Annotated in this window: 63 protein-coding genes, 1 tRNA gene and 1 pseudogene (1 of these 65 running past the window's edge); 34 read left to right on the top strand and 31 right to left on the bottom strand. The window is 64.8% G+C overall.

All coding sequences use genetic code 11. The features are described 5' to 3' along the window. The first annotated feature begins 81 nt into the window (after nucleotides 1-81). The 7 genes from ACFO5X_RS00650 (at nucleotide 82) to ACFO5X_RS00620 (ending at nucleotide 8,311) form a co-directional block, all read left to right on the top strand. Nucleotides 82-558 (top strand): NUDIX hydrolase, encoded by a 477-nt coding sequence (locus tag ACFO5X_RS00650; RefSeq protein ID WP_380714925.1) that lies wholly within the window; start codon nucleotides 82-84, stop codon nucleotides 556-558. A gap of 52 nt (nucleotides 559-610) precedes the next feature. Next, nucleotides 611-1,033, top strand: a complete 423-nt coding sequence (locus tag ACFO5X_RS00645) for a DUF1178 family protein (protein WP_380714923.1) — start codon at nucleotides 611-613, stop codon at nucleotides 1,031-1,033. A 109-nt stretch (nucleotides 1,034-1,142) separates the two neighbouring features. After that, the gene (locus ACFO5X_RS00640) at nucleotides 1,143-2,381 is read left to right on the top strand and encodes an aspartate kinase (RefSeq protein ID WP_380714921.1); all 1,239 of its coding nucleotides are present in this window, start codon (nucleotides 1,143-1,145) and stop codon (nucleotides 2,379-2,381) included. Between the two features lie 201 nt (nucleotides 2,382-2,582). Beyond that, nucleotides 2,583-4,826, top strand: coding sequence for a phosphoenolpyruvate--protein phosphotransferase (ptsP, locus tag ACFO5X_RS00635; protein ID WP_380714920.1), 2,244 nt, complete (start codon nucleotides 2,583-2,585; stop codon nucleotides 4,824-4,826). Nucleotides 4,827-5,211: 385 nt separating this feature from the next. Continuing rightward, nucleotides 5,212-5,865 carry a flavin reductase family protein gene (locus tag ACFO5X_RS00630; protein ID WP_380714918.1) on the top strand — a complete coding sequence of 218 codons (654 nt, stop codon included), beginning with the start codon at nucleotides 5,212-5,214 and terminating at the stop codon, nucleotides 5,863-5,865. Continuing rightward, nucleotides 5,862-6,869: an ornithine cyclodeaminase family protein gene (locus ACFO5X_RS00625; protein ID WP_380714916.1), complete on the top strand. Its 1,008-nt coding sequence runs from the start codon at nucleotides 5,862-5,864 to the stop codon at nucleotides 6,867-6,869. The genes ACFO5X_RS00630 and ACFO5X_RS00625 overlap by 4 nt, the downstream gene beginning before the upstream one ends. Further along, nucleotides 6,869-8,311, top strand: a complete 1,443-nt coding sequence (locus ACFO5X_RS00620; RefSeq protein ID WP_380714915.1) for an aromatic amino acid lyase — start codon at nucleotides 6,869-6,871, stop codon at nucleotides 8,309-8,311. Before ACFO5X_RS00625 ends, ACFO5X_RS00620 begins: the two co-directional genes overlap by 1 nt. 4 nt (nucleotides 8,312-8,315) lie before the next feature. On the opposite strand, the gene ACFO5X_RS00615 is transcribed toward ACFO5X_RS00620, so the two are convergent. The 3 genes from ACFO5X_RS00615 to ACFO5X_RS00605 are packed head-to-tail and all read right to left on the bottom strand — an operon-like array spanning nucleotide 8,316 to nucleotide 10,327. Next, nucleotides 8,316-9,107 carry a metal ABC transporter permease gene (locus ACFO5X_RS00615; RefSeq protein ID WP_380714913.1) on the bottom strand — a complete coding sequence of 264 codons (792 nt, stop codon included), beginning with the start codon at nucleotides 9,105-9,107 and terminating at the stop codon, nucleotides 8,316-8,318. Then, nucleotides 9,108-9,851 carry an ATP-binding cassette domain-containing protein gene (locus ACFO5X_RS00610; protein ID WP_380714911.1) on the bottom strand — a complete coding sequence of 248 codons (744 nt, stop codon included), beginning with the start codon at nucleotides 9,849-9,851 and terminating at the stop codon, nucleotides 9,108-9,110. It lies immediately after the preceding gene. Then, nucleotides 9,848-10,327, bottom strand: a complete 480-nt coding sequence (locus ACFO5X_RS00605; protein WP_380714909.1) for a Fur family transcriptional regulator — start codon at nucleotides 10,325-10,327, stop codon at nucleotides 9,848-9,850. Before ACFO5X_RS00605 ends, ACFO5X_RS00610 begins: the two co-directional genes overlap by 4 nt. A 92-nt stretch (nucleotides 10,328-10,419) precedes the next feature. Between ACFO5X_RS00605 and ACFO5X_RS00600 the strand changes: the two genes are divergently transcribed. Continuing rightward, nucleotides 10,420-11,418: a zinc ABC transporter substrate-binding protein gene (locus tag ACFO5X_RS00600; RefSeq protein ID WP_380714908.1), complete on the top strand. Its 999-nt coding sequence runs from the start codon at nucleotides 10,420-10,422 to the stop codon at nucleotides 11,416-11,418. A 214-nt stretch (nucleotides 11,419-11,632) separates the two neighbouring features. Here ACFO5X_RS00600 and ACFO5X_RS00595 read toward each other — a convergent pair whose 3' ends face one another. The 5 genes from ACFO5X_RS00595 to ACFO5X_RS00575 all read right to left on the bottom strand — a co-directional run bounded on the left by ACFO5X_RS00595 (nucleotide 11,633) and on the right by ACFO5X_RS00575 (nucleotide 15,087). Continuing rightward, nucleotides 11,633-12,718, bottom strand: coding sequence for a calcium-binding protein (locus tag ACFO5X_RS00595; protein WP_380714906.1), 1,086 nt, complete (start codon nucleotides 12,716-12,718; stop codon nucleotides 11,633-11,635). An 86-nt stretch (nucleotides 12,719-12,804) separates the two neighbouring features. After that, nucleotides 12,805-13,863 carry a YeeE/YedE family protein gene (locus tag ACFO5X_RS00590; RefSeq protein WP_380714903.1) on the bottom strand — a complete coding sequence of 353 codons (1,059 nt, stop codon included), beginning with the start codon at nucleotides 13,861-13,863 and terminating at the stop codon, nucleotides 12,805-12,807. Between the two features lie 24 nt (nucleotides 13,864-13,887). Then, a complete protein-coding gene (locus ACFO5X_RS00585) occupies nucleotides 13,888-14,223 on the bottom strand; it encodes an ArsR/SmtB family transcription factor (protein ID WP_380714900.1) in 336 nt (111 codons plus the stop codon). 10 nt (nucleotides 14,224-14,233) lie between these two features. Next, nucleotides 14,234-14,722 (bottom strand): GlcG/HbpS family heme-binding protein, encoded by a 489-nt coding sequence (locus ACFO5X_RS00580; protein ID WP_380714898.1) that lies wholly within the window; start codon nucleotides 14,720-14,722, stop codon nucleotides 14,234-14,236. Beyond that, nucleotides 14,719-15,087, bottom strand: a complete 369-nt coding sequence (locus tag ACFO5X_RS00575; protein WP_380716353.1) for a hypothetical protein — start codon at nucleotides 15,085-15,087, stop codon at nucleotides 14,719-14,721. Before ACFO5X_RS00575 ends, ACFO5X_RS00580 begins: the two co-directional genes overlap by 4 nt. A gap of 97 nt (nucleotides 15,088-15,184) precedes the next feature. Between ACFO5X_RS00575 and ACFO5X_RS00570 the strand changes: the two genes are divergently transcribed. The 14 genes from ACFO5X_RS00570 (at nucleotide 15,185) to ACFO5X_RS00505 (ending at nucleotide 25,394) form a co-directional block, all read left to right on the top strand. Beyond that, entirely contained in the window at nucleotides 15,185-15,922 is a 738-nt protein-coding gene (locus ACFO5X_RS00570) for a cytochrome c biogenesis CcdA family protein (protein ID WP_380714896.1), read from the top strand. 23 nt (nucleotides 15,923-15,945) lie between these two features. After that, nucleotides 15,946-16,530 carry a thioredoxin family protein gene (locus tag ACFO5X_RS00565; protein WP_380714895.1) on the top strand — a complete coding sequence of 195 codons (585 nt, stop codon included), beginning with the start codon at nucleotides 15,946-15,948 and terminating at the stop codon, nucleotides 16,528-16,530. 128 nt (nucleotides 16,531-16,658) lie between these two features. Beyond that, nucleotides 16,659-17,135, top strand: coding sequence for a sulfur oxidation c-type cytochrome SoxX (soxX, locus tag ACFO5X_RS00560; RefSeq protein WP_380714894.1), 477 nt, complete (start codon nucleotides 16,659-16,661; stop codon nucleotides 17,133-17,135). 44 nt (nucleotides 17,136-17,179) lie between these two features. After that, nucleotides 17,180-17,602 (top strand): thiosulfate oxidation carrier protein SoxY, encoded by a 423-nt coding sequence (soxY, locus tag ACFO5X_RS00555; protein WP_380714893.1) that lies wholly within the window; start codon nucleotides 17,180-17,182, stop codon nucleotides 17,600-17,602. A gap of 23 nt (nucleotides 17,603-17,625) precedes the next feature. Then, the gene (soxZ, locus tag ACFO5X_RS00550; protein ID WP_380714892.1) at nucleotides 17,626-17,955 is read left to right on the top strand and encodes a thiosulfate oxidation carrier complex protein SoxZ; all 330 of its coding nucleotides are present in this window, start codon (nucleotides 17,626-17,628) and stop codon (nucleotides 17,953-17,955) included. A 27-nt stretch (nucleotides 17,956-17,982) separates the two neighbouring features. Further along, nucleotides 17,983-18,846 carry a sulfur oxidation c-type cytochrome SoxA gene (gene soxA / locus ACFO5X_RS00545; protein ID WP_380714890.1) on the top strand — a complete coding sequence of 288 codons (864 nt, stop codon included), beginning with the start codon at nucleotides 17,983-17,985 and terminating at the stop codon, nucleotides 18,844-18,846. Nucleotides 18,847-18,974: 128 nt separating this feature from the next. Next, nucleotides 18,975-20,240, top strand: a complete 1,266-nt coding sequence (gene soxC, locus ACFO5X_RS00540) for a sulfite dehydrogenase (RefSeq protein ID WP_380714888.1) — start codon at nucleotides 18,975-18,977, stop codon at nucleotides 20,238-20,240. After that, the gene (locus ACFO5X_RS00535) at nucleotides 20,224-21,306 is read left to right on the top strand and encodes a c-type cytochrome (protein WP_380714887.1); all 1,083 of its coding nucleotides are present in this window, start codon (nucleotides 20,224-20,226) and stop codon (nucleotides 21,304-21,306) included. Before soxC ends, ACFO5X_RS00535 begins: the two co-directional genes overlap by 17 nt. A gap of 277 nt (nucleotides 21,307-21,583) precedes the next feature. Then, the gene (locus ACFO5X_RS00530) at nucleotides 21,584-22,210 is read left to right on the top strand and encodes an ATP-dependent Clp protease proteolytic subunit (RefSeq protein WP_380714885.1); all 627 of its coding nucleotides are present in this window, start codon (nucleotides 21,584-21,586) and stop codon (nucleotides 22,208-22,210) included. 140 nt (nucleotides 22,211-22,350) lie between these two features. Beyond that, entirely contained in the window at nucleotides 22,351-23,616 is a 1,266-nt protein-coding gene (gene clpX, locus ACFO5X_RS00525) for an ATP-dependent Clp protease ATP-binding subunit ClpX (protein ID WP_380714883.1), read from the top strand. Nucleotides 23,617-23,691: 75 nt separating this feature from the next. Further along, the gene (locus ACFO5X_RS00520) at nucleotides 23,692-24,054 is read left to right on the top strand and encodes a RidA family protein (protein WP_380714882.1); all 363 of its coding nucleotides are present in this window, start codon (nucleotides 23,692-23,694) and stop codon (nucleotides 24,052-24,054) included. Between the two features lie 94 nt (nucleotides 24,055-24,148). Then, on the top strand, nucleotides 24,149-24,532 hold the full coding sequence (locus ACFO5X_RS00515) for an NADH:ubiquinone oxidoreductase subunit NDUFA12 (protein ID WP_380714880.1): 384 nt from the start codon (nucleotides 24,149-24,151) through the stop codon (nucleotides 24,530-24,532). Nucleotides 24,533-24,552: 20 nt separating this feature from the next. After that, complete coding sequence (gene mlaD, locus ACFO5X_RS00510) at nucleotides 24,553-25,032, top strand: outer membrane lipid asymmetry maintenance protein MlaD (RefSeq protein WP_380714878.1); 480 nt, start codon at nucleotides 24,553-24,555, stop codon at nucleotides 25,030-25,032. Then, nucleotides 25,029-25,394, top strand: coding sequence for a DUF2155 domain-containing protein (locus ACFO5X_RS00505; protein ID WP_380714876.1), 366 nt, complete (start codon nucleotides 25,029-25,031; stop codon nucleotides 25,392-25,394). The genes mlaD and ACFO5X_RS00505 overlap by 4 nt, the downstream gene beginning before the upstream one ends. On the opposite strand, the gene aat is transcribed toward ACFO5X_RS00505, so the two are convergent. The 10 genes and pseudogenes from aat to ACFO5X_RS00460 all read right to left on the bottom strand — a co-directional run bounded on the left by aat (nucleotide 25,358) and on the right by ACFO5X_RS00460 (nucleotide 33,702). Beyond that, nucleotides 25,358-25,990, bottom strand: coding sequence for a leucyl/phenylalanyl-tRNA--protein transferase (aat, locus tag ACFO5X_RS00500; RefSeq protein ID WP_380714874.1), 633 nt, complete (start codon nucleotides 25,988-25,990; stop codon nucleotides 25,358-25,360). The two genes, ACFO5X_RS00505 and aat, sit on opposite strands and share 37 nt — an antisense overlap. A 24-nt stretch (nucleotides 25,991-26,014) precedes the next feature. Then, entirely contained in the window at nucleotides 26,015-27,367 is a 1,353-nt protein-coding gene (gene accC / locus ACFO5X_RS00495) for an acetyl-CoA carboxylase biotin carboxylase subunit (protein ID WP_380714872.1), read from the bottom strand. 12 nt (nucleotides 27,368-27,379) lie between these two features. After that, nucleotides 27,380-27,871 carry an acetyl-CoA carboxylase biotin carboxyl carrier protein gene (gene accB / locus ACFO5X_RS00490; RefSeq protein WP_380714870.1) on the bottom strand — a complete coding sequence of 164 codons (492 nt, stop codon included), beginning with the start codon at nucleotides 27,869-27,871 and terminating at the stop codon, nucleotides 27,380-27,382. 144 nt (nucleotides 27,872-28,015) lie between these two features. Continuing rightward, a complete protein-coding gene (locus ACFO5X_RS00485) occupies nucleotides 28,016-28,309 on the bottom strand; it encodes a hypothetical protein (protein ID WP_380714868.1) in 294 nt (97 codons plus the stop codon). A 133-nt stretch (nucleotides 28,310-28,442) separates the two neighbouring features. Next, a complete protein-coding gene (locus ACFO5X_RS00480; RefSeq protein ID WP_380714867.1) occupies nucleotides 28,443-29,198 on the bottom strand; it encodes an ABC transporter ATP-binding protein in 756 nt (251 codons plus the stop codon). A gap of 12 nt (nucleotides 29,199-29,210) precedes the next feature. Further along, nucleotides 29,211-29,342: an ABC transporter ATP-binding protein C-terminal domain-containing protein gene (locus tag ACFO5X_RS26225; protein WP_417765072.1), complete on the bottom strand. Its 132-nt coding sequence runs from the start codon at nucleotides 29,340-29,342 to the stop codon at nucleotides 29,211-29,213. 153 nt (nucleotides 29,343-29,495) lie between these two features. After that, a pseudogene (locus ACFO5X_RS26220) lies at nucleotides 29,496-29,864 on the bottom strand (ATP-binding cassette domain-containing protein); the annotation flags it as partial. Between the two features lie 114 nt (nucleotides 29,865-29,978). Further along, nucleotides 29,979-31,181: a branched-chain amino acid ABC transporter permease gene (locus ACFO5X_RS00470; RefSeq protein WP_380714863.1), complete on the bottom strand. Its 1,203-nt coding sequence runs from the start codon at nucleotides 31,179-31,181 to the stop codon at nucleotides 29,979-29,981. Nucleotides 31,182-31,184: 3 nt separating this feature from the next. Further along, nucleotides 31,185-32,234, bottom strand: a complete 1,050-nt coding sequence (locus tag ACFO5X_RS00465) for a branched-chain amino acid ABC transporter permease (protein WP_380714861.1) — start codon at nucleotides 32,232-32,234, stop codon at nucleotides 31,185-31,187. Between the two features lie 127 nt (nucleotides 32,235-32,361). Next, a complete protein-coding gene (locus ACFO5X_RS00460; protein WP_380714860.1) occupies nucleotides 32,362-33,702 on the bottom strand; it encodes a substrate-binding protein in 1,341 nt (446 codons plus the stop codon). 234 nt (nucleotides 33,703-33,936) lie between these two features. On the opposite strand from ACFO5X_RS00460, the gene ACFO5X_RS00455 reads away from it, so the two are divergent. The 5 genes from ACFO5X_RS00455 (at nucleotide 33,937) to ACFO5X_RS00435 (ending at nucleotide 39,907) form a co-directional block, all read left to right on the top strand. After that, on the top strand, nucleotides 33,937-35,244 hold the full coding sequence (locus ACFO5X_RS00455; protein ID WP_380714859.1) for a helix-turn-helix domain-containing protein: 1,308 nt from the start codon (nucleotides 33,937-33,939) through the stop codon (nucleotides 35,242-35,244). 94 nt (nucleotides 35,245-35,338) lie between these two features. Then, the gene (locus ACFO5X_RS00450) at nucleotides 35,339-35,722 is read left to right on the top strand and encodes a response regulator transcription factor (RefSeq protein ID WP_380714858.1); all 384 of its coding nucleotides are present in this window, start codon (nucleotides 35,339-35,341) and stop codon (nucleotides 35,720-35,722) included. Further along, a complete protein-coding gene (locus ACFO5X_RS00445; protein WP_380714857.1) occupies nucleotides 35,719-36,018 on the top strand; it encodes a hypothetical protein in 300 nt (99 codons plus the stop codon). Before ACFO5X_RS00450 ends, ACFO5X_RS00445 begins: the two co-directional genes overlap by 4 nt. A 1-nt stretch (nucleotide 36,019) precedes the next feature. After that, nucleotides 36,020-38,698, top strand: coding sequence for an ATP-binding protein (locus ACFO5X_RS00440; RefSeq protein WP_380714856.1), 2,679 nt, complete (start codon nucleotides 36,020-36,022; stop codon nucleotides 38,696-38,698). Between the two features lie 72 nt (nucleotides 38,699-38,770). Continuing rightward, a complete protein-coding gene (locus tag ACFO5X_RS00435) occupies nucleotides 38,771-39,907 on the top strand; it encodes a FliM/FliN family flagellar motor C-terminal domain-containing protein (RefSeq protein WP_380714854.1) in 1,137 nt (378 codons plus the stop codon). A 6-nt stretch (nucleotides 39,908-39,913) separates the two neighbouring features. On the opposite strand, the gene ACFO5X_RS00430 is transcribed toward ACFO5X_RS00435, so the two are convergent. The 4 genes from ACFO5X_RS00430 to ACFO5X_RS00415 are packed head-to-tail and all read right to left on the bottom strand — an operon-like array spanning nucleotide 39,914 to nucleotide 42,085. Continuing rightward, nucleotides 39,914-40,339, bottom strand: coding sequence for a protein tyrosine phosphatase family protein (locus ACFO5X_RS00430; RefSeq protein WP_380714852.1), 426 nt, complete (start codon nucleotides 40,337-40,339; stop codon nucleotides 39,914-39,916). 11 nt (nucleotides 40,340-40,350) lie between these two features. Further along, the gene (locus ACFO5X_RS00425; protein WP_380714850.1) at nucleotides 40,351-40,782 is read right to left on the bottom strand and encodes a DUF6691 family protein; all 432 of its coding nucleotides are present in this window, start codon (nucleotides 40,780-40,782) and stop codon (nucleotides 40,351-40,353) included. A gap of 1 nt (nucleotide 40,783) precedes the next feature. Beyond that, nucleotides 40,784-41,173, bottom strand: a complete 390-nt coding sequence (locus ACFO5X_RS00420) for a YeeE/YedE family protein (RefSeq protein WP_380716352.1) — start codon at nucleotides 41,171-41,173, stop codon at nucleotides 40,784-40,786. Between the two features lie 48 nt (nucleotides 41,174-41,221). Then, nucleotides 41,222-42,085 (bottom strand): MBL fold metallo-hydrolase, encoded by an 864-nt coding sequence (locus ACFO5X_RS00415; protein WP_380714848.1) that lies wholly within the window; start codon nucleotides 42,083-42,085, stop codon nucleotides 41,222-41,224. Nucleotides 42,086-42,346: 261 nt separating this feature from the next. On the opposite strand from ACFO5X_RS00415, the gene ACFO5X_RS00410 reads away from it, so the two are divergent. Next, complete coding sequence (locus tag ACFO5X_RS00410; RefSeq protein WP_380714847.1) at nucleotides 42,347-42,562, top strand: hypothetical protein; 216 nt, start codon at nucleotides 42,347-42,349, stop codon at nucleotides 42,560-42,562. Nucleotides 42,563-42,588: 26 nt separating this feature from the next. On the opposite strand, the gene ACFO5X_RS00405 is transcribed toward ACFO5X_RS00410, so the two are convergent. After that, entirely contained in the window at nucleotides 42,589-42,807 is a 219-nt protein-coding gene (locus ACFO5X_RS00405; protein WP_380714844.1) for a hypothetical protein, read from the bottom strand. A 141-nt stretch (nucleotides 42,808-42,948) separates the two neighbouring features. Between ACFO5X_RS00405 and ACFO5X_RS00400 the strand changes: the two genes are divergently transcribed. Continuing rightward, nucleotides 42,949-43,221 carry a DUF2312 domain-containing protein gene (locus ACFO5X_RS00400; protein WP_380714841.1) on the top strand — a complete coding sequence of 91 codons (273 nt, stop codon included), beginning with the start codon at nucleotides 42,949-42,951 and terminating at the stop codon, nucleotides 43,219-43,221. A gap of 15 nt (nucleotides 43,222-43,236) precedes the next feature. On the opposite strand, the gene ACFO5X_RS00395 is transcribed toward ACFO5X_RS00400, so the two are convergent. Beyond that, nucleotides 43,237-44,112: a hypothetical protein gene (locus tag ACFO5X_RS00395; protein ID WP_380714840.1), complete on the bottom strand. Its 876-nt coding sequence runs from the start codon at nucleotides 44,110-44,112 to the stop codon at nucleotides 43,237-43,239. Between the two features lie 136 nt (nucleotides 44,113-44,248). Here ACFO5X_RS00395 and ACFO5X_RS00390 point away from each other — a divergent pair. The 5 genes from ACFO5X_RS00390 (at nucleotide 44,249) to ACFO5X_RS00370 (ending at nucleotide 47,891) form a co-directional block, all read left to right on the top strand. Beyond that, a tRNA-Thr gene (locus tag ACFO5X_RS00390) sits at nucleotides 44,249-44,324 on the top strand. Between the two features lie 165 nt (nucleotides 44,325-44,489). Further along, nucleotides 44,490-45,344, top strand: a complete 855-nt coding sequence (locus ACFO5X_RS00385; protein WP_380714839.1) for a fumarylacetoacetate hydrolase family protein — start codon at nucleotides 44,490-44,492, stop codon at nucleotides 45,342-45,344. 23 nt (nucleotides 45,345-45,367) lie between these two features. Next, nucleotides 45,368-45,979: a glutathione S-transferase family protein gene (locus tag ACFO5X_RS00380; protein ID WP_380714837.1), complete on the top strand. Its 612-nt coding sequence runs from the start codon at nucleotides 45,368-45,370 to the stop codon at nucleotides 45,977-45,979. A gap of 51 nt (nucleotides 45,980-46,030) precedes the next feature. Then, nucleotides 46,031-46,879 carry a fumarylacetoacetate hydrolase family protein gene (locus ACFO5X_RS00375; protein WP_380714836.1) on the top strand — a complete coding sequence of 283 codons (849 nt, stop codon included), beginning with the start codon at nucleotides 46,031-46,033 and terminating at the stop codon, nucleotides 46,877-46,879. 28 nt (nucleotides 46,880-46,907) lie between these two features. Continuing rightward, nucleotides 46,908-47,891 (top strand): VOC family protein, encoded by a 984-nt coding sequence (locus ACFO5X_RS00370; protein ID WP_380714834.1) that lies wholly within the window; start codon nucleotides 46,908-46,910, stop codon nucleotides 47,889-47,891. Between the two features lie 3 nt (nucleotides 47,892-47,894). On the opposite strand, the gene rpe is transcribed toward ACFO5X_RS00370, so the two are convergent. The 7 genes from rpe to ACFO5X_RS00335 all read right to left on the bottom strand — a co-directional run. Next, entirely contained in the window at nucleotides 47,895-48,584 is a 690-nt protein-coding gene (gene rpe, locus ACFO5X_RS00365; protein WP_380714832.1) for a ribulose-phosphate 3-epimerase, read from the bottom strand. A 61-nt stretch (nucleotides 48,585-48,645) separates the two neighbouring features. Beyond that, complete coding sequence (locus tag ACFO5X_RS00360; protein ID WP_380714831.1) at nucleotides 48,646-49,323, bottom strand: DUF1045 domain-containing protein; 678 nt, start codon at nucleotides 49,321-49,323, stop codon at nucleotides 48,646-48,648. Then, nucleotides 49,323-49,799 (bottom strand): class I SAM-dependent methyltransferase, encoded by a 477-nt coding sequence (locus ACFO5X_RS00355; RefSeq protein ID WP_380714829.1) that lies wholly within the window; start codon nucleotides 49,797-49,799, stop codon nucleotides 49,323-49,325. Before ACFO5X_RS00355 ends, ACFO5X_RS00360 begins: the two co-directional genes overlap by 1 nt. Further along, nucleotides 49,796-50,530: a polysaccharide deacetylase family protein gene (locus ACFO5X_RS00350; RefSeq protein WP_380714827.1), complete on the bottom strand. Its 735-nt coding sequence runs from the start codon at nucleotides 50,528-50,530 to the stop codon at nucleotides 49,796-49,798. Before ACFO5X_RS00350 ends, ACFO5X_RS00355 begins: the two co-directional genes overlap by 4 nt. Beyond that, nucleotides 50,527-51,633, bottom strand: coding sequence for a glycosyltransferase family protein (locus ACFO5X_RS00345; protein ID WP_380714825.1), 1,107 nt, complete (start codon nucleotides 51,631-51,633; stop codon nucleotides 50,527-50,529). The genes ACFO5X_RS00350 and ACFO5X_RS00345 overlap by 4 nt, the downstream gene beginning before the upstream one ends. Then, complete coding sequence (locus ACFO5X_RS00340; protein ID WP_380714823.1) at nucleotides 51,630-52,208, bottom strand: histidine phosphatase family protein; 579 nt, start codon at nucleotides 52,206-52,208, stop codon at nucleotides 51,630-51,632. The genes ACFO5X_RS00345 and ACFO5X_RS00340 overlap by 4 nt, the downstream gene beginning before the upstream one ends. Continuing rightward, on the bottom strand, nucleotides 52,205-52,513 hold the 3' end of the coding sequence (locus ACFO5X_RS00335) for a glycosyltransferase family 4 protein (protein ID WP_380714821.1). Its footprint extends 747 nt past the window's final position; the window shows 309 of its 1,056 coding nt (coding positions 748-1,056); its start codon lies beyond the right edge, outside the window; the stop codon is at nucleotides 52,205-52,207. Before ACFO5X_RS00335 ends, ACFO5X_RS00340 begins: the two co-directional genes overlap by 4 nt.

The following is a 52,513-nucleotide window of genomic DNA, read 5'->3' as shown; positions in this document are numbered from 1 at the left end:
AGGGGTTGTAATTGTTACAAATGAAAAAAGGGACCTGGCCAATTGGGCCGGCCCGATCCGGCAGTAAGATCCAGGGTGACCATGGCAGTGCAAGCGCCGTCTGCGGATTCGTCCGCGACGGAAGAAGAGATTGGCAGACAGTTTGCGGCGCTGTGTTTCACGACGGTGCGCGGCAAGACGCGTGTATTGCTGATCACCTCGCGCGGCACCGGGCGCTGGATCGTTCCCAAGGGCTGGAAGGTCGAGGGCGCCACTGCCGCCGGTTCCGCCGCCCGCGAGGCCTGGGAAGAGGCCGGTGTGGTGGGACGCATCTATGACCACTGCCTGGGCACCTACAGTTACATCAAGCTGGACGACAAGGGCCCCGACCTGCCCTGCAAGGCACAGATCTTTCCGGTGAAGGTGCTGTCGCTCAAGGGCGATTTCCCCGAACGCAACCAGCGGCGGCGCAAGTGGTTTTCGCTCAAGAAGGCGGCCGAGCTGGTCGATGAGCCGGAGCTTGCGGAAATCCTGCGCAGCTTCGACCCGGGAACGCTGCCTGCGGCCGTCAAGTCTTGAATCCCGGACGCTTACCGATCATTTAGACGGTTAGTCGCAGAATGAACGAGACATGATCCAATACGCGCTCAGATGTGCAGACGGACATACTTTTGACAGCTGGTTCCAGTCCGCCGCTGCCTATGAACGGCTGGAAAAGGCCGGGATGGTCGCCTGCGCCGTTTGCGGCGGGGGTGGTGTCGAAAAGGCGATGATGACGCCGCGCGTGGCCGCACCGCGCGACAAGGCACAGCCCAGGCTGAGCGATCCGGCAACGCCGGCCGAACAGGCCCTGGCCGAATTGCGTCGCCAGATCGAGCAGAACTCCGAATATGTCGGCGGTCGCTTTGCCAGCGAGGCGCGCGCGATGCATTCGGGCGACATCCCGCAGCGCTCGATCTATGGCGAGGCGCGTCTCGACGAGGCGCGCCGCCTGGCCGAAGAGGGCGTGCCCGTAACTCCGCTTCCGTTCCTGCCAAACCGCAAGGCGAACTGACCGCGCCCCGGCCCTGTCGGACCGCCGCACGGGGCGCGCGCAATTCCAGTTGCCCTCGCCCGGAGGCGCGCGTAAACACCGCGCGACTTTTGGCACGTAAGGAACCGCAATGCCGATCCTGGTGATGAAATTTGGCGGCACTTCGGTGGCGAATCCCGACCGCATCAAGCGCGCGGCCAAGCGCGTCGGACTCGAGGTGGCCAAGGGCTATGACGTGATCGTCATTGTCTCGGCCATGGCGGGCAAGACCAACGAGCTGGTTGCCTGGGTCAACGAAACCTCGCCGCTGTTCGACGCACGCGAATACGACGCGGTGGTTTCCTCGGGCGAGAACGTGACCGCGGGCCTGATGGCGCTGACGCTTCAGGAAATGGATATTCCGGCACGCAGCTGGCAGGGCTGGCAGGTCCCGGTCAAGACGACCTCGGCGCATTCCGCGGCCCGGATCGAAGAGATCCCGACCGACAACATCATGAAGAAGTTTGCCGAGGGCATGAAGGTCGCGGTCGTCGCGGGCTTTCAGGGGGTCAGCCCGCAGGGCCGGATCACCACGCTCGGCCGGGGCGGTTCGGACACCACAGCGGTGGCCTTTGCCGCCGCCTTCAACGCCGAACGCTGCGACATCTACACCGATGTCGATGGCGTCTATACGACCGACCCGCGCATCTGCGAGAAGGCGCGCAAACTGGACCGCATCGCCTTCGAGGAAATGCTGGAGCTGGCAAGCCTGGGCGCCAAGGTGCTGCAAACCCGCTCGGTCGAGCTCGCGATGCGCTACAAGGTGCGCCTGCGGGTGCTGTCAAGTTTCGAGGAACCGTCGGACACGGCCGGCACGCTGGTCTGCGACGAGGAGGAAATCATGGAATCGAACGTAGTTGCCGGTGTCGCCTATTCCCGCGACGAGGCCAAGCTGACCCTGCTCTCGGTGGCCGACCGCCCCGGTATCGCGGCCACGATCTTCACCTCGCTGAGCGAGGCCAACGTCAACGTCGACATGATCGTGCAGAACATCGCCGAGAACGAGCGCACCGACATGACGTTTTCCTGCCCGACCGACCAGGTCAAACGTGCCGAGGCGGCCCTGGCCGAGATGAAGGCCGAGGGCAAGCTGAACTTCGGCGAGTTGGTGGCCGACACCAATGTCGCCAAGGTCTCGGTCGTGGGTATCGGGATGCGCAGCCACACCGGCGTGGCGGCGAAGATGTTCAAGGTGCTGTCCGACGAGAACATCAACATCAAGGTCATCACCACCTCCGAGATCAAGATCTCGGTTCTGATCGACCGCAAATACATGGAACTTGCCGTGCAGGCCCTGCACGACGCCTTCGAGCTGGAAAAGGCCTCCTAAGCAGACCGCTGCCGCCCAATTGAGATTTTCTTAGGGATTTCCGAGGCATGTCACTGCGTCTTTGATGGGCGCTTTCCGCTTTCCGTGGCGGCGCCTGCGGGTTCCGGGTTCGAAACCCGTTTCGCTTTGCGGTCGGGTGTGGTCTATAGGCACCGAAGGACGCAGTCTCGCCGAGATTGCAGGAGGAAGCCGGACGCCGTGATGGACGAACGCACGGACACCGAAAGCCGCAAGCTGTTGCAGCGGCTCAGGGACACGCTGGTCAGCGGGGACGCTGGGCAGGCGCGGCTGGACAAGATCACCCATCTGATCGCCGACAGCATGGGAACCGAGGTCTGCTCGATCTACCTGTTCCGGGACGAGGATACCCTGGAACTCTGCGCCACCGAGGGTCTGATGCCCGAGGCGGTGCACCAGACGCGCATGCGCATGGGCGAGGGGCTGGTGGGCCGGGTCGCGCGCACCGGCGAGGTCATCAACACTCCCAACGCCCCCGCCGAACGCGGCTTCCGCTACATGCCGGAGACGGGAGAAGAGCGGTATACCTCCTTCCTGGGGATCCCGATCCAGCGGCTGGGCGAAAAGCTGGGCGTGCTGGTCGTGCAGTCGCGCGATCCGCGCCAGTTCTCGGAGGACGAGCTTTACGCGCTGGAAGTGGTGGCGATGGTTCTGGCCGAAATGGCCGAGCTGGGCGCTTTTGTGGGCGAGGGCGCGGCACTTTCCGCGCGCCACCAGCATCCGGTCGTGTTTCGCGGCACCTGCGGGCAGGAAGGCGCCGCTGAAGGCCGGGTCTGGCTGCACGAACCGCGCGTGGTGGTCGCCAATCCCATCGCCGACGACCCCCAGCGTGAGCTGGAGCGCCTGCATGAGGCGGTCGATCAGCTGCGCGTCAGCGTCGACCAGATGCTCGAGATGAGCCGGAGCGGCGACAAGGACCAGCTTGAAGTTCTCGAAGCCTATCGCATGTTCGCCAATTCCCGCGGCTGGATGCGCCGCATGGAAGAGGACATCGGACGCGGCCTTTCGGCCGAGGCGGCGGTCGAGAAGGAACAGAGCCTGGCGCGGGCGCGCATGGACCAGGTGCAGGACAGCTATCTGCGGGAACGGCTTGCGGACCTCGACGACCTGTCCAACCGCCTGCTGCGCATCCTGACCGGGCAGGGGGCCGATACGGGCGCCGAAATGCCGGCAGACCCGATTCTGATCGCCCGCAATATCGGCCCGGGCGACCTGCTGGAATACGGGCGCAGCCTGAAGGGCATCGTGCTCGAGGAGGGCTCGGTCGGCAGCCATGCGGCGATTGTCGCGCGCGCGCTGGCGATTCCGCTCGTCGTTCATGCCGGCCATATCACCACCGAGGCGCTGAACGGCGACCATATCCTGGTCGATGGCGACCAGGGCATGGTCCACCTGCGCCCCGAAGACACCATCATCGGTGCGTTCCGCGACAAGGTCGCGATGCAGGCGCAGGCGCAGGAGCAGTTCGCCTCGATCCGCGATCTTCCGGCGCAGGCGCTGTGCGGAACCTCGGTCAGCCTGCACATGAATGCCGGGCTGATGGCGGATCTTCCGTCGCTGGCGGGGTCCGGGGCCGAGGGCGTCGGACTGTTCCGGACCGAGCTGCAATTCCTGATCCGCAACCAGATGCCCAAGCGCAGCGAGCTGAGCGCGCTTTATTCCCGTGTGCTCGATTCCGCCAAGGGCAAACGGGTCGCGTTCCGGACGCTCGACATCGGGTCGGACAAGGTTCTGCCCTACATGAAGCCTACCGACGAACCCAATCCGGCGCTCGGCTGGCGGGCGATCCGGGTGGGTCTCGACAAGCCGGGTGTGCTGCGTATGCAGCTTCAGGCGCTGCTGCGCGGGGCGAAGGGGCGGCCGCTGACGGTGATGTTCCCCTTCGTCGCGCAATACGAGGAATTTGCCGCCGCCCGCGCCGAACTGGACAAGACCATCGCACGCGAAAGGATCCTTGGGCATCAGCTGCCGGCCAGTATCGAGGTGGGCGCAATGGTCGAAACGCCATCGATGGCGTTTGCGCCCAAGCGCTTTTTCGACGAGGTGCAGTTCGTTTCGATTGGCGGCAACGATCTCAAGCAGTTCTTCTTCGCCGCCGACCGCGAGAACGAACGGGTGCGCCGTCGCTATGACACGCTCAATGTCAGTTTCCTGAACCTGATCGAGCGCATCGTGGGCCTCTGCGCCGAGTCGAAAACCCCGTTGTCCTTCTGCGGCGAGGACGCGGGCCGCCCGATCGAGGCTCTGTGCTTTGCCGCCATCGGCTTGCGCACCCTGTCGATGCGCCCGGCGTCCATCGGTCCGGTCAAAAGCCTGTTCCGACGCGTCAATCTGGAAGAGGTCGCCGCGGTCATCCGCACCGCTTGCGCCAGAGGCGATTCCACGGTGCGTCCGGCGTTGATGGATTACATCCGCTCGCTTCCCTAGGTTTCTAAATTAATTTCAACCACTTGTTGTCCGTTCTTGGTGAAGAGCGCAAACTTTCCTTGCGCTTATCCCGGATCCGCTCAAACCCCAGACCCCCTTCGGATTGGCCGGCTTTTCCACCGATTTCTCGGGCCATGACGCTGTTCAACGGCGGATGAAGTCGCGGAGGCTCCATTTTATCCCCAGGAGGGGTCAGGATTCTTGTCCTATTCTGATATTACTAAAGATCATCCACATTATTCCTGTCTCTTTGTGGATAACTTGCGCGCCCGTCGCTCCGCCCGCGAAAAGCCGGCCTGACAGGGCCAGTTACCCCTCATTTTCCCGGCATTGACCTTTCCTTCACGTCAAAGTCACATCGGTGCCAAACCGGAAAGGAATCTCAATGATTTACGCGCCGCAGTCCGAACCTTGCCCATTGCCATTCTCGCCGTTCAAATCCTGCACGGTGCCCCGGCCAATCGGTTGGCTCTCGACGATCAGCCGGGACGGCGTCGCCAACCTCGCGCCCTACAGCCAGTGGCAGAATCTGACCTTCGATCCTCCGATGGTGATGTTCGCGGCCAATCAGACCAGCGATGGCCGCCGCAAGGATACCGTGGTCAACGCCGAGGAAACCGGCTGGTTCGTCTGGAACATGGCGACCTACGACCTGCGCGAGGCGGTCAATATCTCCGCGATGGAGCTGCCCAGCGACGAAGACGAATTCCTGCGCGCGGGCGTGACCAAGGCCGCCTGCGTCGATGCGCCGGGCCCCCGCGTCGCCGAAAGCCCCGCCCATTTCGAATGCCGCTATCTCAGCACCCATCGCCTGCGCGGCAATTCGAACCACGGCTGGGTCGATGTCGTCTATGGCGAAGTCATGCGCATCCACGTTGCCGACGAGGTGATCACCTCCGAGGGCAAGCTCGACATTCCCCGGATCAAGCCCATCGCCCGGATGGGCTATTACGATTACACTACCGTCATCGAAACCTTCGAGATGCGCATTCCCGAAGCCCATGCCGCAATGGCGGCCGGCCTGGAGGGAAAGGCATGATCGAACCGGCCGTCTATCTGGACTATCTGAACCGCTTCGACATCGAAGCCGCCGGGATCACCGATGGAGAAATCCTCGACGCGATCACCGAAAGCCTGGCCATGCAGGGGCGGGGCGAGACGTCGATCGAACCGAGGATGCACATCCGGCCGCGGGCCGGCGTTGAGGGGCATTTCAACGTGCTGCGCGGCTGGATCGGCGGCGAGATCGACAGCGCCGGCACGAAGGTGGTGGGCGATTTCGTCGATAACTACAAGGAAGGACGCCCGTCGGAATATGGGTTGCTGACACTGTTCGATCCGCGCAACGGCGCTCCAAAGGCACTTATCGACGCGACCGGCATCACCGAAATGCGCACCGGTGCAATCACGGCGCTGGGGGCAAAGCATCTCGCGCCCTCCAATCCGCGCATCCTGGCCCACATCGGTGCGCGGGGCACGGCCTATTGGAACATCCGCCTGCTGTGCCATCTCTATGACTTCGACGAGGTGCGGGTGCATTCCCGCCGCAAGGAAAGTCGCGACGCCTTCGCTGCCCGCCTGTCGGCGGATTTGAAGCGCGACATCGTCGTCACCGAAGACTGGGAAAGCTGCGTGCGCGGCGCGGATATCGTGGTCGAGGCCTCGCGCCTGCCCCAACCGACGCCCCTGCTGAAAACCGAATGGATCAAGAAAGGCGCGCTGGTCATCCCCTATGGCACCATGTCGGCGGTCGAACTTTCGCTGACCGACATCGCCGACAAGGTGGTGATGGACGACTGGGGGCAGGCGCATGGCATCTTCGGGTCCCTGCGCGCGCATGTCGACAGCGGCCGGCTGACGGCCGAGTCGCTTCATGCCGAACTTGGCCAGATCGTGGCGGGGGTGAAGCCGGGCCGCGAAAGCGATGACGAAACCATCTTGTTCTGGCACCGGGGCCTGTCGCTGTCGGACATTGCGCTGGGCCACGCGATGCTGACCAAGGCCAAACGGCTGAACCTGGGCCAGCGCCTGCGGTTCTACTGATGCGCCTTGGATCGCGTGCCACGCTGGCCGAATTCTCGGCGCTTGATGCGCTGGATGTGCCGAAGGCGGTGCGGGACCGTCTGCTCGCCGACCGCGCGATCGTCGATGCCGCGGCCGAGGGGGACGCACCGGTCTACGGGTTGAACACCGGGCTCGGCGCCAACCTGGGCCACCGCATCGCGCCGGGCGATATCGCCCGCTTTCAGCGCCAGCTGTTGGAAGGGCGCGCCGTCGCGGTCGGTCCGCCGCTGCCAGAACCCACCGGGCGCGCTGTGCTGCTGGCCCGTCTGGTTTCGATCCGCGGTTCGGGTATTTCGCTGGAGATGTTCGATCACCTTCTCGCGGTCTATGCCTCGGGCCTTTCGCCGGTCGTTCCGGCCTTTGGCTCGATCGGGGCGGGCGATCTGACGCAGAACGCTGTCTGGGCGTTGGCGCTGCTGGGCACCGGCCGGATGTGGTGCGCGGGCGAAATGGTCGGGGCCGGCGAAGCCTTGGCCAGTGTGGGGCTGGTGGTGCCGGACCTGCGCCCGAAGGACGCGATGGCGCTGATCAATCATGGAGGTCTGTCCTCGGCGCTCTCTTCGCAGGCCTTGCAGGCAAGCGCCGAGGCACTGGCCATGGGGCGGGCCGCCGCGCTGCTCTCTTACGCGGGCTATGACGCCAACCGCGACATCTTTGCCCCCGAGGTCAACGCCCTGCGCCCCGCGCCGGGGCAGGGCGAGACGGCTGCCTGGTTCGCCGAACGCCTGACGGGCGCGCAGACTCCGCGCCGCGTGCAGGAGGCCCTGAGCTTTCGCACCGTTGCGCCGGTTCTGGGTGCCGCGCTCGACGCGCAGACGCGGGCCACCGCAATCTGGTCGGACGAGGTCAACGGCCTGTCCGACAGTCCCGCGGTTCTGGGGCGGGACGCCATGCGATCGACGCCGAATTTCCACGGCCCCGCACTGGCGCTGGCACTGGAATCGGTCGCGCTGGCCAATGCGATGACCGCCAATGGCGCGCTGCATCGCTGCCAGCGAATGATGAACCCCGACCTCTCGGGCCTGCCGCGCTATCTTTCGCCGGAAGGTGGTGCCTCGGCCGGGATGGTTCCTGCGCAAAAGACCGCCGCTGCGCTGCTCTCGGAGATTCGCCGTCATGCCATGCCGGTCACGCTCGATCCGGCGCCGGTCTCGGACGCGGTCGAGGACATGGCGCCGATGACCCCGCAGGCAGCGCGCAAGCTGTCGGAACAGGCGGAGCCGCTGCGCCTTCTCGCGGGATACGAGGCGCTGGTGGCCTGTCAGGCCATCGATCTGCGCGGGCAGGAACCCCCTCCGGCTGTCGCCGCACTGCACCGGGCGGTGCGCGCGCAGATTCCGCCGCTTGGCCCCGACCGTCCGCTGGGCGGCGCCATCGAGACGGCGGCGCAGGTGCTGACAGAGACGGCAGAGCCTCTTTAGCGCCTTACCGTCCCCGCAGTGCGCCCAGCGCAGTTGTCACCACAAAGATGATCGTCGCCGCGCAAACAATGCTCGGCCCCGCGGGCGCATCGAAGTGGTAGGCGCCCCACAGGCCGGCAAGGGCGGAAATCGCGCCGATCATCGCCGCTACCAGCGCCATCGCCTCGGGCGTGCGCACCAGGGGGCGCGCCGCCGCCGCCGGAATGACCAGCAGCGCCGCAATCAGCAGGACGCCAACCACCTTGATCGCGACGGCCACCACGGCGGCCAGCGCCAGGGTCAGACCGAATTCCTCGCGCCGCGGATCGATTCCGGCGGACCGGGCGAGATCCGGGTTCAGCGTCGACATTAACAGCGCCTGCCACCGCCAGACCGTCAGCGCCAGCACCGCCAGCGCTCCGGCCCAGGTCACCGCCAGATCGGCGCGGCTGACGGCGAGGATATCGCCAAAAAGGAAGGCCATCAGGTCGATCCGCGTGTCTGTCAACAACGCCACGGCGATCAGCCCCAGCGCCAGAGCGGAATGCGCGAGGACGCCCAGAACCGTGTCGGCGGCATAGCCCCGCCCGGTCAGACCCGAGACGGCGCTCGCCATCGCCAGAGCGGCCAGCAGGATCATCGGCAGCATCGGCAACTCCAGCGCCAGCGCCAGCGCGACGCCCAGCACGGCGGCGTGGGCCGTCGCTTCGCCGAAATAAGCCATCCGGCGCCAGACCACGAAACAGCCCAGCGGCGCGGCGGCCAGCGCGACCCCCACACCGGCCAGCGCCGCGCGCACCAGGAAATCGTCGAGCATTCAGCCGGCCTCGTGATGATGATGGGCGTGGTCGTGATCGTGGCTGTGTTCGTGCCGGTAAAGCGCCAGCGCACCCTTGGTGCCGCTCCCGAACAGCGCCCGGTATTCCGGCGCGCCGGCAACGATCTCGGGTGTGCCTTCGCAGCAGACATGGCCGTTGATGAACAACACCCGGTCCGAGGCCGCCATCACCACATGCAGGTCATGGCTGACCATCACCACCGCGCAGCCAAGCTCCGTCCGCACCTCCTCGATGCGGCGGTAAAAGGCGGCCGAGCCGGGCTGATCCAGCCCCTGCGTCGGCTCGTCCAGCAGCAGGACCTGCGGGTTGTCCATCAGTGCCCGCGCCAGCAGCACGCGCTGGAACTGTCCGCCGGACAGGTCCTTCATCTGACGCTGCGCCAGATCCGGCACCCCGGCCTTGTCGAGCGCTGCGGCGATGGCCGCGGCCGAGACCCGGCGGGGAAGGGACAGGAAGCGCCCCACGGTCATTGGCAGGCTGGCGTCGATTGCCAGTTTCTGCGGCACATAGCCGATGCGCAGCCCCTCGGCCCGTTCGATATGCCCGGCGCTCAGCCGCACCGCGCCGATCAGCGCCTTGAGCAGGGTCGACTTCCCGGAGCCGTTCGGACCGACAATGGTGACGATCTCGCCCGGGTGGATCTCGATGTTCACATCGGTCAGGATGTCGCGCCCGTCCAGCCGGATGCCGATACCGCGCGCCGCGATCAGGGGCGTGCTCACGCGGCTTCCTCGGCGCAGGCGGGGCACAGGCCCTCGGCCTCGACCACGATCCGTTCGATGGTGAAATGCGCCGCTTCGGCCGCGCGCCCCAGCCGGCCCTGTTCCAGACCGGTCTCGGCCTCGGCCACGGCCTTGCAGGCGCGGCAGATCAGGAAGGCCGGGACATGGTCGTGATCGAGATGGGCGCAGGCGGCATAGGCGTTCAGCCGTTCGATGCGGTGGGCGAAACCGTGTTTCACCAGGAAATCCAGGGCGCGATAGGCGACCGGCGGCTGGGCGCTTTGGCCTTCGGCGGCCAGGCGTTCGAGGATGTCATAGGCTCCCATCGCCCGATGATCCTGCAACAGCATCTCCAGCACGCGCCGCCGGATCGGGGTGAACTGCAATTTCTGCTCAGCGCACAGCGCTTCGGCGGTGCGCAGGGAATCGGCGATGCAGCCAGAGTGGTCGTGGCGGTCGAAACCGATGGCGGTCATGGGCTCGTCTCCCTTCTGAAGGTTCGGGTATTGATATGTTATAACATTTCATTTAACAACCCGAATCTCGGATATCGAAAGAAGGTGCCACGATGAGACATTTCCTGCCAGCCGTCCTGACCTGCCTGCTGGGCACAACCGCGATGGCGGAGGTGCCAAAGGTCGTCGCCGATATCGCGCCGGTTCATGCGCTGGTGGCGCGGGTGATGCAGGGCGTCGGCGTGCCGGAGCTGCTGCTGGCGCCGGGCCAGTCGCCTCACACCGCCTCGATGCGCCCTTCACAGGCACGTGCCATGCAAGAGGCGGGGCTGGTGGTCTGGATCGGACCGGAACTGACACCCTGGCTGCAAAAGCCGGTCGAAACTCTGGCCGGCAACGCCCGGCATCTGGACCTGCTGGAGGTGGATGGAATCCAGATCCGCACCTACCGCGATCCGGGCGCGGAGGAGGACCATGGCGAACATGACGGTGAGGAACACGCCGAACATGACGGGCACGACAGCCACGATCACGCGGATCACGACGATCACGACCATGAAGATCACGCCGAGGGAGAGGAGCATCATCATCACTCGGGCACCGATCCCCATGCCTGGCTCGATCCAGGCAACGCCGCGATCTGGCTGGGCGCCATCGCCGAAGAACTGGCCGCGGTGGATGCCGAACACGCCGAGGCCTTTCGCGCAAATGCCGCCGCAGGGGCTGCCGAGATCGCCGACCTGACTGCCGGGATCGAAGCGCAGCTGACTCCCGTCAAGGGCAGCCAGGTCACCACCTTCCACGATGGCTTTCAGTATTTCGAAGGCCGGTTCGGCATCGTTTCGGTCGGTACCCTAACGCTTGGCGATGCCTCTTCGCCCAGCCCGGCGCGCGTGGCGGCGCTGCGTGATGTGCTGGCGGATAAGGGCATCGCCTGCGTCTTCACCGAGCCGCAGTTCGACGACCGGCTGATCCGCGCGGCGGCCGAGGGCAGCCCGGCGAAGATCGCAGTCCTCGATCCCTTGGGCGCCCAGCTGGAGCCGGGGGCGGACCTTTATCCCCGGCTGCTGGCGGCAATGGCCGACAGCATCGCGTCCTGCCTTAAACCGTAAGAAAAATGGGGCCCCCTAGGGGGCCCCGAGTGCTAGGGACTTGGGCCATCGGGGCCGATGTGGCTCCGGACCGGGCCAGGGCGCCGGCAGGCACGGCGCGACTGGCTGGCAGCATCGTCACTTGGAATGGGTGCCGCGAGGATGCCGGACCGACTGTGCGAGGGGCGAGTCGGCTGCGGCCACCATGGCGTCCCCAGGTAACGGGGGCATGACGTCAGAAGATGAAGTCGCCGTCGACCAGATCGGCCTTGGACAGGCCGTTGAAGACGATTTCGAACCCGTAAACCGTGTTGTAGTCCAGCTTCAGGACAGCGCCATGGGCCGTATCCGTGACCATCGTCATCAACTCGGCGAAACTGGTGTTCTCGTTGCTCAGATGGACGGTGATGTCGACCTTGTCGATGCCCGGCTGGAAATCCTGGATTGTGCCGGTCTGATAATAGCCAAATTCGAACGTATCCGCCCCGGCGCCGCCAAAGACCTTCATTTTTTCCGGATAGAGATCACGATCGGTGTCAGACGACAGCCACCTGAGAGTGTCGTTGCCTGCGCCGCCCCGGATCACGTTGATCGCGTCAAAGCGGGTGCCGCCGTGGTTGAAATTGATGATATCGTCTCCCGCGCCACCGTTCACGATCAGACCGACGCCATAAGCCTGAATCCGGTCGCTGCCCGTGCCGCCAGCGATACGGCTGAAATCGCCATCGGTGCGCAGGGAATCCTCACCGGCGCCACCAATGATGCGGCTGTAATCGCCGCTGGCTTCCAGCTTGTCGCTCCCGCCGCGTCCGTTCACCGCGGCGTTGGCCGCGCTGGTGTAGAAGGTGTCGTCGAAACGGGAACCGAGAAAACTCTCCACGTTGAAGATCGCCTGCACCGTGCCATCGGCCAGCGTGAGTGTATTGGCCGCAATCGACGGATAGCTTTGAACCAGACTGGTCGCGTTGACCACAACACCGCCCTTCCAGTCCGAGGCGTCCAGCGTATCCAAGCCGGCGCCACCGTTGATCCGGTCTGTGCCGGCGCTCACCTTGATCGTGTCGCGCCCGCCGCCGCCGAAAACCTTGTCGCGGCCCGCGCCGCCATCCAGAGTGTCGTTGCCGGCTCCGCCTTCCAGCCGGTCGTTGCCCTTCAGTCCCCGCAGCACGTCGTTGCCGCCGAAACCCTGGATCAGATCGCTCTGCCCGGTTCCGTCGAGCGGGTTGTTCTTGTTGTCGCCGGGAACGGGATTAAGCGGGACAGGTCCGCGTGCAGCAAAGGCGAAAGCGTCGTCATTCAAAATATCTGTACCGGGAAGCACGGAAAATCTCCTGAAAATATGGTCAAAAAAATTAGGATGTCAGCACTATGCGCTGCCGCCGATCAAGGTTCAAGCCGCGCCGCGCATCACTCGGCCAGGCGGAACCCTTCGATCAGCTGCCGCAGCCCCAGCGCCGCGCCGGCGAAGATCGCGCAGATCGTCAGCGGCGCGCTCAGCGCCAGAACGCTCATCGCCGAAAGGCCCTGACCGACGGTGCAGCCAAGCGCGATCACCGCGCCGGCGCCCATGATCGCCGCACCGATGATCTGGCGGCGCAGCTCGCGCGGATCCTCGCAGGCCTCCCAGCGGAACCGCCCCTGCATCAGCGAACCGGCAAAGGCGCCCAGCCAGACGCCCGCCACCGAGCCGACGGCGAAGGACAGCGGCCGCGCGCTGCCGGTCATGGCGAACAGGATCGTCTCGCCGACCGGCGCGGAGAAGCTGTGCGAGACCACCGGCGTGGCAGCAAACCCGTGCGCCTGCACCCAGGCGGTGCCGGCCCAGCCCGAGACGATGGCCACGGCGACCACCAGCGACCAGGCCACCGCGCGGCCATCGCGGCGGAAGGCGCGGGACCACAGGGCCAGGACGCAGATGCCGATCCCGACCGCGATGCCGACCCCGGCTACCGGCAGATGCACCAGCCCGGCCAGTTGATGCGCGAGCCCGGGCAGGATTCCGTTGGTCTCCGGCTCCTGATGAAACAGCAGGTCGCGCAGCGGCGCGAAGGGTCCGGCCAGCACGGCATAGGCCGAGACGCCCATGACCAGGACCACGACGAACGACCTGAGGTCGCCGCCACCCAGCCGCGCGATGGCGCCATAGCCGCAGTTGCCCGCCAGGGCCATGCCATAGCCGAACATCAGCCCGCCAACCACCGCCGCCACCGGCATCCAGCGGATGGAAAGGTAATAGCTCGCGCCGCCCTCCAGCAGCCCTGCGCCGATCAGCGCAAAGGTCCCGATGACAGACGCGCCGACCGCCAGCGCCCACATCCGCAGCCGGATGTCCGAGCCACCGTACAGCGCGTCCTCGATCGCCCCCAGCGAACAGAAGCGCCCCAGTCGCGCGGCCAGACCCAGCAGGACGCCGCCGAACAGACCGACGGCCGCCACCAGCTGGGTCTCCGAAGCCCAGGCCATCATCGGCGTTCCCTCCCCGAAACCCCGTCAGTCCTCGCTGCAGAACAGCTCGTAGACCACTTCCAGAATACGCCGCGGCCGGTCATCAGCCAAACGGTAATAGATCGCCTTGCCGTCGCGGCGCGGAATCACCAGTCCCTCGAGCCGCAGGCGCGACAATTGCTGCGACACCGCCGCCTGCCGGGCGGCCAGCAGCTCTTCCAGCTCGGTCACCGACTTCTCGCCCGTCACCAGATGGCACAGGATCATCAGCCGACCTTCGTGGCTGATCGCCTTGAGAAAGTTCGACGCCGTGGTCGCATTGTCGACCATGCGGTCAAGCTCTTCCTCGGAGGTGTCTGGGGTGAACCGGGGCAGGGCCATACGCGCTCCTTCAGAAGGCGATGTCGTCCGCGATGGCCGCAATGCCGGCCTCCGCGCAGATTTCGTCAAGCTCGGGTCCGGGCGCGCCCGAGACGCCGATGCCGCCCACCATGCCGCCGCCGCCTTCGTTGATCATCAGCCCGCCGCCAAGCGGCAGAGCCTCGCTTAGCAGGCGGATGCCCGACGATATCTGCCCGGCTTCGGTGCTGGCCGCCAGATCGCTGGTCGCGGTGCGGAAACTGACCGCGGTCCAGGCCTTGCGGCGCGAGGTTTCGTAGACATGCAGGCCAGCAAAACGGTCCCGCACGAAGGCCTGCGGGAGGCCGGAACGATCGACCACCGTCACGCCGACCTGATAGCCTTGGTCGCGGCAGGTTTCCATCGCCGCAACTGCGGCGCGCAGGGCCAGTTCCGGCGTCAGCACCTGGAAATCGACCAGCGCGTCCTGCGCCGCGGCAGTTCCGGCGGTCATCGCCAGAGCCAGCGTGAATGCCTTCATGAACCCTCTCCCTTATAATCCGAATGGCTGCGCAACAGTTCGTCCAGCAACGGCCAGAAGAATTGATCGCCCGGGTAGCCTTCAAGACGGGCCAGTTCCCTGTTGTCTTCAACCAGCAGGAAGGTCGGCGTGAACAGCACCCTGCGCGCGGTTTCGAGTTCTGGGGGGATCGCGCGCAAGTCGACCCGGCGCAGCGGCGCGAAGCGGCCCTCGGCGGTATTCGGATAGGCCGGCGCGATTTCGGCGTCCCATCGGGCGCAGTAGATGCAGCCGGCCTGTTCGACCATGACAAGCTCGACGGCACGGGCCGAAAGAGCGCTCAGCACCAGGGCGAACGCGGCGAGCACGATTTTCATTCGGTTCATCAGGCGACCCGTTGACCTTTCCGTCTTCCACAACATAATTTGAATATGTGAATAGATCAAGCTGCCCGGCAGGGCAGCCCGCGGGGGAGGCGGCCTGATGCTCGATATCACCCTGATGGGTGCGCTGCTGGCCGGAGTGCTCAGCTTCTTCACCCCCTGCATCCTTCCGATGGTGCCCTTCTACCTGTCCTACATGGGCGGGCTCAGCATGGCCGAACTGCGCAGTGACGGCGCCATCGCGCCGGGCGCGCAGCGCCGGCTGATCGCCTCGGCCGTGGCCTTTGCGTTGGGCGTGACGACGATCTTCATGGGGCTGGGCATGGGCGCTACTGCGCTGGGCAGCCTGTTCGGCCAATATCTCGAACCTCTGTCCTGGGTCGCCGCCGCGATCCTCGTGGTATTCGGGCTGCATTTTCTGGGCGTGATCCAGGTGCCGCTGCTCTACCGTCAGGCGCGCATGGAATCGACGGCGCCCGCGACCACCTTCTTCGGCGCCTATCTCATGGGCCTGGCGTTCGGTTTCGGCTGGACGCCCTGCGTTGGCCCGGCGCTGGCCTCGATCCTGATGATCGCGTCGGGCCTTGGCGATATCTGGCGCGGCGCATTGCTGCTTTTCGTCTACGGCGTCGGCATGACCGCGCCCTTCATCGTTGCGGCCTTCTTTGCTAAGCCATTCCTGGCCTGGGTGCAGCGCCACCGCGCCGCCTTTGCCTGGGTCGAAAAGGGCATGGGCGTCATGCTGATCGTCTTCGCTCTCCTCATCGTGACGGGGGGCGTGAACTGGATCGCGCAATTCATGATAGACTGGTTTCCGGGCTTCCAGTCCGTGGGATAACCCGTTCGAAGGAGGGGAACGACATGAAGCATTTTCTGGCAGGGCTCTTCGCCCTGGGTCTGGCGGCGCCGGTGGCGGCGACGGAGGTGGGCATGGGCGACGACGGGCTGCACAAGTCCGACTGGATGCGCGACACCTTCAAGGATCTGCGCGAGGACCTGGCCGAGGCCAATTCCGAGGGCAAGCGCCTGGTGCTGCTCTTCGAACAGCGCGGCTGCATCTACTGCACACAGATGCACGAAGAGGTGTTTCCCCGTCCCGAGATCGACAGCTACATCCGCGACAACTACTTCGTGGTCCAGCTCAACCTGCATGGCGACACCGAAGTCACCGATTTCGACGGCACGGTGCTGAGCGAGAAACAGATCGCGCGGCGCTGGAACATCCTGTTCACGCCAACGATTCTCTTCCTGCCCGAAGAGGTGCCGGAAGGCGTTACCGCACCGCAGGCCGCGGTCGCCGTCATGCCGGGCGCCTTTGGTCCGGGAACGACCCTCGACATGTTCACATGGGTCAACGAGAAACGCTATCTGCTTGAGGATGGTGAGGATTTTCAGCGTTACCACGCCCGGAGAATCCAGGAACGCAACAACGGCAAGACCGACTGATCCGTGCGGGTCACAAGTAAAAATTCAAACTCATGAATTTGTTGTTGCGTAAGCAGGGCCGGCTGACCTAGTTTGGCAAGACAGAGGAGGCCGGGCCGCGTGCGGCGCGCCACTCCGAGGGAGGGACCATGAAAAAACTGATGATCACCACCGTCGCGCTCTCCGCGCTCGGAATCGGCGCGGCGCTTGCCGAGGGCACGGTCGCCCCGGCAGACGTCAAATTCGAGGATGGCGCCGTCGCGATGTCGCTGACCGGCGTGCCCGGCGATCCGGCCAACGCGCCTGACATCATCGACAAGAAGGGCGGCAACTGTGTTGCCTGCCACCAGATCTCCGCCCTGCCCAACCTGGCGTTCCCGGGCAACATCGGCCCCGCGCTCGACGGCGTGGGCAGCCGCTGGAGCGAAGCCGAACTGCGCGGCATCGTCAGCAACGCGAAGATGACCTTCGAGGGCTCGATGATGCCCTCGTTCTACAAGACAGACGGGTTCATCCGCCCCGGTGACGGCTTCACCGGCAAGGAGCCCGCAGGCCCGCTCGAACCGCTCCTGACCGCGCAGCAGGTCGAGGACGTGGTCGCCTATCTGATGACCCTCAAGGACTAACGCGCGCCCCCGGGCCGCATATGCTTGCCAAGGAGTAAACCGATATGGAGTTCACACGACGCGAAACGCTCGCCCTCGGCCTCGGGGCCGCGGCGCTGAGCGTTCTGCCGTTCCGCGCGGCCCAGGCCGCCACGGCGGACGAGCTGATTGCCGAATTCACCGGCGGGGCCGCGCTGGCCGATGCCGGCGTCACCCTGACCGCGCCCGAGATCGCCGAGAACGGCAACACCGTTCCGATCGACGTCTCGGCCCCCGGCGCCAGCGCGATCCTGGTGCTGGCCACCGGCAACCCGACGCCGCCGGTCGCCACCTTCAACTTCGGCCCGCTGGCCGCATCGCAGGCCGCTTCGACCCGGATCCGTCTTGCCAAGACGCAGGATCTCGTCGCCATCGCCAAGCTGGCGGATGGCAGTTTCGCCAAGGCTTCGGCCACGGTGAAGGTTACCATCGGCGGCTGCGGCGGCTGAGTTCTCAAAAGGAGATCAAAGACATGGCATCTGGTGTCAAACCCCGGGTCAAGGTTCCGAAAACCGCCGCCGCTGGCGAGGCCGTCACCATCAAGACGCTCATCAGCCACGAGATGGAAAGCGGTCAGCGCAAGGACAAGGACGGCAACGTCATTCCGCGCTCGATCATCAACCGCTTTACCTGCACCTTCAACGGGCAGAGCGTCATCGACGTGACGATGGAGCCGGCGATTTCGACCAACCCCTATTTCCAGTTCGAGGCCACCGTGCCCGAGGCAGGCGAGTTCGCCTTCACCTGGTATGACGACGATGGGTCGGTCTACGAGGACAAGCAAGCCATCTCAATTGGCTGAGCCAGGCTCAGAGGGAGGAACCACAATATGACAAGACTGCACAGGGCAACGACCCTTATCGGTGCGGCATTGGTCTCTGTCGGCCTCGCGCTGCCGGTGCTGGCCGACGAGGACGCCAAGCTGGTGATCAACGGCGATATCGAAATCTCCACCCACGCCCCGGCTCCGGAGCATCTGGACGGCGCTCTGAGCGAGGTGATCTCGGGCTGGGTTTTCCGTTCGGAAGAGACACAGGCGCTCCAGATGGACGACTTCGACAACCCCGGAATGGTCTTCGTCGACAAGGCCCAGGAGGTCTGGAACGCCGTTGACGGTACCGAGGGCAAGTCCTGCGCGTCCTGCCACAACGATCCGGCCGAGAGCATGAAGGGTGTCCGCGCGGTCTATCCCAAGTGGAACGAGGCCGCGGGCGAAGTGCGCACCATCGCGGCGCAGGTCAACGATTGCCGCGAGAACCGCATGGGTGCCAAGCCCTGGAAATACGAGGGCGGCGAGATGGCGCAGATGGAAGCGCTGATTGCCCTGCAATCGCGCGGGATGCCGGTCGACGTGGCGGTGGACGGCCCGGCCCAGTCGACCTGGGAAAAGGGCAAGGAAATCTATTATACCCGCTATGGTCAACTCGAACTCAGCTGCGCGAATTGCCACGAGAACAACTATGGCAACATGATCCGTGCCGACCACCTGAGCCAGGGCCAGATCAACGGCTTCCCAGCCTATCGCCTGAAGAACACCAAGCTGAACACCGTGCACGACCGCTTCAAGGGCTGCATCCGCGACACCCGCGCCGTACCGTTCAAACCGGGCGGGCCGGAATTCGTCGCGCTGGAACTCTATGTCGCCAGCCGGGGCAACGGTCTGTCGGTCGAAGGCCCGTCGGTCCGCAACTGAACCACGATCCCGCGCCCAGCCAGGGCGCGGGATTTTTCGTCTAATATCAATTCACACATGCGAATGTGTAGCGAATTGAACGGTCTTTGCGGCGGGCATCGGCCCGCAAGAGCATAAGGAAGGAAACCATGAGCAAGGGATCCAAGACGACCCCGTCGCGCCGACAGTTCCTGTCCGGCGCAGCGGTTGCCGGGGCGGGGCTTGCCGTTGCCGGAACGGCCCGCGCGGCAGGCGATCCGCTGATCACCGAGGTTCAGTCTTGGGCCCGCGGTCTCGGCGATGGCGTCGATGCCACGCCCTACGGGCTGCCGATCAAATATGAGACGGATGTGATCCGCCGCAACGTCCCTTGGCTTACCGCCGATTCGATCAGCTCGGTCAATTTCACGCCGATCCATGCGCTGGATGGCACGATCACCCCGCAGGGCTGCGCGTTCGAGCGGCACCATTCGGGCGCGATCGAGCTGGCCAAGGACGATTATCGTCTGATGATCAACGGGCTGGTCGAGACGCCGCTGGTCTTCACCTATGCCGACCTTGAACGCTTCCCGCGGGTCAATCACGTCTATTTCCTCGAATGCGCCGCAAATACCGGCATGGAATGGGCGGGCGCACAGCTGAACGGCGCGCAGTTCACCCACGGCATGATTCACAACATGGAATACAGCGGCGTGCCGCTGAAGACCCTGCTCGAGGAAGCCGGCTACGACACTGCCGCCAAGTGGATCTATGTCGAGGGGGCCGATGCCTCGTCCAACGGGCGCTCGATCCCGATGGACAAGGCGCTGGACGACGTTCTGGTCGCGTTCAAGGCCAATGGCGAGGCGCTGCGCAAGGAACACGGCTATCCCGTGCGTCTCGTGGTGCCCGGCTGGGAGGGCAACCTCTGGGTCAAATGGCTGCGCCGGATCGAGGTCACGGACGCACCGGTGGAAAGCCGCGAGGAGACGTCGAAATACACCGATACGCTGGATGACGGCACCTCGCGCAAGTGGACATGGGTGATGGACGCCAAGTCGATCATCACTTCGCCCAGCCCGCAGGCGCCGATCCAGCACGGCCCGGGGCCGATGGTCATCACCGGCCTGGCCTGGTCGGGACGGGGCGCGATCACCCGCGTGGATGTCAGCAAGGACGGCGGCAAGAACTGGGAACCCGCCCGGCTGGCCAAGCCCGGCGAGCGCATGGCGCTGACGCGCTTCTATCTCGACACCATCTGGGATGGCCAGGAGATGCTGCTTCAGGCCCGCGCGATGGACGAGACGGGTTATGTTCAGCCCACCAAGGCGCAACTGCGCGAGGTACGGGGCGAAAACTCGATCTATCACAACAACTGCATCCAGACCTGGTGGGTGCAAGAACAAGGTCAGGTCGAAAATGTCGAAGTATCTTAATGGCTTGGCAGGCGTCCTAGCTGGGACGCTGATTTTCACCCTCCCGGCGCAGGCTGAAAAGCTGGGTCTTGGGCGCCCCGCGACAGACGATGAGATCGCCGCCTGGAACCACGACGTGAACCCCGCCGGCGCCGGTTTGCCGGTCGGGTCGGGCTCGGTCGAGGACGGCGAGGCGCTGTTCGGCGACTACTGCGCGATCTGTCACGGCGACTTCGCCGAGGGCGTCGACAACTGGCCGAAACTCGCCGGCGGGCAGGGGACCCTGAACCGCAAGGATCCGCTGAAGACCGTCGGCTCCTACTGGCCGCACCTCACGACGACCTGGGATTACGTCAACCGGTCCATGCCGTTCGGCAACGCCCAGACGCTTACCACCGACGAAGTCTACGCGGTGGTCGCCTATATCCTCTATTCCAACGATCTGGTCGAAGACGACTTCGTTCTGTCGAACGAGAACCTGCTGGACATCGAGCTGCCCAACAAGGACGGCTTTATCGTCGATAACCGCCCCGAGACGGAATATCCGAAGTGGTCCGGCGAACCCTGCATGACCAACTGCAAGGAAAGCGTCGAGATCACCATGAAGGCAATGGTTCTGGACGTGACCCCGGAAGAGACCAAGGCCCGCAAGGTGCAGGAGATGATCAAGGCCACCAACCCGCGCAATGCGCCGGCCGCCGAGGCGGTGCCCGCCGCGGCCGAGGCTGCCAGCCCGGCGGCCGAGTCTCCGTCCGCTGTGCCCGACGCCGCACTGATCGCCAAGGGCGAGACCGTGTTCAAGAAATGCTCGGCCTGCCATCAGGTGGGCGAGGGCGCGCAGAACAAGGTCGGGCCGGCCCTGAACGGCATCGTCGGCCACCCGGCCGGCGCGATCGACGGCTTCCGCTACTCCAATCCGCTGAAAAAAGCGGCAGAGGATGGGTTGATCTGGGACGAGGCGGCGCTCACTCAGTTCCTGAGCAAGCCGCGCGATTTCATCAAGGGGACCAAGATGTCCTTCGCCGGCCTGAAGAAGGATGAGGATATCGCTGCAGTCATCGCCTATCTGCGCAGCCTCTCGCCGTAAATCCGTCGCCCCCTGCGCCGCCCGCTCCCTCTCACAGGGGGGCGGGCGGCATTGCGTCTGATGGCTCACCCGGCAGCGACGCGACAATTTTTCGGGCGCTGCGGGATTGATCGCTCGCAGGCAACGCCCCAAATAGGCGGGGTGACAAAATCAACAACTCGTTAATCGTGCGCGCGCCGCTTTCGCCCCCTGGCCCTTGCGGCCCCCCGAGGGCGACACTAAGACTGTGTTAGCACCTTAGGCGTAAGCATTCACGCGACAGGAATGAGGCAGGCCCATGTTCGACCCGATCGACAAACTGACAAACTTCATCATCCCGACGGTGGAAGAGACCACCTCGCGCGGATCCATTCGCTATGACATCTTCTCGCGCCTTCTGAAGGAACGGATCATTTTCGTTGCCGGTCCTGTACACGACGAGATGGCGACCGTGATCGTGGCGCAGCTGCTGTTCCTCGAGGCCGAGAACCCCTCGAAGGAAATTTCGATGTATATCAACAGTCCGGGCGGGGTGGTTACCTCGGGACTGTCGATTTATGACACGATGCAGTACATTCGTCCCAAGATCTCGACAGTTTGCATCGGTCAGGCCGCATCGATGGGTTCGGTCCTTCTGGCCGGCGGGGCGCCTGGAATGCGCTTTTCGCTGCCGAACGCGCGGATCATGGTCCACCAGCCCTCGGGCGGATACCGTGGCCAGGCTTCGGACATCATGATTCACGCCGCCGAGACGCAGAAACTCAAGGACCGGCTGTACGAAATCTACGTCAAGCACACGGGCCGGACGAAGGAAGATGTCGAAAAGGCGCTGGACCGCGACAACTTCATGTCCCCGGAAGAGGCGAAGGCCTGGGGTCATATCGACGAGATCGTCGAAAACCGCGAAAAGGCGGCATCCAGCTAAATGGGTGCCGGCACCACCGACCCTCGCGTTATTTGCGATTGTGGTGCCCTGGTCCCTGTCCTAAGCTTGACGCCAAGCAGACGGACGGAACCCCGACAGGCAAGCGGGACATGACGAACTTCGAAGCCGAAAGGTAGGCCATGGCAACGAATTCCAGTGGCGACAGCAAGAACACACTCTACTGCAGTTTCTGCGGGAAGAGTCAGCACGAAGTGCGCAAGCTGATCGCCGGTCCGACAGTGTTCATCTGCGACGAATGCGTCGAACTCTGCATGGACATCATTCGGGAAGAGACCAAGGCCAGCGGGCTTAAGTCTTCGGACGGCGTTCCGACACCGCGCGACATCTGCGACGTGCTGGACGATTACGTCATCGGCCAGTCACGGGCCAAGCGGGTGCTCTCGGTCGCGGTTCACAACCACTACAAACGTCTGAACCACTCGGCCAAGGCCTCGGATATCGAACTCAGCAAGTCGAACATCCTGCTGATCGGCCCGACGGGCTGCGGCAAGACGCTGCTGGCGCAGACGCTGGCGCGCATCCTCGATGTGCCCTTCACGATGGCCGACGCCACCACGCTGACCGAAGCCGGTTACGTGGGCGAGGATGTGGAGAACATCATCCTCAAGCTGCTGCAGGCCAGTGAATACAACGTCGAACGGGCGCAGCGCGGCATCGTCTATATCGACGAGGTCGACAAGATCACCCGCAAGTCGGAAAACCCTTCGATCACCCGCGACGTCAGCGGCGAGGGCGTGCAGCAGGCACTGCTGAAGCTGATGGAAGGCACCGTGGCCTCGGTGCCGCCGCAGGGCGGGCGCAAGCATCCCCAGCAGGAATTCCTGCAGGTGGACACGACCAACATCCTGTTCATCTGTGGCGGCGCCTTCTCGGGGCTGGAAAAGATCATCGCAGCGCGGGGCAAGGGCTCGGCCATGGGCTTCGGTGCCGATGTGCGCGACAATGATGCGCGCGGCGTGGGCGAGATCTTTACCGATCTCGAACCCGAAGACCTGCTCAAGTTCGGTCTGATCCCGGAATTCGTGGGCCGTCTGCCGGTTCTCGCGACGCTGGAAGACCTCGACGAAGATGCGCTGGTGACCATCCTGACCGAGCCGAAGAACGCTTTGGTCAAGCAGTACCAGCGCCTGTTCGAGATCGAGAACACCGAACTGACCTTCACCGATGACGCGCTGACGGCCATCGCCAAGCGGGCGATTGAGCGCAAGACCGGCGCGCGCGGGCTGCGCTCGATCCTGGAAGAGATTCTGCTCGACACCATGTTCGAACTGCCGAGCCTGCCCAGCGTGACCGAGGTTGTGGTCAACGAAGAGGCCGTCGTCTCGGACGCCAAGCCGCTGATGATCCACGCGGATGCCGAAAAGGGCTCGGCCTCGGCCGGCTGAGCCACCGTCGACCCCATTTGCGGGCACCCTGCCAGTCCGGCAGAGTGCCCACACCACCAAGCACAGGGGGCGATCATGACCATTCGACGCATTCATTCCGGCGGCGCCTATGAGGCCAAAATCGGCTATTGCCGCGCGGTCGTCGCGGGAGGATTCGTCCATGTGGCCGGAACGGTCGGGCAGGGGGAGACCGTGGTGGACCAATGCCGTTCGGCACTGGGCATCATCGCCAAGGCCCTGACCGAGGCCGGCAGCGGACTGGAGCATGCCGTGCGCGTGACCTACTATCTTCCGGATGCCGCTGAATTTGAACCCTGCTGGCCGCTTCTGCGCGAGGCTTTCGGCGCCAATCCGCCCGCCGCGACCATGATCGAAGCCAATCTGATCGACCCCTCCTTCCGGATCGAGATCGAGGTGACCGCGCTCTTGCCGGCCTGAGACATTTCCGCCGGCCCGCCCGTTCGAACCGATCCAGACTGGACCTTTGCGGGCAATTGGGCCATATCGAAGCAAGGCTTGGAACGAGGCATTCATGGGCATCCTGAACACGTTGCTGCGCGCTTTCACCTGGTGGAACGGGCAGACGCTGAACACGCAGCTCTTCACCTGGCGCAAGGGCATCGAGGTGGGGAAAGACACGCAGGGCAACGTCTTTTATCGCAATGCCGATGACAGCAAGCGCTGGGTCATCTTCAACGGCGAGGTCGAGGCCAGCCGGATAGACCCGGAATGGCACGGCTGGCTGCACCGCACCTGGGCCGAGCCACCAACGTCACGGCCTTTGGTCCACAAGGCCTGGGAGAAGCCGCATCAGGTGAACCTGACAGGATCGCCGCTGGCCTATGTGCCCGCAGGATCGCTTCGACGGGCTGATCCGGTGGAGCGCAAGGACTACGAGGCCTGGAGCCCGGAATAATCGCGGGCCAGAGAGTAGACATGAGCACGCATAACACAACGGAAGTGCTGGTCGGAGGCGCCGTTCTGGCGGCCGCGCTGGCCTTCGGCTTTTACACGGTCCAAACTACGGGTCTCAGCAAATCGTCTTCGGGTTACGAGCTGGCCGCCTCCTTCCGCTCGCTCGAAGGGGTGACTGTGGGCACCGATGTGCGCCTGGCCGGGGTCAAGATCGGCACCGTGACGGATGTCGCGCTGAACCCGACGACCTATCGCGCCGACACCCGGTTCTCGGTTTCCAACGGAATCGAGATTCCAGACGACAGCGCCGCAGTGATTTCATCGGAGGGACTTCTGGGCGGGAACTTTCTGGAAATCATGCCTGGCGGGTCGCTCGACTATCTCGAGGCAGGCGGGATCATCGAAGACACCCAGGGCGCGGTCAGCCTGATCCAGCTGCTGGTCAAGTTCGTTGGCGGCGGCGGGGACAGCGCCGCCTCCGACGACGCTGCGTCCCAGTGAAACCCGTCTTCGCCCTGCTGCTCGCGCTCGCCTTGCCGGCGACCGCGCAGGAAAAGTCGACCGAAGTCACGTCCGGAGCCGGCGCGGTGTTGCGCGGGCTCGACAAGGTGAACGGACAGACCGTCGATGTCGAAGTGAACAGCGGCGGAACCCAGGCCGTATTCGGGCTCGAGGTCCAACTGGCCGACTGCCGGTATCCGGTCAACAACCCGACCGGCGATGCCTTTGCGTATCTCACGATCCGCGATCAGAATGCGCCCGAGGTGCGCTTTCAGGGGTGGATGATCGCCTCCGCGCCAGCCCTGAACGCACTGGACCACAACCGTTATGACGTCTGGGTATTGCGCTGTATCACGTCCTGAGGCGTGCCGAGCGCGGGCCCGAGGAAATCGGCGGCGCGTGGGAGCGCGCGTTCCAGCCGACGGTGATATTCCGCGCGGCTGATCTCCATGGCGCCCAGTGAGGCGAGGTGATCGGTCAAAAACTGCGTGTCGAACAGCTGGAAACCGGCCTGGCGCAGGTGGTCTACCAGATGGGCGAGTGCGATCTTCGAGGCATCCGTCCGTCGCGAGAACATGCTCTCACCGAAGAAGGCCGCACCCAGCGTCACGCCATAGACACCGCCGGTCAGTTGTCCGTCCTGCCAGACCTCCAGTGAGTGGGCAGAGCCGCGACGGAACAGTTCGATATAGATCTCGCGGATTTCCGCATTGATCCAGGTTTCTGCGCGATCGGCGCAGCCGTCCACCACGCCGGCAAAATCCTCGTTCAGGGCGATCCGGTAGCCGCCGCGCCGCATCCGCCGCGCCAGGGAACGAGAGATGTGGAAACGGTCCAGCGGGAAGATGCCCCGCCTGCGCGGATCCACCCAGAACACCTCGGGGTCGTTGCGATGGGCGGCCATCGGGAAGATCCCGATGGAATAACCGTGCAGAAGAAGGTCGGGACTTAGCTCCATCGCGCGCTTGTCGCCGGCGGCGCCTTACGCTCCGCCGAGATGGGTTTCGAGCCAGTGCTCCAGCCAGTGGATGTTGTAGCTGCCCTCAAGAATTTCGGGCTCCTGCAACAGCGCATGAAACAGAGGCACGGTGGTGTCGACGCCATCGACGATCAGTTCACCCAGCGCGCGCGAGAGGCGAGCGAGCGCTTCGGGCCGGTCGCGGCCGTGCACGATCAGCTTGCCGATCAGCGAGTCGTAGTAGGGCGGAATGCGATAGCCGTCGTACAACGCCGAATCCATTCGCACGCCAAGGCCGCCCGGTGCATGATATTGGGTGATCTTGCCGGGGCAGGGGGCGAAGTTCGGCAGCTTTTCGGCGTTGATGCGCACTTCGATGGCGTGACCGTTGATCTTCAGTTGATCCTGGCTGAACGACATCGGCAGGCCGGCCGCGACGCGGATCTGTTCGCGCACGAGATCGACGCCGAAGATGCCCTCGGTCACCGGGTGTTCCACCTGAAGCCGGGTGTTCATCTCGATGAAATAGAATTCGCCGTTCTCGTAGAGAAACTCGATGGTGCCGGCACCGATATAGTTGATCCGCGCGACGGCGTCGGCGCAGACCTTGCCGATGCGCGCACGTTCCTCGGGCGTGATGACCGGGCCGGGCGCTTCTTCGAAGACCTTCTGGTGGCGCCGTTGCAGGGAACAGTCGCGCTCGCCCAGATGCACTGCTTTGCCCTTGCCATCGCCAAAGACCTGGATCTCGATGTGGCGCGGCGTGGTCAGGTATTTCTCGATATAAACTTCGTCATTGCCGAAGTTGGCCTTCGCCTCCGAGCGGGCGGTCTGGAAGGCGCGCTCCATTTCAGCGTCATTTCGGGCCACCTTCATGCCCTTGCCGCCGCCGCCTGCGGTGGCCTTGATGATAACCGGATAGCCGATCTCCGCGCCGACCTTCTTTGCCGTCGCCAGATCCGGAACGCCGCCGTCCGAACCCGGCACACAGGGCACACCGAGCTTCTTCATCGTGTCCTTGGCGGTGATCTTGTCGCCCATGATGCGGATGTGTTCCGCGGTCGGGCCGATGAAGGTCAGCCCGTGATCCTCGACCACCTGCACGAAGCCGGCATTCTCCGACAGAAATCCATAGCCGGGGTGGATCGCCTGCGCGCCGGTGATCTCGCAGGCGGCGATGATCGCGGGGATCGACAGATAGCTTTGCGGGCTGGGCGGCGGGCCGATGCAGACCGACTCGTCGGCCATGCGCACATGCATCGCATCGCTGTCGGCGGTCGAATGCACGGCCACCGAGGCGATGCCCATCTCGCGTGCGGCGCGGACCACACGCAGGGCGATCTCTCCACGGTTGGCGATCAGGATTTTATCGAACATTGCGCGCCGGACCTATTCCAGAATGACCAGCGGGGTGCCGTATTCCACCGCGTCGCCGTCGCCGACCAGGATCCGCTTGATGGTGCCGGCGCGCGGTGCCGGGATGTGGTTCATGGTCTTCATCGCTTCGACGATCAGGAGGGTGTCCCCCTCGCTGACCTGAGCGCCGACGCTGATGAAAGACGGGGCGCCGGGCTCCGGCTGAAGATAGACGGTGCCCACCATGGGCGAACTGACGGCGCCAGGATGGTCTGCCGGATCCTCGCTCGCGGCGGCGGGTGAGGCCGGTGCCGCGGCAGGCGCGGCGGCCGGAGCGGCCACTGACACCGCGGCGGGTGCGGGTGCAGCGACAGGAGCCGGGATCATGCGGCTGACGCGGACGCTCAAAGTATCGTCATCGCCGTATTCGCGTTTGACCTGCAATTCGGTCAGGTCGTTGTCGCGCAAAAGCTCGGCAAGGGCCTTGATGAATGCGACATCGGCCTCGTGTTTCTTCTCTGACATGATGGTCCTCGCCCGGTACTGCTTAGGCCCGTCTCGATGCGGGTCTTGTCCTGTGCCCAGCTTATAGGGCAAGGAATCGGCCATGAAAAGCGCTGTCGGCACGCTGTCAGCGGCGCGCCGGGGCAGGACACACCCTGGCCGGCGTCAGGCCGCCGGGCTGGTCATCGCCATCGAAAAGGCCCAGCGGTCCGCAGGGGTGCCGCGCGGCCCTTCGATGTCGCGGGTTTCAAGCGCCTCGGCCTGTGCCTGCAAAATCTCCATGATCTTGCGCTGCATCGCAGACGGCGGGGTGGTTTGCGGTTCGTCGGCCTCCGTGCCCGCGGGCACCGGAACGGCTGCCCGTTGCGCCGGGACGGAAAGCGCCGGCGCGTCGGTCACCCGCGTCGGTTGGCTTGAAAAGGCAGGCGGCAGGACAATGCCGCCAAGATTGATGTTCATCGCGCTGCTCCATCGTTGCATGGCAGCCCTCACCCGCAAGACAGAATGAGGCCACAGGCCCTAATCAAAAGTAAACGGGCGGGCCCGGAGACCCGCCCGTAAAAAGGGAATTTGCCTAAAAATATCCGGTCGCTCAGATCGCCAGATATTCCGCCCGCAGATCCTCGTTCTCCAGAACCTCGGTGGCGGTGCCGTCGAAGACGACGCTGCCCGTGTCCAGGATCACCGCACGGTCCGAAAGTTCCAGCGCCCGCACTGCATTCTGCTCGACGATCACCGTGGTGATGCCCAGTTCCTTGATCGTGATCAGGGTCTTTTCGATCTCGTCCACGATCACCGGCGCGAGCCCCTCGTAGGGTTCGTCCAGCAACAGCACCTTGATATCGCGACACAGCGCGCGGGCGATCGCCAGCATCTGCTGTTCGCCGCCCGAAAGGGTCACACCTTCCTGCTTGCGCCGCTCACCCAGGCGCGGGAACAGCTCGTAGACCCGCTCGACCGACCAGCCGATCGGCGGGGCGATCTGCGCGAGCTTCAGGTTTTCCTCGACGGTCAGACCCGAGATGATGCGGCGATCTTCTGGCACCAGTCCAAGACCCGCCTGCGCAGCCTGAAAGCTGCTCATCGTGTGCAGCGGCTGGTGGTCGAGCCAGACCTCGCCGTGACGCAGCTCGGGGTTGCCCAGACGCGCAATGGCACGCAGGGTCGAGGTCTTGCCTGCGCCGTTGCGACCGAGAAGCGCAAGGATCTCGCCCTCGTGCACATTGAAGCTGACGCCCTGCACGATATAGCTCTCGCCGTAGTAGGCGTGCAGGTCCCAGATCGACAGGAAGGCCGGCGCGGTGGCCGCCTGGTTGGCGTGTTGCGAAAAGTCGGGTTTGACGTTCATGGGAAAATCCTCCTACGCGCTTTCGCCCAGATACGCTTCGCGCACCTTCGGGTGGCCCTTGATCTTGTCCGGCGTGTCTTCCACCAGCGGCGTGCCCTGGGCCAGAACGGTGATCCGTTCTGCCAGGCTGAACACCACATGCATGTCGTGTTCGATGATTGCGATGGTGATGTCGCGTTCGGCCTTGATCTGCTTCAGCAGGTCGATGGTGTTGTTGGTGTCGGCCCGCGCCATCCCGGCGGTGGGCTCGTCCAGCAGCAGCAGGCGCGGCTGCTGGGACAGGCACATGCCGATCTCGAGCCGCCGCTTGTCGCCGCGCGACATCGAAGCGGCATGCATGTGCCGCTTGTCGATCATCTTCATGTCGATCAGCATCTGTTCCGCACGGTCCACGATATCGGATTGCCGGCCAACCGTGGTCAGGGCGTTCAGTTCGAACGCGCCGTCCCGCTTGGCAAAGCAGGGAATCATCATGTTCTCCATCACCGTCAGGTCGCCGAAGATCTCCGGCGTCTGAAACACCCGGCTGATGCCCATCTGGTTGATCTCGTAGGGCGCACGGCCCAGCACCGACTGGCCGTCGAACATCACCGACCCGGTGTCGGGGATCAGCTTGCCCACCAGCACATTCAGCAGGGTCGATTTGCCCGCCCCGTTTGGCCCGATGATGGCGTGGACCGTGTTCTCGGCCACCGAGAGATTGACATTGCTCAGGGCCTGGAGGCCGCCGAAGCGCTTGTTGACGTTCTTGACTTCAAGAATTCCCATCTCGCGCCCTCCTCATTCAGCCGGATGCGACGTTGCGGCGGACTTGCCGGTGTCGGGTTCGGTTTTCTTGGCCTTGCCGCGCACCATCCGCCCAAGACGCTGGCCCCCTTCGACCAGACCGCCCGGCAGGAAGATCACGACCAGCATGAACAGCGCGCCCAGCGTCAACGACCAGCCGCCGCCGACGAAGTGTTCAAGCAGCCAGACCAGCGGATCCTCGATCGGGTCGGGCAGCCACGAGAACCAGCCATGCAGCGTGGTTTCGTTGATCTTCGAGAAAATGTTCTCGAAGTACTTGATGAAGCCCGCGCCCAGGATGGGCCCGATCAGCGTGCCCGCGCCACCTAGGATGGTCATCAGCACCACCTCGCCGCTCGCAGTCCACTGCATCCGCTCGGCGCCGGCCAGCGGGTCCATCGAGGCGAGCAGGCCGCCGGCGAGACCGGCATACATGCCCGAGATGACGAAGGCCGCCAGCGTGTAGGGCCGTGCCGAGAGGCCGGTGTAATTCATGCGCTGCTGGTTCGACTTCACCGCCCGCAGCATCAGGCCGAAGGGCGAGCGGAAGATGCGGATCGAGATATAGAAGGCGACCAGCAGGATGATGGCGCAGAGGTAGTAGCCGTAGTTGAAGTCGAACGACCAGGCCCCCGCCTTCATCGTGTAGGTTTCCCGCATCACCAGCCCGAAGAGGTGCGGCACCGTCGGGTCGGTGGCGCTCTGGAAGATCGGCGTGTCGCTGGAATAGACCTGCAACCCGGTCTCGCCGTTGGTGATCGGTGTCAGCACCGAATAGGCCATGGCAAAAGACATCTGCGCAAAGGCCAGCGTCAGGATCGAGAAATAGATCCCTGACCGCCTCAGACTGATATACCCGATCACCAGCGCGAAGATCCCAGCGACGATCACGCTCAGGATGATCCCCGGCACCACGTTGTAGCCGAGCAGCTTGAACATCCAGACCGCCGCATAAGAGCCGACGCCAAGGAAGGCGGCGTGACCGAACGACAGATAGCCGGTCAGGCCAAACAGGATGTTGAAGCCTATGGCGAAGATGCCGAAGATCACGAAACGCTGCATCAGGTCGGGATAACCCGCGTTGAACTGCGCCATGGCCGAACCCGTCGGGAACGGGTTCAGGATGAACGGTGCGAACAGGGCCAGCACCGCAACGACGATCAGCAGCGTGGTATCTTTCTTGTCGAGACCCAGCATGGATCAGTCCTCCATCACGCCCTTGCGGCCCATAAGGCCACGCGGACGGGTCAGCAGAATGATGATTGCGACCAGGTAGATGATGATCTGGTCGATCGAAGGCAGGAACAGCCACTCCTCGAAGAACACCTTGATCGGTGAATACGAGGCAAAGCTTTCCAGAATGCCGAGCAGGAAGCCCGCCAGCACGGCACCGGGCAGAGAGCCCATGCCGCCGACCACCACCACGACGAAGGACAGAACGAGGAAATCCATCCCCATGTGGTAGTTGGGCGAGTTGATCGGGGTATACATGACACCCGCCAGCCCCGCGACGGCGGCAGCGAGGCCGAACATGATGGTGAACCGGCGGTCGATGTTGATGCCCAACAGGCCGACAGTCTCGCGGTCGGCCATGCCGGCGCGAACGACCATGCCGAAGGTGGTGAACTGCAGGAAGGCGAAGACCGCGCCGATGATCACCGCCGAGAAGGCAAAGTAGACCATGCGCCAGTAGGGGTAGATGACGCTGCCCGGATCAAAGCCCACCAGCGCCCCGAAATCGAACGAGCCGCGAAAGACCGAAGGGGCCGGGGTGGGGATCGGGTTGGCGCCATAATAGTGCTTGATCAGTTCCTGCAACACGATGGCCAGGCCAAAGGTGACCAGGATCTGGTCCGCGTGGGGGCGCTTGTAGAAATGCTTGATGAGCCCGCGTTCCATCACATAGCCGATGACCAGCATGATCGGGATCGAGAAGAGGATCGCCAGCGGAACCGACCAGTCGATCAGCGCGGCCCCGAAATCGTGACCGAACCAGAGTTCGGCATAGGGCGTCCTGATCTCGAGCGGCGTGCCCCAGGCGGTCTTTTCGGTCGCCGAGACCTCGATCCGCTCGAAGGAGAGCAGTTTTTGCAGCGTCACGGCGCAGAACGCGCCGATCATGAACAGCGCCCCGTGCGCGAAGTTGACGACGCCAAGCGTGCCAAAGATCAGGGTCAGGCCAAGCGCGATCAGCGCATAGGCGCTGCCCTTGTCCAGCCCGTTCAGGATTTGCAGGATGATATCGTCCATCGTCCCCACCGATTGCATGTAAGGATTGTGGCCTCTCCGCGCATGTCGAAGAGACCTGTCAGGGCCGCAGACGGGCCATCTGTCCGAAAGATGGACCGGAGCGCGTTGAACGCTCCGGTCCGGATGGTCATGCGCCGGGGTTGCACTGCCCGAGATCGCCACCGGCGAACATCGGGTGATCGGGCGCGTATTCGACCTGGGCGCGCGGGGTGATTTCCACCACTTCCAGCGCGTCGTACTCGTTGGCCGGGCTTTCCTTGCCCTTCATCACCAGCACGTCCTTGAAGCACTGGTGATCCTCGGCCCGATACAGCGTCGGGCCATTGCCCAGACCGTCGAACTCGAAGCCTTCCAGCGCCTCCACCACAGCGCAGGGGTTGAACGAGCCGGCCCGTTCCACCGCATCGGCGTAGAGCAGGGTCTGAGCGTAGCAGGTCTGCGCCGCGTTGGACGGCGGGAAGCCGTATTTCGCGCCGAAGGCCTTCACGAAGGCCTGGGTGCCCGCATCCTGCAGAGTCCACGACCAGTTGGTCGAGCCGAACACGCCCTTTATGTTGGACCCGGCACCCTTGGCCATCAGTTCCGAGTAGAGCGGCACCACGACTTCGAAGTTCTTGCCGTTGGCTTGCTTGTCGCGCAGGCCGAATTGCACGGCCTGGGTCAGCGAGTTGACCATGTTTCCGCCGTAGTGGTTCAGGATCAGCACATCTGCGCCCGAATTCAGAACCGGCGCGATATAGGCCGAGAAGTCGGTGGCGGCCAGCGGTGTCAGCACGTTGTTGACGGTCTGCCAGCCGATGGCCTCGGTTGCGGCCTGGATCGACTCCTGCTGGGTCCAGCCCCAGGTGTAGTCGGCGGTCAGGTGATAGGCCTTGCGGTCCGTGCCATAGGCGTTCTTCAACACCGGAGCAAGGGCTGCGCCCGACATGTAGGCGTTGAAGAAGTGCCGGAAACCGTTCGCCTTCTTGTCCTTGCCGGTCGTGTCGTTCGAGTGGGTCAGACCGGCCATGAAGATGATGCCGGCTTCCTGGCACAGGCCCTGCACGGCCACGGCGACGCCCGAGGAAGAGCCGCCCGAAATCATGATCGCCCCGTCCTTCTCGATCATCGACTTGGCCGAAGCGCGTGCGGCGTCAGACTTGGTCTGCGTGTCGCCGGTGACGAACTTCACTTCCTTGCCGAGGATGCCATTGCCCTTGAGGGCCTTGGACGAGAAGGTGTCGAGGCAGCCGCCGCCGGCGTTCAGGTGCTCGACCGCCAGCTGGAAAGCGCGCAGTTCGTCCATGCCCTCGTCGGCATAGGGTCCGGTCTGCGGTACGTTGAAGCCAAGTGTGACCGAATTTCCGGTCGGTTCGTTGGTGAAGGCGGCGGCTGACGAGGCCGTAAAGATAGTGGGCAGCGCCAGCCCGGCCCCGGCGACAGCGCCGGTCCGCAGCACGCCACGACGTGTGACATCGTTTTTGGACATTAACATCCTCCCTTTGCGTAAAACGCGTGATGCGGCTCCTCAACTTTCGCATCGCGCAGGCACATATGTGCAAATAGATTATGCCGCTGGATCGGAAAACTTGGCAATAAAGTGCTTGATTTGAAGGATAATTTTGTAAATAAATGCACAGCAACGTATCCAATTCTGTAAATTATCTTATGTTGCGTCGCAGAAAGCCGTTGAAACTCCGCGTTTTTCACAAAGAGGTGAACCGTGCCACGGGACAGCCTGACCGGGGCGAGAATACGTGAACGGAGGTCCATCGCGGGATTGCGTCAGGCCGATCTGGCGCGACAAATTGGCGTGTCGGCCTCCTATCTCAATTTGATCGAGCACAACCGCCGCAGAATCGGGGGCAAGCTGCTCAACGACATCGCGCGCGTGCTGGGTGTCGAACCCTCGATGCTGACCGAGGGGGCCGAGGCCGCGTTGATCGCGACACTGCGCGAGGCGGCCGCCGATGCCGGCGCGGTTGCCGCCGAAACCGACCGCGCCGACGAACTCGCCGGACGATTTCCCGGGTGGGCCGAGGTGCTGGCGCTGCTGCATCGGCGCGTCGCGTCGCTCGAGCGAACGGTCGAAACCCTTTCCGACCGGCTGACCCACGATCCGCATCTCGCGGCGTCGCTCCACGAGGTGCTTTCGACCGCCGCCGCGATCCGCTCCACCGCCTCGATTCTGGCCGAGACCGACGAAATCGAGCCGGAATGGCGCACCCGCTTCCACAAGAATCTCAACAACGACAGCCGCCGTCTGGCCGAAAGCTCCAAGGCGCTGGTCAGCTATCTCGACGACAACGACGCCGGTGAAATGCAGCGGGGAGTCCCGCGGGAAGAGGCCGAGGCCTTTTTCGCCGGGCACAACCATTTCTTTCCCGAAATCGAATCCGGCGCACAGACACCGGATGACGTGTTGCGTGAGGCCCCCGATCTGGGCGGCCGCGCGGCGCGTCACATCGCGCGCGACATCCTGCGCCAATATGCCGAGGACGTTGCAGCCCTGCCGTTCGACGCCTTTTCGGCGGCCGTGTCGCGGCTGGGCGCCGACCCCGGCGCGTTGTGCATCGAATTCGGCGCGGAGCTGCCGGCGGTGATGCGCCGGCTTGCCGCAATGCCCGAAACCGTGCTGCCGGGCGGGACAGGGCTGGTGGTGTCCGACGCCTCGGGCAGCATCCTGTTCCGCAAGAACATCACAGGTTTCGCCCTGCCGCGCTTTGGCGCGCCCTGTCCGCTTTGGCCATTGTTCGTCTCGCTCAGCCGGCCGCTGGTCCCAGTGCGCCGGAAGGTCACGCAGGTCGGCCGCAGCGTCGCGCATTTCGACTGCCTCGCCCTGTCCTGGCCGCAGCGCAACACCGCCTATACCGAAGATCCGCTCTATCACGCTGCCATGCTGATCCTGCCGCTGCGCGCAGGGGAGAGCGAGGCCAGCGATTTTCTCCAGGTCGGCAGCAGCTGCCGGCTTTGCCCGAAGGTCAGTTGCCATGCCCGCCGCGAACCGTCGATCCTGCGCGAAGAGTTTTGACACGGGGTCGGGCACAATGCAAAGTTGTCCAAAGGCCAGCACGCCATAGAGCTTGCGGCATCGGGGAGAGGAGCCCCGCGGGGAGGGAAACACGGTGAACAACCGTCACGTGTTGCTGATCGAAGACGAGCCGAACATCATCGAGGCAATCCGATTTCTGCTGACCCGAGAGGGCTGGCGGGTCGAGGCGCATTCGAACGGCGCAGATGCAGTCGAACTCGTCCGTAGGGTCCGGCCCGATCTGGTCATTCTCGACATGATGCTGCCAGGGAAGAGCGGCATGGACATCCTGCGCGAACTCCGCGCCATTGGCGAACTTGCCGGCCTGCCGGTTCTGATGCTGACCGCGCGCGGTCAGTCGCGCGACCGCGACATGGCCGAAAAGGCGGGGGTCAGCCGCTTCATGACCAAACCCTTCTCGAATGCCGAGGTACTTGCCGCCGTGCGCGATCTGGTGGCCCAGGCGTCCCGGCCGTGACCGACAAGCCGTCGTCCGAGGCGAAGGTCGCGCTGCTGGAGCGGCAGGGCTATCGCCGCAGGCGGCTGAGCGATGCGGCCCGCGTGCTGCCGGTGATTGGTGCCGGTCTGCTGCTGGTGCCGCTGCTCTGGCCCGGTGTCGATGAAACCGCCGGGGGGATCGAGCCGGTCCGCACCTCGCAGGCGATCATCTACATCTTCGGGTCCTGGGCAGTGCTGATCCTCGCCGCCGTCCTTTTCGGCCTGGCCGCGCGCCACGATGACAGCGGGATCGCAGACGGCTCGGAGCCGGAATGAGATGGCGCCGCTCAATGTTCTCCTTGCCGTCTGCCTCGGCTATGTGGCACTGCTCTTCACCGTCGCTTTCGTCGCCGACAGGGCCGCCCTGCGCGGCCGGCGCACCTGGCTGCGGTCGCCCCTGATCTACACCCTGTCGCTGTCGATCTACTGCACCGCCTGGACCTTCTACGGCGCCGTTGGTTACGCCGCGCGCTCGGGCCTCGAGTTCGTGACGATCTACCTTGGCCCGACTCTGGTGATGATCGGCTGGTGGTGGGGCCTGCGCAAACTGGTGCGCATCGGCCGCAGCCAGCGGGTGACTTCCATCGCCGACCTGATCTCGGCGCGCTATGGCAAGTCCAACGCGCTGGCGATCTGTGTCACCCTGCTCGCGGTGATCGGGGTCACGCCCTATATCGCGTTGCAGCTGCAGTCGATCACGCTGTCCTTTTCGATCTTCGCCGAGGCCGATCCCGACAGCGCCTTCAACGCCGGCGCCAGCGTGGTCTGGGTGGCCTCTGGACTGGCGGTCTTTGCCATTCTCTTCGGCACACGAAACCTCGACGCCAACGAGCGACACCATGGCGTCGTGACGGCGATTGCGCTTGAGGCGGTGGTCAAACTGGTGGCGCTGCTGGCGGTCGGAGTCTTCGTGGTCTGGGGGCTTTCGGACGGAATTGCGGGGACCATGGCGCGCATTGATGCCTCGCCCATCGGCCACTGGCAGGTCGACCGCGGCCGATGGGCGGCGATCACCTTCCTGGCCGCGGCCGCCTTTGTCTGCCTGCCGCGGATGTTTCAGGTGATGGTGGTCGAAAACGAGGACGAACGCCACCTGCGCACGGCCGCCTGGGCCTTTCCGCTCTACCTGCTCCTGATGAGCCTCTTTGTCGTGCCGATTGCCGCTGTCGGACTGGAACTGCTCCCGCCCGGTTCCAACCCCGACCTGTTCGTTCTGACCGTCCCTCTGGCGACAGGGCGCGAGGGGCTGGCGATGCTTTCCTTCATCGGCGGTTTCTCCTCCGCCACTTCCATGGTGATCGTCGCCGCGATGGCGCTGTCCACGATGGTGTCGAACCACATCGTCATGCCGATCTGGTTCAGCTTCCGCGGCCGCGGTGCGGCCCAGTCGGGAGACGTGCGCAATGTGGTCCTGCTGGCCCGGCGCGTGTCCATCGGCGCGGTGATGGCGTTGGGCTGCATCTACTACCAGCGCTCGGGTGGTGGAACCGCACTGGCCGCCATCGGCCTTATCGCCTTTGTCGGCATCGCCCAGATCTTGCCCTCGCTCGTGGGTGGCCTGTTCTGGCGCGGGGCCACAAGGGTCGGCGCGCTGGTCGGTCTCTGCCTCGGCTTTGCCGTCTGGGTCTGGTCGATGCTGCTGCCCGGCATCGGCGGCGGTATCCTCTCGCCCGAGGTGATGATTCATGGCCCCTTCGGGATCGCCTGGCTGCGGCCCGAGGCACTGTTCGGGATCGCCGGGCTTGATCCGATCGTCCACGCGGTGCTGTGGAGCTTTTCGCTCAACACCGCCGCCTTCTTCGCGGTCTCGCTGATCACTTTCCCCAATCCGGTCGAGCGTTTGCAGGGCGCGCAGTTCGTCAACGTCTACGACCATTCCGCCGGTGCGCGCGGCTGGACCGGCTCGGTTGCGCAGAGCGAGGATCTGATGGTGATGACCCAGCGCATTCTGGGTGCCGACGACGCCCGGGCGCTGTTCCAGCGCGAGGCCGAGTTGCAGGGGGGACGCGGACTGCTGCCCGAACCTACTCCAGAATTTCTCGAACGGCTCGAACGCAAGCTGGCCGGTTCGGTTGGCGCGGCGACGGCGCATGCGATGATCGGTCAGATCGTGGGCGGTTCGTCGGTATCGGTGCAGGATCTGCTGGCCGTGGCGGACGAATCCGCCCAGATGCTGGAATATTCCAGCCGTCTCGAGGCGCAGTCCGCCGAACTCAGCCGCACGGCGCACAAGCTGCAGGAGGCCAACGAGAAGCTGACGCAGATCTCTGCCCAGAAGGATTCTTTCCTCAGCCAGGTCAGCCACGAGTTGCGCACACCGATGACATCGATCCGCGCCTTTTCGGAGATCCTGCGCGATGCCGACAGTCTCGCACCGGAAGAAAAGCGCCGTTATGCCAATATCATCCATGACGAGGCCCTGCGCCTGACCCGACTTCTGAACCACCTGCTGGATCTGTCGGTGCTGGAAAGCGGGCAGGTCAGTCTGAACCTGCGCGATGGCCAGCTGAACGCGCTGCTCGATCACGCGGTATCGGCGGCGCTGGCCGGGTCGGGCGCGCCGATGAAGGTGATCCGCAACCCCGCCGACGAGGCCCTGCACCTCTATTCCGATATCGACCGGCTGGCGCAGGTCTTCATCAACCTGATCGCCAACGCCCAGAAATACTGCGACGCAGAGGCGCCCGAGTTGAGGATCGTGGTGCGGGTCACCGCGGGCGTTCTGGTGATCGACTTCGTCGACAACGGCAGCGGCATTCCCCCCGGCGCGCAGAAAATGATCTTCGAGAAATTCGCGCGAGTCAGTGCCGAAAAGGCCGGAGGTGCCGGTCTGGGGCTGGCAATCTCGCGCGAGATCATGACCCGGCTGGGCGGCGATGTGGTCTATCTCGACGGCGAGGAAGGTGGCGCATTCCGCGTCACTCTGCCCATCGCGCGGGAAATGGCAGCGCAATAGACCCCCCGTAAAGCCTATCGTAACCAAGCGCCGATAGACCCGTGCCAAAGCCGGGATGGCGGGACAGGGGCTATGACGGTCGGTCAGTCTGCATCAGTCAAACATCGCAAGATGGCCGCGGGGCAGGAGGCCGCGCAGCCCGGCGGGCGCTCGGCCGTGCGCGCTCTCAGGATCGGGCTGGCTCGCGCAGCACGCGATGTCTTCGACCTGTCGCTTGCCGTGATCGGCGCCACGCAGTCGCGCTGCGCGCAGGCTATGCTGGCCCGGACGCTGGGCGAGGGACGAATGCTGCTCCTGCTCGACGGCCCTGATGCGCTGACGGGTGCGGTCGCAGTCGACCGCGACAGCCTGTCCGCCATCATCCAGCAACAGACGACCGGCAAGCTGACCACGGGCGAGGTCGCGGAACGTGCCTTCACCAGTACCGATGCGGCCCTCGTCGCGCCGCTGATTGACGCGGCCCTGCAACGTGCCGCCGCCATCGCGGACATCCTGCCCGACAAGCGGTGCCTCACCGGCTATCGCTTTGGCGCGCGGGCCGAGGATATGCGCAGCCTGCTGCTCGCCATCGAATCCGAACGGTTCCGGATATTCGACCTCACGCTCGAATTCGGCGGTGGGGTGCGTCAGGGCCGCTGGTGCCTGGCCCTTCCCGAACCGGAGATGCCCGCCGCGCCCGACGGCGATATTCCGTCCGGTCCCCGCCTCGACCGGGTTGCCGGTGCAGCGCGGGCAGAGCTCTCGGCGGTGATCGGCCACCTGCGGCTGCCGCTGGCGGATCTGGCCCGCATGCGGCCGGGCGACCTTCTGCCCCTGCACACCAGACATCTCGACCGCGCCGATCTGATCGCCATCAACGGCGAGCGCATCGCCAGCGCGCGGCTTGGCCAGATCGGGGGTATGCGTGCCCTGCGCCTGAACGAAACCGCGGAACGCACGATGCCCCGGCCCGAGGTCGAGTTTCACGCCGGTCCGCTGCCGCAGTCCGCGGCAATGGGGGGCATGTCGGCGGCGATGCCGTCCCTGTCGTCACTGGAAGAGGCCGGTGCGATGCCCATGGACATGGCGATGCGTATGCCCAGCCTGCCGACATTGCCCGACATCGGTGGCGGCTACGACGATGCCTTGACCAGTCTCAGCCCTGCGCAGGCCGCGCTGGAAATCTCGGAACTGGCCGGCCTGTCGCTGGATGAGACCGATGAAAGCTGAGCGTGCTCAGCCCCGTGCCAACTGCTCAACGGCAGGACGCAGATGATCGAGCTGATAGCCAGCGCGCGCCGTCGTGGCGAAAATCTCGTCCGTCGGCATCTTGCCGGCCTGACCCAGCGCCCAGATCACCGAACTCCGCGTCCCCGAGGCGCAATAGGCCAGAACGGGACCTTCCGAAGCCTCGATCATCTCGCGTTGCCGCGCGATGTTCGGGGGGGTCATGGTCTGATGCGTCAGCTCCAGCACTTCGAATGTCAGCCCTGCCGCCTCGGCCGCCTTGCGCATCGCGGCGGCCTGCAGCTCGGGTGGATTTTCGGCGTCTGGCCGGTTGCAGATCACCGTGGTGAAACCTTTGGCGGCGATCTCGGCCAGATCCTCAGGCAGGATTTGGGGAGAGACGGAATAGCGGGGGGTTAGGGTGCGCGGTGTCATGATCGGAACTCCTACGATGCCTTTGCCAACCTGTCCAGTCGGCGTGCGGCCGCCGGGGCGGCGCCCATGCCGATCAGCATCGCGGCCAGAAACAAAAGGCCGCCCGCGCCGCCATAGCTGAGCGAGGCAACCGCCGGTCCGGGGCACAGCCCGGCCAGCCCCCAGCCGACGCCGAACAGCACCGATCCGATGACGAGGCGATGATCGACCTCTCTGGGCAGGTCGTCGGGAAAGCGTCCACCCGCCAGCGGTTCGCGTCCGGGCACCAGGCGCCAGGCGATCGCCATCGGGATCAGTGCGCCGCCCATGACGAAGGCCAGCGTCGGATCCCAGTCGCCGAACACGTCGAGCCAGCCCTGCACCTTGTTGGTGTCGGTCATGCCCGACACGAACAGGCCCGCGCCGAACAATCCGCCCGCCACGAATGCCAGGACAATCCGCATCTCAGATCACCCCCAGCACATGGCGGAACAGCACGACCGTCAAGCCGCCCGCGAGGATATAGAAGACTGTTGCAACGATCCCGCGCAGCGACAGTCGCGAAATGCCGCAGACGCCATGCCCCGAGGTGCAGCCGTTGGCAAGACGCGTGCCGATGCCGACACACACGCCCGCGGCCACGATGATCGCCAGATTCGAGGTCAGATGCGTGCTGATCGGCACCGAGTACAACGGCGTCAGCACAATCGGCATGATCAGGACGCCAGCCAGAAAGGCGGCGCGCTCGGCCCAGGTGCGCCAGCCGCTTCCGTCTACCAGCCCGCCGATGATGCCACTCGCGCCCATGATGCGCCCGTTGCCCAGCAGAAAGACCGCGCCGCCCAGCCCGATCATCACACCGCCGATCAGGCCCCAGATCCAGTCGTGCACCTCGCCCACCTCTCAGAGTTTGTTGACCGGCACCTTGAGGAAGACATTTCCCTTTTCGTCGGGCGGCGGCATGTGTCCGGCGCGCATGTTCACTTGCAGCGACGGCAGGATCAGACGAGGCATCCCGAGCGTCTTGTCGCGGGCATCGCGCATCTTGGTAAATTCCTCGATGCTGCGTCCCTGGCCGATGTGCACGTTCAGCGCCTTCTGCTCACCCACCGTTGTTTCCCAGGCATATTGGTCGCGCCCCGGTGCCTTGTAGTCGTGGCCGACGAAGACCCGGGTCGCATCCGGCAGCGCCAGGATCTTCTGGATCGAGCGGAACAGCGTTTCCGACGATCCGCCCGGAAAGTCGCAGCGCGCGGTGCCGAAGTCGGGCATGAACAGCGTGTCGCCCACAAAGGCCGCGTCGCCGATCAAATAGGTCAGGCAGGCCGGCGTATGGCCGGGGGTGTGCAGCACATCGCCCCTCAGCTGTCCGACGTGAAAGCTGTCGCCCTCCTTGAACAAGGCGTCGAACTGGCTGCCATCGCGCTGGAATTCGGTCCCTTCGTTGAAGATCTTGCCGAAGGTGTCTTGAACCACGGTGATGCGGTCGCCGATCCCGATCTTTCCGCCGACACGCTCCTGAATGTAGGGGGCAGCGCTGAGGTGGTCGGCGTGAACGTGGGTTTCCAGGATCCACTCCACCCGCAGGCCGTTGTCCTGAACATAGGCGATGATCCGGTCGGCCGAGGCCGTATCGGTGCGCCCTGCCGCTGGGTCATAGTCGAGCACGCTGTCCACGATCGCGCAGGCCCGTCCCGCGGGTTCGCGCACGACATAGGATACCGTGTTGGTCGCGTTGTCGAAAAATGCGTGAACCTCGGGTGTCATGGCGGGCCTTTCTGTCTGATCTGTGGATCGTCTTCTAACACATAACATTTTCTGCATGTGTATCAAGCAGCGATTCTCCTCGCGGCACCCGGCCAGCCTCGCCGAATCTGGCGAGTGGCCAGAGCTGCAGGGCTCAAACTACAGTCGTTTTGTCGGAAGTCCGGCGAGAATCTGCCCGCCCGTGAGATTTTTGAAGGATACTGACATGATCCTGTGATAGTTTGATGGGAGTGGGGTCCATGCCAATCAGGGGAGGCTGACATGAGCGAACACGAGCTGTTTTTGACCGCACGCCGGTTGGAAGCATCCATCATCGGGGCACCGGCGGCACGACGCCTCGAGCTTCAACCGCAATTGAACAAGGTGATCGAGCGTCTGGCCATGCAGGGCCAGCAGGTGCCCGCCCGCCTGCGCAACCTCAATGCCGTCCTGCTCGACGAGGCCATCGAAGACCGTTTCGACAACCTGCCGGTCTGACCGGCGCATGAGAGCCTGGCTCGGCGTCAGCCCAGAATGACGCCGACCACCACCAGCATCAGCCCGAACATTGACAGGAACAGCGCCGCGAGGTTCACCGGCAGCACCGCCGCGACGGCGGCGCGCAGCTCTTCATCGCCCAGCCCAGCCTTTCGCGCCTTGCTGACGCGCAGGATGCACCAGACAATGCCGGCCAGACCCATCAGCGACAAGGCGGCGCCGGCCCAGATCATCATCTCGTACATCGCCACTCTCCCTCGGACTGGTCCGTGTGCTAGCGGCTGGGGAACGCTGGCGCAAGCCCGCCGGGCGCAAGCCATCTTGCAGCGCGCGCGGGGGAGGGGTATCCGACACCTCCCGACCCCTTCCAGACGGAGCGCACCCCGATGAGCGACCTTCCCCCCGAAGACAAGACCCTAGAAGCCAACTATCGCATCACCGCGGACGAACTGCGCAGCTTCATCGAGCGGGTGGAACGGCTCGAGGCCGAGAAGAAGGACATCGGCGACCAGATCAAGGAAGTCATGGCCGAAGCCAAGGGGCGTGGCTACGACACCAAGGTGATGCGCAAGGTGATTTCTCTGCGCAAGCGCGAGAAGGACGACGTTGCCGAGGAAGAGGCGATCCTCGAGCTTTACAAGGAAGCTCTGGGCATGTGAGCGCGGGCGCCGTCGTCAGACGGCGATCAGTTTCACGCCCTTGATCCGCTTGATCCGCAGCACGTCCTCGTCATAAAGCGCCGTCAGTTCCTCCACCAGGTCCTCGGTCCAGCCCGGCAGGTCCAGCTCTGCCTCCATCTGCTCGGGGATCGCGAACTTGTCGAGAAAGGCGATCATCACCCGGCGTTTCTGCTTGTCGGTCAGGTTGGGATGCTCGGCCAGATAGGCACGAAACCGGGTCATGCCCTCTTGCGACATGATATCGCGCAGCAGGTCGAAGCCGCCCTTCACCTTTGTGCCCGCCGGCAGCCCCGCCATCAGACGCATCAGCTCGGGCCAGATCAGCGGCGAATCCTCGTTGCACCAGACGGTGATCGGCAGATCGGGCAGATCTTCCCGGATCCGCCCCACCATCTCGGACCAGCGCAGCGTCGCGGGCGGCACCCGTTTCAGCAGATCGGCCCGGCTCTTGCGCGACGCCTTGCCCAGCACGCTCGGCACGAAGGTCGCCGGATTGCAGAGGGCCACGAACATCTCGATGTGGTCGCCGCGGAACAGCTCCACAAAGTGCCGCATCCGCTGGGCCGCCAGCGGATAGAACCCGGCGTCACCGATGGCAAAGCGGGGCGAGCCGAAGAAATGCTGGTTGGACAGGATCATCCGGTCGGCGGTTTCATCATCCAGAATGGCATCGACCAGCACGTCGCGCGCATCCTCTCCGGGCGGCGCCGCCTCCATCGCCGCGAAGCTCTCCTTCAGAAGCGTGCGGTATTTGCCCGGCCCCGGCACCGCGACACCGAGCTGCGAGAAGTCCTCCTTGTTGTTCAGAAGGCACTTGATCAGGCGTTCGTCGTCGGTGAAATGCGCGCCGGTGTGCACGACAATCCGCATATGGCGCTCCGGATCTGGCTTGGGTCTGGCTCGGACCTTGGGGTAACGGCTTGACCCGCGACAGTCAAACCCCATTGCGCCGGGACGTGGCAAAGCTCTTGCAGCGACCAGTCCTTGCAGGTAATCCATGCCCGGCGCCCCTATAGCTCAGCTGGTAGAGCAACTGATTTGTAATCAGTGGGTCGGGAGTTCGAGTCTCTCTGGGGGCACCACGCCGATTGCCGGCCTTTCGCCCCATTTTCATTGACAGGGTTTGACCTCGTGCCGCCTTTGCTGGGCGCACCTGTTTTTTTGCGTAATTGGATAAAAAATATTTTTTATCGACAAGTGGATTTTGAGCCGATATCTCTTCGTCGCAGACAAGAGGGGGAGACAACATGAAGCTCGTTCGGTTTTCCATCGGCGGAGGCGCGGTGCGCCCGGGCCTCGTGAAGGACGGCCATGTTCTGGCTCTCGAGGATCTGGTGCCCGGTGCGCCATCGGACATGAAACAGGTGATTGCCGAATGGGACACCCTCTCGCCCAAGCTTGAAAAGGCGACGGCCGAAGGCGTCGCGCTGGGCGATGTCCGCTTGCACGCCCCGATCCCAAATCCTGAAAAGATCATGGCCATCGGGCTGAACTATGCCGACCACGTCGAAGAGGCAAAGAGCGCCGGGGTGACCGCGCCGGAATCGCAGATCTGGTTCTGCAAGATGGCTGGATCGATCAACGATCCCAACGGTGACGTGGAAAAACCGAAGTCCTCGGAAAAGCTCGACTACGAGGTCGAGATGGTCGCGATCATCGGGAAGGGCGGGCGGCATATCTCGAAGGACGATGCGCCGGCGGCGGTCTTCGGCTATGCAGTTGGCAACGACTTCAGCGCCCGCGACTGGCAGCTCAAGACCCATCAGTGGGTGCTGGGCAAGTCCTTCGACACTCATGCTCCCATCGGCCCCTGCATCGTGACCGCAGACGAAATCGGCGATCCGCACCGCCTGGCGATCAAATGCTGGGTCAACGGCGAGCTGCGGCAGAACTCGAACACCAAACACCTGATCTTCTCTGTCTGGGACCAGCTCGAGGAATTGTCTCAGGTGATGGCGCTCAAGCCCGGCGATATCCTTTTCACAGGCACGCCCGGGGGAGTCGGCATGGCGCAGCAGCTCTTCCTAAATCCGGGTGACGTGGTACGGTGCGAGATCGAAGGGCTCGGCACCATCGAAAACAGGATCGTGGCCGAGGCGTAACGCGGCGAGGGAGGGCCGCCAGGATGATGAAATTCTTCTACGCCCCCAATACGTGTTCGATCGGCATCCACGTGATGCTGGAAGAAATCGGCGCGCCCTACGAATCGATCAAGGTGGACTTTCTGGCGAAGGAGCAGTTTTCGGAACGGTTCCGCTCGGTAAACCCGAAGGGCAAGGTGCCGACGCTGGTGCGCGACGACGGCTCGGTCCTGACCGAGTACCAGGCCATGGCCTTCTGGCTGGGCCGCGCGTTCCCGGAGGCGGGGCTGCTGGCCGAGGACCTTGAAGCGCAGACACGCGCGCTCGAGCTGCTCGATTTCATGGTCGCCACCGTTCACATGCGCGGATTCACCTTTGTGCTGGTGCCGAAGAAGTTCACGCCGACCGAGGCCGCCCAGCAGGAACTGACGGCGCATGGCCGCGAGGTGATCGCCGCCGGGTTTGATCGGCTGGCCGGCATTCTGGGTGAAAAGGAGTGGCTGATGGGCGGCTATTCCATCGCCGATCCGACGCTGTTCTATCTGACTGCCTGGGCCCGGTTGAAAGACGTGCCGATGCCGGATGCGCTGGCGGCCTTTCACGACAGGATGCTCGCCCGTCCGGCCGTGCAGCGGGCACTGAAGATGGTGGGGTAGACTACCGACGCCCCGGACCGGGCTGGGGCGGAAGTCACAAGGGGAGGCGGCATGAAATTTCTGGCCTATGCCGAGGCTGGTGCGGAAGGACTGGCGGTCGAGACCGAAGCCGGATTTCGCGGCCTTAGGGAGGGGCATCCGCGCTTTCCCGGCAGGCTCGAATCGCTGATTGCCGCCAACCGTCTGGAAGAGGCCGCGGTGACCCTGGCCAAGGGCGATCCGGTCGAGGCCGACAAGGTGCGCTTTCTTCCGCCGCTGCGGATGGCCGGCAAGTTTATCGCCGTCGGCCTGAACTATCGCGCCCATACCGCCGAGGGCCCCTACGAACAACCCGACTATCCGACGCTCTTCGCCCGGTTTGCGTCCAGCTTCGTCGCGCACAACCAGCCGATCCTTCGGCCCCGGGCCTCGGTTCAGCTGGACTACGAAGGCGAGCTGGTCGCAGTGATCGGCAAGACTGCTAAGGACGTGCCGGTGGAAGAGGCTCTCGACCATGTCTGCGGGTATTCGATCTTCAACGACGCCTCGGTTCGCGACTACCAGCGCCGCACGCCGCAATGGACACCGGGCAAGAACTTCGACGGCACCGGCGGATTCGGACCCTGGTTCGTGACCGCAGACGCCTTGCCGCCGGGCTGTATCGGCCTGACGCTGGAAACCCGACTGAACGGTCAGTCGGTGCAGAAGGCCGCAATTGACGACATGGTGTTCCCGGTGGCCGATCTGGTCTCGATCATCAGCGCCGTGATGACGCTGGAGCCCGGCGATGTGATCATCACCGGCACGCCCTCGGGCGTCGGCCACGCGCGCAAACCGCAACTCTGGATGAAAGATGGCGACCTCTGCGAGGTCGAGATCAGCGGCATCGGGGTTCTGACGAACCCGATCCGCGACGCGTGAGGGGGGCTTTGCCCCGGAGGAGGAGAAGATGACAGCGATTACCGGCAGGATCGGCGTGAACAAGCGCCCTGGCGAACTGGGGGTGCATTCGCTCAGCGAGTTCAACATCCAGGTGCCCGACCTCGCCAAGGCCGATACCTTTTACAGGGCCTTCGGTCTCGATGTGCGGGAAGAGGGCGAGGGCCTGGGGTTGTATACCTTCGGCAGCGCCCATCGCTGGGGCCGCATGACCGAAGGCAAGATCAAGAAGCTGAACGCGATCTCCTATGGCGTCTTCGAGGAAGACTTCGAGCCGATGAAGAAGCGGATCGAGGCAATGGGCATCCGTCTGCTCGATGCGCCGGCCGGCTTTGAAAGCAACGGCATCTGGTTCCACGATCCCAACGGCTTTGCAATCGAGATGAAGGTGGCCGAAAAGACCTCGCCCGACGACAAGGTTGGCCTGAACGGGCTTGACGCCTCCTGCGCCAAGGACACTTCCGGGTCCTGGAGCCGCACCGCCAAGCCCGAAGCGCGCCCGCACCGCTTTGCCCATATGCTGGCCTTCGTGCCCGACGTTCCGGCCACCATCGAATTCTATACCCGTGTTCTGGGGATGCGCCTGTCCGACCGCACCGGCGACATCATCGCCTTCATGCATGGCATCCACGGCTCGGATCACCACATGTTCGCTTTCGCCAATTCCGCCGGCCGCGCGCCCGGCCTTCATCACCTCAGCTGGGACATCGGCTCGATCAACGGGATCGGCCTCGGCGCGATGCAGATGTTTGATCGGGGCTTCAAGAAGGGCTTCGGCCTGGGCCGCCACGTGCTCGGCTCGAACTACTTCCACTACATGCAGGACCCCTGGGGCAGTTGGTGCGAGTATTCGGCCGATATCGATTACATCAGTCTGAACCACGACTGGCCGGCGGAAGACCATCCGCCCGAGGACGGCGTCTATATCTGGGGGCCCGACATGCCCGAAGACTTCCTGCACAACTACGAGGCGGATCAGTTCGAGGGCAAGTGACCCCTAGACCCAGACGCCCTGTGCGGCCTCGCGGATGGCGCGGATGTTGGCCCCATAGGGGGCGGGATCGCTGACCGACCCGCCCTTGAACACCGCCGAGCCGGCGACCAGCACATCGGCCCCGGCCCGCACCATCAACGGCGCGGTCACGGGGTCCATGCCGCCGTCGATCTCGATATGGATCGGGCGGTCGCCGATCATCTGGCGCAGGGTCTGCACCTTGTCCGTCATGTCGATGAACTTCTGCCCCCCGAAACCGGGGTTGACGGTCATCACGCAGATCAGATCCGTCAGGTCCAGCAGATGCGCAACTGCCTCGGCCGGCGTGCCCGGGTTCAGCGCCACCCCGGCCTTGCAGCCCGCGCCCCGGATCGCCTGCAAGGTGCGATGGATATGCGGGCCGGCTTCGACATGCGCGGTCAGGATATCGGCCCCCGCCTTGGCGAAGGCGTCGATGTAGGGATCGACCGGTGCGATCATCAGGTGCACGTCCATGACCGTCTTGATATGCGGCCGGATCGCCGCGCAGGTCGCCGGACCAAAGGTGATGTTGGGAACGAAATGCCCGTCCATTACATCGACATGAATCCAGTCCGCGCCCTGCGCCTCGACCGCCGCACATTCCGCGCCGAAGTTGGCGAAATCCGAGGCGAGGATCGAGGGAGCGATCTTGAGGGTGCGGTCAAGGGTCATCGGCGTGGTCTCCGGTCAGGTTTTGGTCGTCATAGTCCGGGCGCGGCCGGAAGGGGAGGGGCTATGCACCGGTCAGCGGATACCGGGCGATCATCCGGAACCGGCCGTCGTCCATCTCGCCCACCAGCGCGATCTCGTCCAGCATATAAGGCTTCGGCAGGAGCGGCGTCAGGTCCTGCGACAAGCGGTCCTCGGTCTCGGCCAGAGTGTCCGGCTCAAGCGCGCCGCTCAGCGTGATGTGAAACCGGAACAGTTCCATCACGTGCGGATAGCCCCAGCGCGCCAGATGCGCCTCCTGCGCCTCTGAAAGCCGTCTTGCCCGCCGCCGGGCCAGTTCCGCCTCCGATGGCGGCGCGCGGAAAGCGTCGAGGTCGCGCACGCAGGAGGCCGCCAGCGCGTTCAGTTCGCTCTCGTCACCCAGCGGCCGCAAAGCCAGAAACCGCCCGATCCGCGCCAGGCCCAGCCCCTCAAGCTGCACCGGAGCCAGCCGGCCGGCCAGAGCCGCGGTCGCCGCGGCCAGCGCCTCGGGCGTCTGACCCTCGGCCAGATGAAACGGCGGCTTCAGCGTCGCGTGCAGCCCGTAGCGGCGCGGCGTCTCGACGATGTCTTCGGCCGGAGGCCGCGGCAAAGGGTCCGCTGGCGCCCCCGCGTCGATGTCCCATCCCAGCCAGCGCGTCGCGAAGCGTGCCCAAGCCGCCCCTTCCGGTGGCAGGTGATATACCCCGTAGCGGCGGAACATCATGCCTCGACCAGGTAGAACAGATAGCGGCCCTCGGGGATACCTTCCGGCCCGGCCAGCCGGGTAAAGCCAACCAGCGGCTGCCCCGAAACGACGATTCCGCCGGGCGCCATCACCGCCGCGATCAGAGGGCTCATCCGCGCCGCTTCGGCGATGTCCTGCTCCTCCACGCCAAACCCCAGATCGTAATGCGCAAGGCGGATACCGGCACCGGCGAGCCCCGCCAGCACGGCGTCGGCCTCACCCTGCAGAAAATCGCCCTCCGGCGGCACACAGGAAGGATGGCACTGCAGAACCCGGTCGATCACCAGCACGCGCCGCCCGGCCATCACCTCGCGCAAGTGGTCATAGGTGCGCCCGTTCCCCAGCCCGATGTCCAGCGCGTCGCCCGGCTGTCCTTCCACCTGCGCGGCGGCCCAGTTCAGCCCGTCCCGCTGCGCGCCAAGCCGGCGCAGCATCGAATCCAGTCGGCTCATGGCAAATCCTCGCGTGTGAAATCCATCGGCCGCGCACCGCCCTCGAGCAGGGTGGCCAGCAGCCGCGCCGAAAAGTCCCAGATCGCCCCGTCATGCACAAGGTGGTGCGTCAGCACGCCATAGGGTTCCGCCGCGTCCGCCCGGCCTGCGCGCCGCTCGCCCAGATCGTGCACGACCTGCGCAAGCAAACGATCGGGGTCGACCAGCGATCGGGTCCCGCGCCAGTCGATCGGATCGAGATGGGTGTTGACCCGCACCAGACTGCCCACCTCGCGCCCACCGCGCGCTCCAAACGCCGACAGCCCGCGATACCCCATCGCCGCCAGCCCCGGCGCCATGTCTTCGTCCACCCGGTTCCAGGGCGGCACGAACACCGCACAGGCGTCGGACCGGAACAGAGCCTCGATGCGCGCCAGCCCCGTGCGCGCCTCGGTCAGGCGCGCCTCCAGCGGCCGATGGGCACGGAACTCGGCCTTCTTTTCGCCTGGCGGCGCATGGTTCGTGTGGCTCCAGCCGTGCACCATCATCCGGAAGGGTGCACCGCCGAAGGCGGTCGCCTCCGCAGGAATGACCGCCAGATGTATGGCCAGATCGAGCCTTTCGGCCAAGCGACCCAGCCGGGCGAGTGCCGCCGTGTCCGCCACCGCGTCGTCATCGCGCCACCAGATCGGCAGGACCATCCCGTCGCGCCGCCACAGCGCCAGTTCGTCCCGCAGCGCGTCCCAATTCATGTCCGGCCCTCCGCCAGCGCCACCGCAATCTCCACCGAATGCCGCGCACCATCAAAGTCGACCGATAGCGCGCGTGGCGGATCGCTGATCGCCGCCGCCAGCGCCTCGCCAATGGCCTCGGGTGACAACGCGGCATCGCGGATGATCCGAAACCCCGGCATCCCCGCCAGCGCCTGCGCGCGCAGCCCCTGTTCCACCTCGCCGCCTGCATCGAAGGGCACCAGCACCGCCGGCACTCCCGTTTGCAGCAGGTCCATCGCCGTGTTGTAGCCGCACAGGCTGACCGACCCGGCCGCCCCGGCCAGCATGGCGCGGAAGTCCGGCCGCGGTGGCTCGACCCTAACATGTGCCGGCACTTGGCCCGCCACGTCGCGGGTCAGCAGCCGCCAGCGCCTGTTGTCCATCGCCGCCGCCGCCAGGGCCATCTCGAACAGCCGTCGCCCGACCGGTCCGCCGCCTGCACTGACCAGCACTTCCCCCGCACCAAGGCCTTCCGGGTGCGGGGAAGGGGCGGGAGGCGCGACAAAGCCGGTATAGCGCAACTTGGACCGCAGGCCATCGGACACTGGCCAGCTCAGGTCGAGCGGCACAACGCTCGGGTCGGAATGCACCAGAACGGCATCGTAATGCTCCCGCACCATCGCCTCGGCCTGCGCCGCCCGCTCCGGCTTGCTTGGCGGCGCCAGAATGTCACGGATCGACGCGAGCACGGCGGGCCGAACCGGCAGTGCGCGCAGGCTCTCAAGCAGCGCAAGAAACTCCGCCCGCAGAGCCCGCCGGCCAAAGGGAAATAGCTCGGTGATCAGGATGTCCGGGGCGAAAGCCGCAACCAGCCCGGTCAGCGTCGCACGCCGTTCCGAGTGATACACTGTGTCCGCCACAGTTCCCGCCGCCGTCAGCAGACGGGTGAAATCGGTTCCGTCCGAACGCAGCGGCGGCAGTTGCACCATCTCAACGCCGGTCGTGTCGAGATGCGCCACTGCCATGCCGCCCGATGCCAGCCGCACGCTGTGCCCGGCCGCTGCAAACGCCCGGCCCAGCGTCAGCGCCCGCGCCAGATGACCGGTACCCAGCAGATGGGTGACAGCGATCAGCACCTTCATCGCGCCACCAGCCGAACCGGTTCGCCGATCGGTGTCAGCCGCCCCTCCGACAGCGCCAGAACGAACAGGCGGTTCCGCTTCACCTTGAACGGAGCCGGGCCCAGGAAATCCCAGCCATGCGCCAGCGCCAACAGCACCCGCATGACGCCGATGTGGCAGACCGCCACCGCGTCCCGCTCGACACTGTCCAGCCAGGGCTGCAAGCGCTCCCGCAGCTCGCGCGGGCTTTCCCCGCCGGGCGGGCGGTAGTCCCAGCCCCACTCCTCGATATGACGGTAGCCGCTGTCGCGTTCCGCCAGCAGGTCGGCCCCGTGCCGCCCCTCCCAGTCTCCCCAGTTCATCTCGGTTAGCGCCCCGCTCACGCGTGGCGGTCGCCCTGCCACCAGCTCTGCCGTCTCGGCCGCGCGCTTCAACGGGCTCGACCACAGCTCGGCCGCGGTCCAGGGGGCCGGCAGCGCCAGCGCAGCCAGATCCGTCCGCGCGGCGGCGTCGAGCGGGATGTCGCTCGATCCCTGAATCCGCCCCTCGCGGTTCCAGGCCGTCGGACCATGGCGCAGCAAGGCAAGATTGATCACGCCTCGACCCCCAAAGCCGAGGCCAGAGTCGCCGTCGCGGCTCCCAGCAGATGCCGGTCGGCAATGAAGGCGCGCGCTGCCATGCCTCGTTCGCGTCGCAGGCCCGCATCGCGCAGCGCGACGATGGCTGCCGCCATCCCCTGTGCCCCACTGGCGACAGCGGGCTGAACGGCCGCCATCACCTCCTGCACGCCGGGCCGGTCCTGAGCGACGACCGGCAGGCCCGCCGCCTGCGCTTCGAGATAGACCATCCCGAAGGCCTCGTTCACACCCGGCCACAGGAACAGCCCCGCGCGCCGATAGGC

The sequence above is a fragment of the Seohaeicola nanhaiensis genome (genome assembly GCF_042654245.1).
Taxonomy (GTDB): Bacteria; Pseudomonadota; Alphaproteobacteria; order Rhodobacterales; family Rhodobacteraceae; genus Seohaeicola_A; species Seohaeicola_A nanhaiensis.
The sequence above is the reverse complement of the archived record's forward strand: the minus strand, read 5'-3'. Positions and strand labels throughout refer to the sequence as shown.

What these genes read in the sequence shown, in the direction of transcription:
- ACFO5X_RS00590 (WP_380714903.1), bottom strand. Translation starts at nt 13,863, where the DNA reads ATGATGGCCTGGGCTTCGGAGACCCAGCTGGTGGCGGCCGTCGGTCTG.
- ACFO5X_RS00625 (WP_380714916.1), top strand. Translation starts at nt 5,862, where the DNA reads ATGATCGAACCGGCCGTCTATCTGGACTATCTGAACCGCTTCGACATC.
- ACFO5X_RS00410 (WP_380714847.1), top strand. Translation starts at nt 42,347, where the DNA reads ATGAGCGAACACGAGCTGTTTTTGACCGCACGCCGGTTGGAAGCATCC.
- accB (WP_380714870.1), bottom strand. Translation starts at nt 27,871, where the DNA reads ATGTCAGAGAAGAAACACGAGGCCGATGTCGCATTCATCAAGGCCCTT.
- ACFO5X_RS00350 (WP_380714827.1), bottom strand. Translation starts at nt 50,530, where the DNA reads ATGAATTGGGACGCGCTGCGGGACGAACTGGCGCTGTGGCGGCGCGAC.
- ACFO5X_RS00565 (WP_380714895.1), top strand. Translation starts at nt 15,946, where the DNA reads ATGAAGCATTTTCTGGCAGGGCTCTTCGCCCTGGGTCTGGCGGCGCCG.
- ACFO5X_RS00385 (WP_380714839.1), top strand. Translation starts at nt 44,490, where the DNA reads ATGAAGCTCGTTCGGTTTTCCATCGGCGGAGGCGCGGTGCGCCCGGGC.
- accC (WP_380714872.1), bottom strand. Translation starts at nt 27,367, where the DNA reads ATGTTCGATAAAATCCTGATCGCCAACCGTGGAGAGATCGCCCTGCGT.
- ACFO5X_RS00520 (WP_380714882.1), top strand. Translation starts at nt 23,692, where the DNA reads ATGACCATTCGACGCATTCATTCCGGCGGCGCCTATGAGGCCAAAATC.
- ACFO5X_RS00355 (WP_380714829.1), bottom strand. Translation starts at nt 49,799, where the DNA reads ATGAGCCGACTGGATTCGATGCTGCGCCGGCTTGGCGCGCAGCGGGAC.
- ACFO5X_RS00650 (WP_380714925.1), top strand. Translation starts at nt 82, where the DNA reads ATGGCAGTGCAAGCGCCGTCTGCGGATTCGTCCGCGACGGAAGAAGAG.
- ACFO5X_RS00470 (WP_380714863.1), bottom strand. Translation starts at nt 31,181, where the DNA reads ATGCTGGGTCTCGACAAGAAAGATACCACGCTGCTGATCGTCGTTGCG.
- soxY (WP_380714893.1), top strand. Translation starts at nt 17,180, where the DNA reads ATGGAGTTCACACGACGCGAAACGCTCGCCCTCGGCCTCGGGGCCGCG.
- soxA (WP_380714890.1), top strand. Translation starts at nt 17,983, where the DNA reads ATGACAAGACTGCACAGGGCAACGACCCTTATCGGTGCGGCATTGGTC.
- ACFO5X_RS00630 (WP_380714918.1), top strand. Translation starts at nt 5,212, where the DNA reads ATGATTTACGCGCCGCAGTCCGAACCTTGCCCATTGCCATTCTCGCCG.
- ACFO5X_RS00580 (WP_380714898.1), bottom strand. Translation starts at nt 14,722, where the DNA reads ATGAAGGCATTCACGCTGGCTCTGGCGATGACCGCCGGAACTGCCGCG.
- mlaD (WP_380714878.1), top strand. Translation starts at nt 24,553, where the DNA reads ATGAGCACGCATAACACAACGGAAGTGCTGGTCGGAGGCGCCGTTCTG.
- ACFO5X_RS00605 (WP_380714909.1), bottom strand. Translation starts at nt 10,327, where the DNA reads ATGACCGCCATCGGTTTCGACCGCCACGACCACTCTGGCTGCATCGCC.
- ACFO5X_RS00420 (WP_380716352.1), bottom strand. Translation starts at nt 41,173, where the DNA reads ATGATCGGGCTGGGCGGCGCGGTCTTTCTGCTGGGCAACGGGCGCATC.
- ACFO5X_RS00575 (WP_380716353.1), bottom strand. Translation starts at nt 15,087, where the DNA reads ATGAACCGAATGAAAATCGTGCTCGCCGCGTTCGCCCTGGTGCTGAGC.
- ACFO5X_RS00620 (WP_380714915.1), top strand. Translation starts at nt 6,869, where the DNA reads ATGCGCCTTGGATCGCGTGCCACGCTGGCCGAATTCTCGGCGCTTGAT.
- ACFO5X_RS00460 (WP_380714860.1), bottom strand. Translation starts at nt 33,702, where the DNA reads ATGTCCAAAAACGATGTCACACGTCGTGGCGTGCTGCGGACCGGCGCT.
- ACFO5X_RS00395 (WP_380714840.1), bottom strand. Translation starts at nt 44,112, where the DNA reads ATGCGGATTGTCGTGCACACCGGCGCGCATTTCACCGACGACGAACGC.
- ACFO5X_RS00405 (WP_380714844.1), bottom strand. Translation starts at nt 42,807, where the DNA reads ATGTACGAGATGATGATCTGGGCCGGCGCCGCCTTGTCGCTGATGGGT.
- ACFO5X_RS00415 (WP_380714848.1), bottom strand. Translation starts at nt 42,085, where the DNA reads ATGACACCCGAGGTTCACGCATTTTTCGACAACGCGACCAACACGGTA.
- ACFO5X_RS00585 (WP_380714900.1), bottom strand. Translation starts at nt 14,223, where the DNA reads ATGGCCCTGCCCCGGTTCACCCCAGACACCTCCGAGGAAGAGCTTGAC.
- ACFO5X_RS00425 (WP_380714850.1), bottom strand. Translation starts at nt 40,782, where the DNA reads ATGCGGATTGTCCTGGCATTCGTGGCGGGCGGATTGTTCGGCGCGGGC.
- ACFO5X_RS00640 (WP_380714921.1), top strand. Translation starts at nt 1,143, where the DNA reads ATGCCGATCCTGGTGATGAAATTTGGCGGCACTTCGGTGGCGAATCCC.
- ACFO5X_RS00465 (WP_380714861.1), bottom strand. Translation starts at nt 32,234, where the DNA reads ATGGACGATATCATCCTGCAAATCCTGAACGGGCTGGACAAGGGCAGC.
- ACFO5X_RS00480 (WP_380714867.1), bottom strand. Translation starts at nt 29,198, where the DNA reads ATGAACGTCAAACCCGACTTTTCGCAACACGCCAACCAGGCGGCCACC.
- ACFO5X_RS00645 (WP_380714923.1), top strand. Translation starts at nt 611, where the DNA reads ATGATCCAATACGCGCTCAGATGTGCAGACGGACATACTTTTGACAGC.
- ACFO5X_RS00435 (WP_380714854.1), top strand. Translation starts at nt 38,771, where the DNA reads ATGACGGTCGGTCAGTCTGCATCAGTCAAACATCGCAAGATGGCCGCG.
- ACFO5X_RS00380 (WP_380714837.1), top strand. Translation starts at nt 45,368, where the DNA reads ATGATGAAATTCTTCTACGCCCCCAATACGTGTTCGATCGGCATCCAC.
- ACFO5X_RS00360 (WP_380714831.1), bottom strand. Translation starts at nt 49,323, where the DNA reads ATGTTCCGCCGCTACGGGGTATATCACCTGCCACCGGAAGGGGCGGCT.
- ACFO5X_RS00370 (WP_380714834.1), top strand. Translation starts at nt 46,908, where the DNA reads ATGACAGCGATTACCGGCAGGATCGGCGTGAACAAGCGCCCTGGCGAA.
- soxZ (WP_380714892.1), top strand. Translation starts at nt 17,626, where the DNA reads ATGGCATCTGGTGTCAAACCCCGGGTCAAGGTTCCGAAAACCGCCGCC.
- ACFO5X_RS00530 (WP_380714885.1), top strand. Translation starts at nt 21,584, where the DNA reads ATGTTCGACCCGATCGACAAACTGACAAACTTCATCATCCCGACGGTG.
- ptsP (WP_380714920.1), top strand. Translation starts at nt 2,583, where the DNA reads ATGGACGAACGCACGGACACCGAAAGCCGCAAGCTGTTGCAGCGGCTC.
- ACFO5X_RS00440 (WP_380714856.1), top strand. Translation starts at nt 36,020, where the DNA reads ATGGCGCCGCTCAATGTTCTCCTTGCCGTCTGCCTCGGCTATGTGGCA.
- ACFO5X_RS00400 (WP_380714841.1), top strand. Translation starts at nt 42,949, where the DNA reads ATGAGCGACCTTCCCCCCGAAGACAAGACCCTAGAAGCCAACTATCGC.
- clpX (WP_380714883.1), top strand. Translation starts at nt 22,351, where the DNA reads ATGGCAACGAATTCCAGTGGCGACAGCAAGAACACACTCTACTGCAGT.
- ACFO5X_RS00345 (WP_380714825.1), bottom strand. Translation starts at nt 51,633, where the DNA reads ATGAAGGTGCTGATCGCTGTCACCCATCTGCTGGGTACCGGTCATCTG.
- ACFO5X_RS00515 (WP_380714880.1), top strand. Translation starts at nt 24,149, where the DNA reads ATGGGCATCCTGAACACGTTGCTGCGCGCTTTCACCTGGTGGAACGGG.
- ACFO5X_RS00570 (WP_380714896.1), top strand. Translation starts at nt 15,185, where the DNA reads ATGCTCGATATCACCCTGATGGGTGCGCTGCTGGCCGGAGTGCTCAGC.
- ACFO5X_RS00430 (WP_380714852.1), bottom strand. Translation starts at nt 40,339, where the DNA reads ATGACACCGCGCACCCTAACCCCCCGCTATTCCGTCTCTCCCCAAATC.
- soxX (WP_380714894.1), top strand. Translation starts at nt 16,659, where the DNA reads ATGAAAAAACTGATGATCACCACCGTCGCGCTCTCCGCGCTCGGAATC.
- ACFO5X_RS00615 (WP_380714913.1), bottom strand. Translation starts at nt 9,107, where the DNA reads ATGCTCGACGATTTCCTGGTGCGCGCGGCGCTGGCCGGTGTGGGGGTC.
- rpe (WP_380714832.1), bottom strand. Translation starts at nt 48,584, where the DNA reads ATGACCCTTGACCGCACCCTCAAGATCGCTCCCTCGATCCTCGCCTCG.
- ACFO5X_RS00485 (WP_380714868.1), bottom strand. Translation starts at nt 28,309, where the DNA reads ATGAACATCAATCTTGGCGGCATTGTCCTGCCGCCTGCCTTTTCAAGC.
- ACFO5X_RS26225 (WP_417765072.1), bottom strand. Translation starts at nt 29,342, where the DNA reads ATGCATGTGGTGTTCAGCCTGGCAGAACGGATCACCGTTCTGGCCCAG.
- ACFO5X_RS00600 (WP_380714908.1), top strand. Translation starts at nt 10,420, where the DNA reads ATGAGACATTTCCTGCCAGCCGTCCTGACCTGCCTGCTGGGCACAACC.
- ACFO5X_RS00535 (WP_380714887.1), top strand. Translation starts at nt 20,224, where the DNA reads ATGTCGAAGTATCTTAATGGCTTGGCAGGCGTCCTAGCTGGGACGCTG.
- aat (WP_380714874.1), bottom strand. Translation starts at nt 25,990, where the DNA reads ATGGAGCTAAGTCCCGACCTTCTTCTGCACGGTTATTCCATCGGGATC.
- ACFO5X_RS00375 (WP_380714836.1), top strand. Translation starts at nt 46,031, where the DNA reads ATGAAATTTCTGGCCTATGCCGAGGCTGGTGCGGAAGGACTGGCGGTC.
- soxC (WP_380714888.1), top strand. Translation starts at nt 18,975, where the DNA reads ATGAGCAAGGGATCCAAGACGACCCCGTCGCGCCGACAGTTCCTGTCC.